Genomic DNA, 53,838 nt, shown 5'->3' on the forward strand with positions numbered 1-53,838 from the left:
GATCACAGAGGGTAATTGTCCCGTGAATCGCTTCGGTTTTCCAGAGCCTCCCTAAGGGGCCTTCAAAGGCTTTGCTCCGACAACATCAAGCGGTGTTGCTGGTATCGAGGCAGATGCCTGTCGACAACCCGTTCCCAACGATTTACTCGCTGACCAGCATAAGTAAGCCTGGTTTGCCAACAGCGGCAGATTGCCTACTCCACTCTTCGCAACTTTTGTCGGTTTGGGCGTCTCTTGCAAGGGTGCTTGGCAGGCCGGTGCTTAGGGTCGTTGGCGAGTGTTTTTACTTCGCTCCTTGAGCAGCGCCACCCTCTACGACAAGGTCTGGGATCTGCATCAGGTGGCCCAGCTGCCCGGCGGTGCCACGCAGCTGTTCATCGGCCTGCACCTGATCCATGAGGTCACCAGTCCCCAGGCTTTCGCGGCCCTGCGGGATCTGGGCTTGAGCGTGCGCCACCCCGAGCGCACCGTGGCCACCGTCGACCACATCGTGCCCACCACTTCTCAGGCGCGGCCCTTTGCCGATCCACTGGCGGAGGAGATGCTCGCCACGCTTGAGGCCAACTGCGCTGAGCACGGCATCACCCTGCATGGCCTCGGCAGTGGCCGTCAGGGCATCGTGCACGTGATCGCTCCCGAGCTAGGCCTCACCCAGCCGGGCATGACCGTCGCCTGCGGCGACTCCCACACCTCCACCCACGGTGCCTTTGGTGCGATCGCCTTCGGCATCGGCACCAGCCAGGTGCGCGACGTGCTCGCCAGCCAGAGCCTGGCCATGGGCAAGCTCAAGGTGCGCCGCATCTGGGTGGATGGCCAGCTGCAGAGCGGCGTCTACGCCAAGGATTTGGTGCTGCATGTGATCCGCACCCTCGGCGTGAAGGGCGGTGTGGGTTACGCCTATGAATTCGCCGGCCCGGCGATCGAGGCGCTCTCGATGGAAGAGCGCATGACCCTCTGCAACATGGCGATCGAGGGCGGCGCCCGCTGCGGCTACGTGAATCCCGATCAGGTCACCTTCGATTACCTGAAGGGCCGGCCCTTTGCCCCCGCCGGTGCGGCCTGGGATCAGGCGGTGGCCTGGTGGAGCAGCCTGGCCAGCGGCGTAGATGCGTCGTTCGACGACGAGGTGCGCTTCGATGCCGCCGCCATCGCTCCCACCATCACCTGGGGCATTACCCCGGGCCAGGGCATCGGCGTGGATGAAACCGTGCCCACCCTGGAGCAAACCGAGCCCGACGAGCGGCCCCTGGCTGAAGAGGCCTATCGCTACATGGATCTGCAGCCCGGCACCCCGATCGCCGGTACCCCGGTGGATGTGTGCTTCATCGGCAGCTGCACCAACGGGCGCCTCAGCGATTTGCAGGCCGCGGCGGCCGTGGCCAAAGGTCGCAAGGTGGCACCCGGGATCAAGGCCTTTGTGGTGCCGGGCAGCGAGCAGGTGGCCGCAGCGGCCGAAGCTGAAGGCCTCGACAAGGTGTTTGTGGAAGCAGGTTTTGAGTGGCGCGAGCCCGGCTGCTCGATGTGCCTGGCGATGAACCCCGATCGCCTGGAGGGCCGCCAGATCAGCGCCAGCTCCAGCAACCGCAACTTCAAGGGCCGCCAGGGTTCGGCCAGTGGCCGAACCCTCTTGATGAGCCCCGCGATGGTGGCTGCCGCCGCCATCAACGGCCGCGTGAGCGACGTTCGCACCCTCCTCAACGCCTGATCCGATGACCACCTCCACACCGTTCCCCTCCGGTCCGATCCGCAGCGTCAGCGGCACCACCGTGGTGGTGCGCGGCGATGACATCGACACCGATCGGATCATCCCGGCCCGTTTCCTCAAATGCGTCACCTTCGATGCGCTGGGTCCTGCAGCCTTCGCCGATGACCGCGCTGAGCTGGCGGGCAGTGATGCCGGCCCCCACCCATTTGATCGCCCGGAGCATCAGGGCGCTTCGATCCTGCTGGTGAACCGCAACTTCGGTTGTGGCTCGAGCCGTGAGCACGCGCCTCAGGCACTGATGCGCTGGGGCATCCGCGCGGTGGTGGGCGAGAGTTTTGCGGAGATCTTCTACGGCAACTGCCTGGCGCTCGGAATCCCCTGCCTGGTGGCTGACCACGACACCATGCTGGCGATTCAGGCCGCGGCGGAGGCCGATCCGGCCGCCAGCGTTGCGGTGGATGTGGCGGAGGCGCGGCTCAGCTGCGGCGATCAGAGCTGGCAGCTCGATCTGGCCGCTGGTCCGCGCCAGATGCTGGCCACCGGTCAGTGGGATGCCACTGGTCAGCTGCTGGCCAACGCCGAAGCGCTGGCTGCGACGACTGCGCGCCTCCCCTATCTGAACGCGTTCAGCGTCGCTTGAGCCTGCTGGCACCGCCAGTCGTGGCGGCCACTCGCGCAAGTGTCTATCAAGGAGAGAGGACGGTCCGTGGCCGATGCGCTTCCTCTCTTCTGTTCAGCCGGCCCTAGCGGCCCTTCTCCTGATCGCCCCGGCGGCCGTGGCGGCGGCTCAGCCCCTGGTTGTTGAGCCCTACCGCTCTCCTGCGACGCAGGGCTCTCCACCCTGGCCCCAGTGCCGTGGTTGTGACCTGCGCGGTGCCGATCTCAGCGGCTTGCTGCTCAATGGCCTTGATCTGCGGGAGGCGGATCTGCGCGGTGCTGATTTGCGCGGCAGCAACCTGGAGGGTGCGGATCTCAGTGGTGCTGATCTGCGCGGCGCACTGCTGCAGCAGAGCTGGCTGAGCAACGCCGATCTCAGTGATGTGGATCTGCGCCAGGCCAATTTGCGCGATGCCGTGTTGATTCAGGCCCTGACCCCTGGTGTGCAACTCGAGGGCGCTGTGTTGATCGGTGCCGACTTCACCGGCAGTGATCTGATGATTGGCGGCGAGGAGGCTGGCCCTGATCCGCTTCCCCCGCTGCGCCCCTAGAAGCCGCGGCGTTGAATGGCCTGATCCTGCGCCAGGCCAGGCGGGGTGTAGGGCACGAAGGGCACACCGGTGCCGCGGAAGTTGAAGTCGTTGAGCTTTACCCGCACGCCGCCGATGCCCTGATAGGGGCTGTAGTAAACGGCCAGCTCATAGGCACGCCGCTGCCAGCGCAGCTCCACGTAGGAATCCACCACATCACCGAAGAACTCGGAGTTGGGATCGGTGTTGACGCCGATGCCGCCGCTCAGCATCAGCGGTCCCACCAGCTGCTGGGTGAGCCCCAGGCCGATGGTGCTGAGATCCACGATGCGATCAAAGCTGAAGGGGCTGACGCCCTGGCGCAGCGTGCCACCGCCGGTCACGGTGAACTGGGTGTAGTCGAAGAAGTTGTTCTGCAGGTGTCCCAGCGTGAGGGTGGGGCCGCCGCTGATGCTGAAGGCCTGCTGACTGGTCCCATCGCCGTAATAGGCTAGGTTCATGTTCAGGTTGGTGTTGATGGCCAGGCCTGGCACGATCGGCGTGGAGCTGAAGCGCGTGGCCAGTTCCGTTTCGGGATTGAGTGGTTTGCCGGTCCAGAGCGGCAGCCGGCTGTTGATCGAGCCGTAGACGTTGGCTCGCCACAGATCCGCCAAGTTCACGGAGTTGAACTCAGTTCCCTGGAAGTTGCCGAAGCCAGCGCGCCAGAACATCGTGTTGGTGAGTTTGCCCAGGTTGGGGAGATCGCGGGTTTGCTCTAGCGAAGCCCCCAGAGCGGAATACACGTCCTGCTCACCGAGGGAGCCGTTCCACACCCGATAGCGATAGGCCCCGAAGCCACGGGCCGTGGTGCGGCCGATCACCGGCAACCGGAAAGAGCGGCTGATATCCCCCCAGCTGCGGGTGCCATTGGCGAAGTTGCTTGGATCAAATGTGGAGAAATCACCCACCACATCGATCTTGAGCCCGAGCACGCGCGTGTCGAAGCGCGCCAGCAGGCCGAACAGATCGCCGATGCGGGTGGGTTGGCTCTGGGGAGAGCTGCCGATTGGCAGGCCCGGCAACACATAGCTGCTGGTGGTGCCATCGAGGGCCCGGCGCACCATGAACTGGGGCTGCAGATTGAGGGTGCCGCGCTTGCCCACTTCCAGTGGCTTGAGGTTGTAGCCGAGGTAGAAGCCATCTCGATCTTCTGAATCCACCGCCATCACCCAGCGGTTTTCCACTTCGCGGTCTTTCTCGAAGCGCTGGTTGCGTTGCAGCGCAATCGGCAGGCGATCTTCCAGGATCAGTTGATTGCTCTTGGCCTGAATCACCAGATCGCCATTGGGCTCCTGGCGTGCCACCACACCACTGGCATCCACCCACGACTGCGCCGGTGTGTAGGGGTCATTGGTGAAGGCAGCTCGATCGGCCCGCCAGCCGTCGGGGGTCACGCTCAGCCGGTTGGCCTGGATCCGCCAGCGGCTGATGGTGCCGCTCACGAACTTATTGCCAATCTCAGTGTTGAGTGGTTGAAGCTGTTGTGGGCGAACTTGTCCGTAGGTCACTTCTGCTTCCGTGATGAGATCAGCATCAGGATCCACACCTGCTCTTCGTTCAACGGAGAGGCTCTGCTGGAACTGCAGGTCACTCACCCGCTGATCGACCGCTGCGGCAATCGCCTTGTGCCGCAGTGCTTCCTGCCGCCCCGGGCTGAGCGCGCTGGAGCGGCTCCCAGCGTTGGGCACGTCCAGCGGCGTTCCTGTGGCTTGCTGGGCTGAACCGAGGGCCACCTGATTGAGCTGATCGCTCAATGGTTTGGATTGCGGCTGCCCCCCGCCCGGGCAGCCAGCCGGTGGCTGCATCGCCACGCTGAACCGTGGCGACGGGCTGCTGCCGAAGCGATAGCGCATGCCCACCAGGTAGGCGTTGCTGCCTTCGCTCACCCCGCTGTAGGTGCCGTAGGCGCCCGATCGGTGGTGGATGCGGCCCACCAACGACCATTCCGGCCGGATCAGGGCCTCTACCTCAAAGCCGAGGTAGTTCAGAAACGTGGTGTAGTTCTCGCGGAACGTTTTCTCGTAATTGCTGACGTTGGTGTTGAGGCTCACGCCCTCAAAGAACGCCAGGCTCAGCCAGGGCTGCAGCCAGGCCCGCACCCCGAAGCTCCAGGTGAACTCGCCGAAGGTTTGGGCTGGTGTGTTGGCGTAGGGAACCTTTTGGTTGAATTCACCGCCCTGTTGTTCGTAGGCGTGGTGCAGCAGGGCGTTGGAATCGAATTCCAGAGCCAGGGGGCCGGCGCGCAGCAGGCGCTTGTTCAGGCCTGCACCCCAGAGGTATTCCGGCCGCATGCGGCCGTTGAACAAAAAGGTGTCGCCGAAGTTGGCGCTGATCATCTGGCCGCCCCAGACGGTGGCGGCCCATGGGTAGGGGCGCCAGTTCGGCACCGGGGGAAGCGGCGGCGGGCAAGCCATCGTCTGGGCCTGCGGTGATAGGGCCACCGGAGGCATTTGCCAGGCATCAGCCGGAATGGCTTCCGGAAGGCCGGAGGGGAGGTTGAGCGCTGCGCTCTCCCCGTTGAGCGGTGTTGCACTCAGCTCATCCGCCACCCGCGCATCGGGATCCGGCAGCGGTTCAGCGTCGAAGCTCACATCGGCATCGAACGGTGGCGCCGACGCTGACCAGTAGCTCAGCGGGAGGAGCGGGGCTGCGGGTGTCTCGCTTGGGTTGAGATCGAGGGCGGCGCTGTCGAGATCGACAACGCCGTAGACCTCGTCGATCTCACCGCTGTTTTCGATCAGGCTGTAGCGGAGCTTGCTCGCCTGCAGGTATTGATTGCCGCGTTGGAAGCGAACCCGGCCACTGGCGTAGATCGTGCGGGTGGCGCTTTCGTATTCGATCCGATCCGCCAACAGGCGGCCGCCGGCCAGGATTACCTTCACGTTGCCAACCGCCACAAACCGATTGGCCAGTAGGTCGAAACCCTGGCTGTCGGCGCTGAGGTCGATGTCGATGGGTGGCTTCTGCGCCGGAGTGGCCTCAATCAGGCCAGCAGCAGACGATGGGCGAGCTGGCTGGTCGGAGGCCGCAGGCGCCGCGGGTGATGGCTGCTGCTCGGCTGCAACAGCGTGACCACCGATCAGAACCGATGCCGATCCCAGCACCGCAATCAAACGGCGGACGCGTTGCGGGACAGGCACCGAAGGGAATTAAGAGGGCGTGATCCTGACACGCCTGCGGCCGGAGCGCCGATCAGGCTCCTGAGGGCGGATCACTCCTCCAGGTCTTTACGGCTGGGGGTGCGGCTGGGATCGCTGGCCAAGAAGCCGAACACGAAGATCCCGATGAAGAAAAAGACGACGGAGTAAACCGAGATCTTGAGGGCGAGCATTGGTTCTGTCCGGCGGTGACAGGGAGTAACGGGCGCCAAGTGGGCCCTGAGTGACCCTGCGGCAGCTGCATCATCCTATGGGTCGTGATCGCGTTGACCGATGCCGGAGGGCCCAGACAGCGCTGTTCGCTCCTGGATTGAAACGTTTCAGGCCCAATCCAGGCTGGATCTCAGGCCGCTCTGGCGGCGCGCAACCCCATCGGGCGGGAGCGATGTGGCGTTGTTGGATCCCTGGGGAGCCCGTTGTCGCCCCGATTGGCATGCCCGCGGTCTGGTGATCTGGCCCCGCGGTGGGCAGTGGCTGCAGTTGGAATTGGAACTGCTCTGCCCGCCGGCCTGGCAGCAGCGCCAGCAGGGCGATCGCCTGGCGCGTCTGGTGCTGCGCTGGTGGGCCGATGCCGTGGAGCTGCGGGTGGATGGCGAGCGGGTGCATCAGGGCGATCTGTTCGATACCGCCTGCCGTTGGCCCCTGCCGGCGGCTTGGTGGAGCGGGCAGCCGCTGCAGCTGGAGTTGCGTCTGCGCTCCCCCCTCCATGACGACGGTGCACTGATCGCCAGTGCGGTGGAGCAGGAGCCCCTCGATCCGGCAGACCCCACCGGTGTGCTGGTGGCGCCGCGGCTGGCCCTTGCGGCCCAGCGCCTGCCGGCGGATGCCCAACCGGGACTGCTTCAACAGCTCCAAGCTTTGGATCCTGTCGATCCCGCTGCTGCTGCTGCGGCTGCTGCGCTGGAGCCCTGGCTGCGGCAGCAGGTTCAGATCCATCCGCCCAATGCGGTGCAGGTGCTCGGCCATGCCCACCTGGATCTGGCCTGGCTCTGGCCGGTGGCGGATACCTGGCAGGCGGCAGTGCGCACCTTTGAATCGGCGTTGGCGCTGATGGAGCGCTTCCCGCAGCTGCATTTCGCCCACTCCACCCCGGCGCTGTACGCCTGGATCGAGCAGCACCGACCAGCCTTGTTCGCTCGGCTGCGAGCGGCGATGCAGGCCGGGCGTTTTGAGCCGATCAACGGCCCCTGGGTGGAGAGCGATTGCGTGCTGATCGGCACCGCCTCGTTGCTGCAGCAATTCGCCCTGGGCCAGGCCTACAGCCGCACCCGTTTCCCTGAGTGGGAGCACAACCTCTGCTGGCTGCCCGACAGCTTTGGCTTCAGCGCCGGGCTGCCGGCGGTGGCCCGCAGCACCGGGGTGGAATGGTTCTGCACCCACAAGCTCGCTTGGAACAGCGGCCAGCCTTTCCCCCACCGCCTCTTCCGCTGGCGCAGCCGCTGCGGCAGTGAGCTGTTGGCACTGGCCACCGCGCCGATCGGCACCGACGGTGATCCGCTGGCGATCGACGCCTACAGCCGCGCCTGGCAGGCCGCCACAGGGGTGGAGCAGGCCCTGTGGCTGCCCGGCGTGGGCGATCACGGCGGCGGGCCCACCGCCGAGATGCTCGAGCAGCTCCAGCTCTGGCAGCAGCAACCCTTGGCCTGCCCCCAGACCCACGGCAGCCTGCGCCAGTACCTGGCGGGGTTGAAGCCGCTGGCACCGCAGCTGCCGGTGTGGCGCGATGAGCTCTATCTGGAGTTGCATCGCGGCTGTGCCACCAGCCGGCCGGATCAGAAGCGCCATAACCGCAGCCTGGAGCGACTGCTGCGGCAGGCGGATCTGGCTCTGGCGCTGCAGCACCTGTTCGCTGCGCAGGGGGCACCCGTGGCACCCGCCGACTGGCGGCCTCTGCTGTTTCAGCAGTTTCACGACATCCTTCCCGGCACCTCCATCCCGGAGGTGTTCGAGCAGGCCGAACCCCAGTGGCGTGCCGCCCGGCGGCAGGCGCGTCGTTGCCGCGATCAGGCGTTGCAGGCTCTGCTTCCCGAGCACAACGGCTGGTGGTTGGCCCAATTGCAGCTGCAGGCTGCCGGGCCCTGCACCCTGCGCCTGCCAGCGGGGGTCTGGCGATTGAGCGATGCCGAGGCCGCCCTGCCCCAGCAGCCGGCCCCAGGAGGCGGCACCTGGGTGCAGCTCGCCCTGCCGGCCGGTGTGGCAGCAGTGCCCTTGGAGCGGGGGCCGAGCGAGGCAGTGCTGGCGCTGGAGCCGGCTGAGCTGCAGCATCCGGTGGCTCTTCACACCAGCGAGCAGGGCTGGCAGCTCAGCAATGGGCTTGTGCGGGCACAGTTCGGCCCTGCTGGCCTGGAGCAGCTCTGGGGGGCGGATGGTGTGCCGCAGTTGGCGGGGCCGTTGGCCTGGTGCCGCTGGAACGACCACGGTGAGTTTTGGGATGCCTGGGATCTCGCCGCGGATTACCGCCAGCACCCGCTGCCGCTGCAATGGCAGAGCGGCCCCGATCTGGCGGAGCAGGGGCCGCTGTGTACGCGGTTGGTCTGGCGCGGCCGTTGCGGCAGCAGTCGGCTGCGCCTCGATGTGCAGCTGCGCGCGGCATCGCCCTGGCTGGAGCTTGTGCTGCAAGTGGATTGGCGTCAGCGCCATGAGCTGCTTCGCTTGGAGCTGCCCCTCGCGCAACCGGCTTGCCGCTACGCGGCTGACACGCCCGGCGGCGTGATCGAGCGCCCCGCTGCTGCCGTGAATGGCCGCGAGCAGGCCCGCTGGGAAGTGCCTGCCATCAGTTGGCTTGCCTCGCAGGCGGAGGCCGGTGGCGGTCTGGCCGTGCTGCTGGATGGTCCCCAAGGGGTGTCGGCGGAGCGTGAGCGCCTGGGGGTCTCGCTGCTGCGGGCACCCACCTGGCCAGATCCTTCAGCGGATCAAGGTCTGCATCGACTGCGGCTGGCCCTCTCGCCCTGCGCCCAGGGCTGGCGCCAGCAGGCGGTGCCCCAGCAGGCCCAGCGCTTCCGGGAGCCTGTCTGGTTGCGCCCTGCTTCGGGTGGTGACGCGCCCGGGGGATGGCCGGATTTGGATCTGGGCTCTGAGGCACTGCAGATCGTGCAGCTGCAACCGCTGGAGCAACCCGGAACGGCGCGGCTGACGTTGCAAAACCTCAGCCCGCAGCGCCAACAGCTGCGCTGGCCTGAGGGTTGGAGCGCCCGCCGCGAGCTGGCTCCTGAGCCAGTGGCCTCCACAGCGTCTGCAGGAGCGGCCGATCGGCTGCTGCCCTGGCAGCTCGGCAGTTGGCTGGTGAGCTGTGGGAGTGGCCCTCTTGATCAGTCGTCGTGATCGTCGAACGGATCGGTGAGGCCCTTCGACGGCGGGCCGAAGGCGGTATAGATGCCAAAGCCGGTGAGGCCCAGCAGCACAGCCAGCACGGCCAGTGCCACCGACATGGCTGGGGACGACGTTTCCATCACAACTCTCGACAGGCACAGCCGCGGCGGCTGCCGCGGCCCTTACAGTAACGAGACTGACCCTTGCCAGAGAGCACAGCCCGTCATGGCTCAACGCACCCGCCTGGGAGATCTGCTGCGTCCCCTCAACTCCGAGTACGGCAAGGTTGTTCCCGGTTGGGGCACCACCCCGGTGATGGGTGTGTTCATGGCCCTGTTCCTCGTGTTCCTGCTGGTGATCCTGCAGCTGTACAACAAGTCGCTGCTGCTCGACGGCATCACCGTCAACTGGAACGGCGTCGGCTGATCGGATGAACGTCTTCGGAGTCGGACTGCCGGAGCTGGCGGTCATCGCGGCCATCGGACTTCTGGTTTTCGGCCCGAAGCGTTTGCCCGAGTTGGGCAAAACCCTTGGACGCACCCTGAAGGGCTTTCAGAGTGCCTCCAGCGAATTTGAGAAGGAATTTCGCAAGGCCGTCGACACGGTTGAAGCCGAAGTCACCGCAACGAGCGTGCTTCCTGCTGAGCAGGCTCAAGCGAGTGCTGCTGAATCCGCTGCCAAGCCGCAAGCGTCCAGCGCCTCGTCTGAGCCCGCCTCAGAGGCCTGAGCTGCGCAGCTGAACCTTGATGGCTGGCCCTGAAGGCATCGCCCCCCTGCAGCTGCTGGTGGGCCTCGGTAACCCTGGTGACAAATACGCCGGTACACGCCACAACGTGGGCTTTATGGCGCTCGAGCGCTTAGCAGCCCAAGCCGGTGGCAGCTTCAAGCAGCAGAGCAAGCTGCATGGCTTGTTGGCTGAGGTGGGTGTGGGAGCCAGGCGGCTGCGCCTGCTGATGCCGCAGACCTTCATGAACGACAGCGGCCGCTCGATTCGCGCCGCTCTCGATTGGTTTGATCTTGAACCCGCCCAGATGCTGGTGCTGGTGGACGACATGGATCTGCCACTGGGTCGTTTGCGCTTGCGCACCAGTGGTGGTGCCGGCGGCCACAACGGCCTGCGCAGCACCATTGCCCATCTGGGCGGGCAGGAGTTTCCGCGCCTGCGCATTGGCATCGGTGCGCCGGCTCTCAATCCCGTGGAGCGCAAGCAACGCACGGTGGGCCATGTGCTGGGCCGGTTTGCGCCCGCCGAGCAGCCGGTGCTCGATCAGGTGCTGGAAGAGGTGCTCCAGGGCGTCGACCTGATTCAGCGGCTGGGCTTTGAGCGTGCCGGTAACCGATTGAACGGGTTTGTGGCGCCGGCTGCGGCCAAGCTGGTTGAAGCCCCGCTTGGCTGAGGAGCGCCGCTGTGAGTCGTTTGCCTACCACCACGGCTCAGTTGCGGGTGCTGCACCAGAGCTTCAGCCAGCGCCTGCTTGAGGGGGAGGTGAGCGCTGGAGGCTTCCAGTGGACCTTCAGCTGGTTCTTTGATCGTGGTGAGCTGTTGGTGGAGCCCTCCCTCGGCCGGGCCCTGATTCACGATGCGCTGCTGAGGTTTCTGCTCAAGGCCGATTACCAGCTCGAACCCGGCGGCGATTACGCCTTCACGGTGCGGGCCAAGTTTTAAAGCTCAGCGGCTGAGCAGGCGCAGGCTGCCTGGGCGCTGCAGCAGCGTGCCGAGGTGGCGTTCCAACAGGAGCTGAGCCACCACATCGTCCACGTCGCGAGGAGGGATGCGCAAACCGCGCGGCAGCCATCGCCGCCAGCTGCGCGCGGGCTCCAGCTGCCAGTAGCGCTCCCGGGCGGCGAGGGTGGTTCCCGCTTCCGGGATCAGCAGCGCGGCGAATTGCTGGGCGCTGAGCCACTGGCGCCAGGGCTGGCTGCCGGTGCCATCGCCCAGCAACACCGTGCTGAAGCTGTGGGTGTTGCTCCACTCCAGCAGCAGCTCCTGGCAGCGCTGCGGCGGCAGGACCCCCGCCGCCAGCACCTCAAGGCGATTGCTATCCGCTAGCACCAGGCCGCATTTGCTGCGTCCGGGGTCGATCGCCGCCAGCTGGCTCAACGCGGTACAGCCCGTAGTTCCACGGCCACTGGATCCACCAGATCGCCGTTGCGCAACGACACCGCTTGCAGTTGCACCACCTGCCCAGCGGGCCGGTTGGTGAGGGCGTTGCTGAGCTGATTCACGCTGGCGGCATCGAACTGCAGGCCGCTGGCCAGGCTCCCCGCCCGCTGCACGGTGTTGTAAGCCGAGGCCAGCAGCACATTCAGGCGGCTGCGCACCTGCTCCGCACTGCGTTCATCGCCCTCCAGCACGGTGGTGGCCAGTTGCTCGCCCGCTTTCACCACCTGCCTGTTGCGGCGGACATCGGGAAACGCAACCACCTGCCGTTCGCCCTTAAGCACGTTGGCGGCTGAGATCAGGCTCACCACCCAATCACCGCGTTTGCTGAGGATGCCCTCCAGCTTGGTGATGTCGCTGCGCGGAACGAGCAGGATCTGGCGGTTGGGTGTCTGGCCGGGCAACACCCGCTGGTACACGTTGGTGTTGGTCTGGCGCAGCAGCGCTTCGATCACCACCTTGGCCTGCTCGGGTTTCTCGATCCGCACCTTGGCGATCTCCAGTGGCTGGCCGCTGCTGATCACCACATCGCCCCGGCGCAGGGCGATCAGGTTGGTTTCGAGCTGCTGCAGCTCCTTGGCGGAGGCGCTGATGCGGTTGTTCAGCCGTGCCAGTTCCTGGCGGTTGCGCTGGATGTCGGCATCCTTGGCGCCGATCTCGCGGCTGAGCTGATCGCGTTCCTGCTCCAGCAGCCGGCGCTGTTGCAACAGCGGTGCCAGCTCCCTGCGCAGCGAGGCGGCCTGCGCTTCCACCATGGTCAGCTGGCTGCGGGCCTGCTGGCGCCCCTGTTCGGCCGCTGTCAGTTCGCTCTGGCTGCGATGCAGGGCTTCGCGCCCCTCCCGCAGGCGCCGCTCGAGCTGGTCGAGTTCAAACAGGCCGGTGCGCAGCCGATCGCTCACCAGCAGCATCAGGCCGAGCGAGATGGCACTGATCAGGCTGCCGGTGAGCACCGTGATCACCACCGCCGTGCGGCGCGGCCGCATCCCCAGCAGGCTCAGGCGGGCCTTGCCCACCTTGGAACCGAGCCGATCGCCGAGGGTGGAGAGCACTCCACCCAGCAGCAGCAGCGCCAGGATCAGCAGCCAGCCCGACACAACCTTGCGCGACGACGCTCAGTATCGGTGGACAGCGTTCAGCTGAACCGCTTAGCCAGGGCCAGCGGATCAAACACTGTGATCTTCTTGCGATCGATCTGCACCAGGCCGGCATTGCGCAGGTCGCCCAGTAGTCGGGTGATCGTCACCCGCGTCGAACCAATCGCCTCGGCGATCGCTTGATGCGAAAGGCGTAGATCGATGGTGATCCCTTCGCTGGTGGGCACGCCGAAATCGCGGCAGAGCACCAGCAGGAAGCTCACCAAGCGCGACGACATATCGCGGTGGGTGAGGGTTTCGATCATCGTTTCGGTCTGCAGGATGCGCGAGGAGAGGCCTTGCAGCATCAGCAGGCCCACGCTGGCGTCGAGCTCGATCGCCTTGCGCACCGAAGCGGCCGGGGCCGTGACCATCTCCACGCGGGTGAAGGCCACAGCGTGATAGAAGCGGTCGGAGCGCTGACCGGTGAGCAGCGACAGCACCCCGAACAGGCTGTTTTCCCGTAGCAATGCCACGGTGATTTCCTCGCCGGATTCATACACGCGCGAGAGCCGTACAGCGCCTCGCCGCAGCAAATACACCTTCTCGGCTGGATCGCCGGGGAAGAAGATCGTTTTGCCGCGCTCCACCGTCTCGGTGGTGCTGCCACTCAGGCCTCGGATCACGTCCAACAGGGTGGCGTTGGATGCCGTGGGAGATCCGGCCACCGGTGAGAGCCCTGCGGCGCCGGTGGTGGGGCTTGGTGAGTAGCGGCTGAAGCCTGGTTGGGCGCCGACCATAACGGCGGGGCAAGGTGAGGCGGACCCTACGGATCACCCCTGCGGGCTCTTGTAGTGATTGACACTATTTCGGGGCTTGCTCCAGCGCCTCCCTCTGACTGTGCCGAAGCTGCTGCAATCCCTCATCCGCCAGATCGAGCAGCGCATTCAGCTGTTGGCGCGAGAACGGAGCGCCTTCGGCGGTGCCCTGCACCTCCAGCAATTGCCCCTGGCTGTTCATCACCACATTGAGATCCACCTCGGCCCTGCTGTCTTCGCTGTAGTCGAGGTCGAGCAGGGCTGCGCCATCCACCAGCCCCACCGACACCGCCGCTACCTGCTCCAGCAGGGGTGAGCGGCTCAGAACGCCGCGAGCTTCCAGGCGCTGCAGCCCAAGGGCCAGGGCCGCCCAGGCGCCCGTGATCGAGGCGGTGCGGGTGCCGGCGTCGGCCTGCAGCACATCGCAGTCGATGTGGAGGCTGCGTTCGCCCAGGGCTTCGAGATCAAGGCAGGCCCGCAGGCTGCGGGCGATCAGTCGCTGGATCTCCTGGGTGCGGCCCGAGAGTTTCATCAGCTCCCGCGGCTGCCGGCTGGGTGTGCTGGCGGGCAGCAGGCGGTAATCGGCGCTGAGCCAGCCTTTGCCAGAGCCCTGGCGCCATTTCGGCACGCCTTCCTCCAGGCAGACACTGCAGATCACGGCGGTGCGGCCGGTGTACACGGTGACGGAGCTGAGGGCGAAGCCCATCGGATCCCAGCTGAAGCGCGTGGGGCGTAGATCGTTCGTGCGCCGGCCGTCGCTGCGGGAGGGGGCTGCGGGCATGGGCTGGGCCTGGTTCTGCGTGATCTCGATGGTACGGGTGTTTGCACTACCGGTAGTGGCAGTTGCTTGCTCACCGGTCTGACACCGCTACATTCAGGTACCAGCGCGGCGGCCAAGCGGAGATGACGGCGAGCATTGCAGCCCTTCCCGGCAGTGGCTCCAGCGGCCCCTTTCGCCCTGGCCATCGTGCGCCGGGTGGCCGCGCCCTCGGCTCGGCGCCGTCCACCGCCGGCCGCAGTCTGCGGCTGGTGGCCCAGCAGGAAGGTCTGCTCCAGGTGCACACGGCTCCGTTTCGCGGCAGCTTCAGCGGGGTGTTGAGTCAGGCCTTGCGCAGTGCCGGTCTGGGCAGCCGTGTGTTGATCAGTCAGTTCCTCAAGGGTGGTGTTGACCAGGGCCTGGAGCGCAGTGTGTGGTTGTGCGGACGCCTTCAGTGGCTGCGCCCTGCCGTAGCCAGTTGCCTTGCGGAGCCTGCGTCCGCTGATCAGGCCGGATTTGCTGCCTGTGAGGCCGTTCGCGACGTGTGGACCTTCACCCGCGAGCAGATGCTGGCTGGCCAGCTGGATCAACTGGTGCTCGATGAGCTGGGCCTGGCTGTCGAGCTGGGATACCTCGAGGAAGCGGAAGTGCTGTCTGCCCTCGAGCAGCGGCCCTCCCACCTGGATGTGATCCTGACGGGGCCCTCCATGCCCAGCTCCCTGCTGGCGATGGCGGATCAGGTCACCCAGCTGCGCCGAGGTTTCTGATGCTCAAAAACGACCGCTGGATCAATGAGCAAGCCGCAGCGGGCATGCTCGAGCCCTTCCAGCCCAAGCTGGTGCGTCACCTCGATCCGGATAACGGCGTACAGCCGGTGCTGAGCTTCGGCTGCTCCTCCTACGGCTACGACCTGCGCCTTTCCCCCCAGGAATTTCTGATCTTCAAGCATGTGCCGGGCACGGTGATGAACCCCAAGCGGTTCAATCCGGCCAACCTTGAGCCTGCGCCCCTGCACCGCGACGACGACGGCGACTACTTCATCCTCCCTGCCCATTCCTATGGGCTTGGCGTGGCGCTGGAGAAGATGAAGGTGCCAGCCAACATCACGGTGATCTGCCTCGGCAAGAGCACCTATGCCCGGCTGGGAATCATCGTGAACACCACGCCGGCGGAAGCCAGCTGGGAAGGGCACCTCACGCTGGAGTTCAGCAACTCCTCGGGAGCTGATTGCCGCATCTATGCCAACGAAGGCATCTGCCAGCTGCTCTTCTTCGAAGGCGATCCCTGCGAAACCACCTACCAAGACCGCGCCGGTAAATACCAGCACCAGCCCGAGCGGGTCACCCTCGCCAAGGTCTAAGGCGCGAGCCGTGCCTTATGCAGGCGGCTCTTCTCGTACCAAGCAGCGATCTCCGGGGCCCAAGCCTGCATGTGCGGCCACATCAGATCGCAGAGCACCCGGATCTCCTCCTGGGCATCGAGCTTCGCCCGCAGGTCCATGAAGTGCAGGAAGGCCCGCAGCGAGAAGCTCACCACGAAGTGCTGGCGGTAGTCGAAGGGGAGGATGCCGCGGGCGTGCTCCTCAGCGAAGCCGGCCGCAAGCATGTCGCGGTAGCGCTCGGCAGCCAGCCGGCAGAGCTCGAGATCCTTGCTGCGCTCCTCAGCGGTGTAGGCGTATTTCTTGCCCTGGCGATCGCTGTAGTGGCCTTCCGGGCGCAGATAGAACACCTCCTCGAGCTCAAGCTCGCCGTTGGCGGCCCTGCAGATGCGATCGCCCGTGTAGCGCATCGATTGCACATCGAAGCTCACGCCCACCCGATGGGTGCGGGCCTGTTGCATCACCGAATGGGGGAACCAGCCCACGTTGAGCACGATCTGAGCGTGCTCGAGCGGTCCGTAGTGGCCGCGCTCCCCAGCCAGCAGCCGCTTCACGCAGATCTCGCCGGCTTTGGTTTCATCGGGCCATTCGGCGCGATCGGCGGCCACGAACCCCTCGCTGTAGTCCTGGTGCATCGCGGCGTAGATGCACTGCTGCGGGTTGGGGGTGGCGGCGATCAGCTCAACCCGGAAGCGGTTCATGGGGAAGGTGCCGGCGCCCGCCGGACTGCGGTGGCTGCAGGGTAGGCGGGGTTGGTTGGATCAGCCGTGGCTGCGTGGACCCGCCATCGGCGATGCCGCCAGGGTGGGTTGCAGGCTGCTTTGGCTGGCGAGGCCCGCCAGCTGCGGCAGCGGGGTTTCGGCGATCAGGGCTGTGGTGAGGGCTTCAAGCTCAGGTTTGCTGCGGGCGCCGAGGGCACGGCCGATGGCGTCGCCGGAGGCGTTGAACAGTTCCAGCTGTGGAATCCCGTTCACCTCATAGCGGTCGATCTCCGGTTGCCAACGCGGGTTGTCGACATTGAGGAGCACCACGTCGAGTTGGCCGTGGTGTTGCTGTTCGATTGTTTCCATCGCTGGTGCCATGGCCTGACAGGCCTCACACCAGTCGGCGTAGAACTCCACCAAGGTGGGGCGTCCGTCTCCAAGGGCTACGGAGAGGTCGAGGGATTGGCGCGCCAATTTCTCCAGGGGGGCGGCCGGTTGCAGTCCCCCCCGCAGGGCAAACAAGGCCAGCGCCAGCACGGCGCCAAGAGCAGCCAGCAGCATGCGGGCGCGGCGTCCAAGCAAGGGTTGGTCCGGGGAGTCGGGCGTGGGTGCGCTCAAGGGGGGAGCCTGATGGCGGATCAACAATCTGCCAGTCTTCTCGCTCTGATTAGCCTGTAGGCCGGCGGGCCAGCCAGTGTGAAGCGCCGCATCACCCTCCATTTCCCCCGCGAGGCGGTGCATCAGCCGATTGCCTATCGGTTGGCCGTGGAATTCGATATCGCCGCGAAGATTCTGCGGGCCCAGATCGCGCCGAATCAGAGCGGCACGATGGTGGTGGAGCTCTCCGGCGACATTGATGATCTCGCCGCCGCGGAGCATTGGTTGGAAAGTCAGGGGCTCGGCATCAACCGTGCCTCTGGCCAGATTCGGGTGGATGCGGAGCGCTGCGTCGATTGCGGCATCTGCACCAGCGTCTGCCCCAGTGGCGCCCTGAGCAGCAGCGCTCCCTCTTGGCAGTTGCAGTTCGACGCGCAACGCTGCCTGGTGTGCGAACAATGCATTCCCACCTGTCCGTTCGAGGCCATCGCCCTGGTGCTGGAGCCATCCCCGTGAGAGCTGTGTTTGGTCTGTTGCTGCTGCCGCTGCGGGCACCGATGTTGTTGGTGCTGCTGCTGGTGAGCGGCTACATGGGGCTGCATTGGGCGGAGGTAGCTCCCCTGCTGCTCACCCGGGCTGAAACCCCTCTGCAGTTGGAATTGGCGGGGCCGCTCTTCTGGCCCCTGCAATGCCTGCAGGCTCTGGTGGTGGTGGTGTTCTGCGCCATGCCCGATCTGCTGCTGCGGGAGTTGTCGCAGCTGATGGCCGCCAGCAAGGCGCTCACTCTGGTGGTGACGCTGCTGATCGTGATCACCGGGGGGCTTTACCTGCTGCACCTGGCGGTCTTGGCCGAGGTGCTGGTGTTGGCGTCGTCTGTGCTGCTGGCCCGCCTGGATCTGAGCCGTCTGCGCCTGGCGCCAGCTCCGCTGATGGGAGCTCTCGGACTAAGCGTGTGGGTGCTGGTGGGGATCAGCCTGGGGGCTGTGGTGCACGACCGCCTCGCCCCTCTATTCGCCTAGTTCCCTTGGCAGATCTGGGCTGGATCTCCCTGCAGCAGTTGGTAGCTCCAGCGGTTCCCCAGCACCTTTTTTACATAGAGGCGCGTTTCTGGGTAGGGGATGGCCTCGCTCCAGAGTTCTGGCTCCTGCTTGGGGTCAGGCAGGGCTGGCTTCAGCCAGCTCGCCACTGCGCCTGGCCCGGCGTTGTAGCTGGCCACCGTGAGGAAGGGTTGGTTGGGCCAGAGCTGCTGCAGGCGTTGCAGGTAGCGAGCACCCAAACGCGCGTTGAGGGCTGGGCTCTGCAACTCCTCGGTGCTCACCCTTCGGCCAGCCAGTTCGGCGGCTGTATCGGGCATCAGTTGCAGCAGCCCCACGGCACCCACCGGCGAACTCACGCCCGGGCTGAAGCGTGATTCCTGCCGCGCCACGGCCCAGAGCAGCTCCTGATCCACGCCCTCGTCCTGGGCAGCCATGCCCAGTTCCGCCTGGAAGCGCCTTGGGTGTTGCTGCGCGGCCCGTTGCCACTGCTGGCGGCAGTCGCTTTGCGGCAGTCGCAGGTTGGCGAACTCCAGTTGGCCGAGGCCGGTCCAGTCATCGCCGATGCCGGTGCGAAGGCGCCCTTCCAGCAGCAACTGCTCAGGGCCCTGGGGCGAGCGGCCACCACGCTGATGCCGCCAGCTCTCCCAGGCCTCCAGGGCCTGCCCGGTGCGCCACAACGCATCCAGCCGCGGGTTGCCGCTGCCCAGGGGTTGCCAGGTGAGTTCGGGCTGGTTGCTGCCGGTTGCTGCCCGTGCGGCGGTCGGCAGCGGCTGTTCGAGCCGCACCATGGCGCGCCAGCTGTAGTAGCCCACGGGCTGGGTGTGCAGCAGCGTGTGCCAGAGCTCCTTCGCCCGAGCGCTCTGGCCTTGCTTCTGGGCGATGTAGCCCTGCCAGAACAGCTGCCGCGCCGCCAGGACTGCCGGCAGCTTGGCGCTGGAGATGGCCCCCAGGATCTGATTGGCCTCCGTCCAGCGCCGCTCAAGCAGGGCCTTGCGAGCCAGTTGCCACTGCAGTTCCCAGCTGCTCGGTTCTTCAGGCCACCGTTGCAGTACTGCTTGCCAGGGGATGCGTTGCTCCAGCGCCAGCCGGGCCTGCACGGCTGACCCGTTGCGCAGGTTGGCGGGCAGTTGCTCCAGCAGCGCGAGCGCTGCGGCGCCGGGCTCCTCGGCCAACAGGGCGGTTGCTTCTGTGCCAACCGGGCTGGTGGGGTGCTGGAGGGCGAGCTTCAGCAGCAGCTGTTGGCCTCGCTGCTGTTCGGCGCTGTTGCCCCGCAGCAGGCTGCGCCCCAGGCTGAGGCCCAGCTCCGGCGATGGCGGTTGACCCGCCAGGCAGCGCTCGGCTGGCTCCCATTGCCCCAGCTGCAGCAGTCCGCTGGCCAGCTGCTGGCGTTGCACGGGGGTGAGCGGTTGTTTGGGGTTCTGGCAGGCGCTCAGCAGCAGCGCTTCAGCGCCGGGCCAGCGGGCACCCCAGCGGGCCAGATGCAGGCTGTCGCCGGCTTCCACTGCTGCGGCCAGGGCGGCGGGATGGGCGGGGAAGCGGCGCAACAGCTGCGGGTGCTCGCCCAAGGCGTAGAGCGCATCTGCGCTGGCGGGTTCCTGCGGGAAGCGGCGCTGCAAGGCTTGCCACAGGGCCTGAGCACGCGGCCCCTGGCCCAGGGTTGCTGCGCTCTGGGCGGATTGCTTCAACACCACGGCGGCCAGGGGCCCCTGACCCCAGCCCTGACCCTGGAGCAGCTGTTGGCGTTCCTTGGCCGTGCGCTCGGGCTGGGCGCTGAGCAGCAGCGCCGCGTCGCGCCGGCGCTCCGGATCGAGGCTGCCCCAGCGAGCCGCTTGCAGTGTGGCGGTGCTGTTGCTGGGGTTGAGAGGTGGTGCCAGCTGGATCAGCGCCTGGCGCGCTGCGGCCAGCGCGATCCCGCTACCCAGGCAGGTGGCACCGATCAGCAGGACGGCGGAGGGGCGCAGCTGGGGCAACGCGGTGCAACAGGTGTTGGCATTCTTGGGGAGATCTCATCCCCAGGCCATGGGCCGGCTGCGTCTGCCTTCGCTTCCGCCGAGCCTCACCGTGTTGCCGGGGTGGCGGCAACGGCGGCGGGTGTTGCAGGTTTGGGCCCTGGCGGGTGTGCTGATGCTGCTGCGCCCGCTCTGGCCGCTGCAGCTGCTGCCCGGCTGGCTGGTGGGCAGCGTGCTGCTCTGGGCGGTGGTGGAGCTGGTGCTCTGGGCCTGGCGGCCCCGGCGCTGGCGCTGAGGCCTCGGCCTAGCCTGCAGGCCGCCTCAGGTGCGTTGGTGTGATGGCCGATTCGGCAGCGTTCTCCCTGGCTGCGTTCCCGCTGGGAACTCCCTTGCCCCAGGGCACAGCTGCGTTCGGCACCGATGGCATCCGCGGCCGGGTTGGGCATCAGATCACTCCGGCGCTGGCGTTGCAGTTGGGCTATTGGTGCGGCCAGGTGCTGCCGGAGGGTGGTCCGATCCTGCTGGGCAGCGATTCGCGCAGCAGCGGGCCGATGCTGGTGGCGGCTCTGGCCGCTGGCCTCACTGCGGCGGGGCGCGAGGTGCTCGATCTGGGCCTGTGCCCCACCCCGGCTGTCCCGGGGGCGATCCGCCAGCTGGGCGGCAGCGGCGGCCTGATGGTGAGTGCCAGTCACAATCCCCCCCACGACAACGGCATCAAGGTGTTTGGCGCCTGCGGCGCCAAGCTCGGTAAGGAGCAGCAGGCGGCGATCGAGGCTGGATTGCATGGCGTAGCGGACCGCTCGTGCGGCAGCGGCTTTTGCGGCACCGGCCGGCTGCAACAGCGCCCCGACCTGCTGGAGGCCTATCAGCAGCGTCTGCTGGAGAGCGTCGCGGGTGCGCGCCTTGATGGTTGCCGCATCGTGCTCGACCTCTGCTGGGGTTCAGCCAGCAGCTGCGGCGAAGCGCTGTTCCGCGCCCTGGGGGCCGATCTCACCGTGCTGCACGGCGAGCCGGATGGCAGCCGCATCAACCAGAACTGCGGCAGCACCCACCTCGATCCGTTGCGGGCCGCGGTGCTGGAGCGGGGTGCAGCCATGGGTTTTGCCTTTGACGGCGATGCCGACCGGATGCTTGCGGTGGATGGCCGCGGCCGGGTGGTGGATGGCGATCAGATCTTGTATCTGTGGGGCCAGGCCCTGATGGCTGAGGGCGCTTTGCCCGAGAACCGGATCGTGGCCACGGTGATGAGCAATCTTGGCTTCGAGCGCGCCTGGCAGGCCTCAGGCGGGCTGCTGGAGCGCACCGCTGTGGGCGATCAATATGTGCACGCCGCCATGGAAGAGCTGGGAGCGGCGCTGGGCGGCGAACAGTCAGGTCATATCCTCTCGGCCCGCCATGGCATGAGCGGCGACGGCCTGCTCACCGCTCTGCAGGTGGCCACCTTGATTCAGGCCCGCGGTGGTTCCCTTGCCGATTGGATGGACAGCAGCTTCCACCCCTACCCCCAGAAGCTGGTGAATGTGACCGTGCCCGATCGGGGGCGCCGCACCGGCTGGCAGAGCTGCTCTCCGCTCAGCGAGGCGGTGCAGCAGGCTGAGGAGGCCATGCACGGTTCCGGTCGCGTGTTGGTGCGCGCCAGTGGCACTGAGCCCCTGCTGCGCGTGATGGTGGAAGCGGCGGAGCAGGGGGATGTGGACCATTGGAGTGAGCATTTGGCCGCCCTGGCGGATCAGTACCTCAACGCGGCTTGATCGCGGCCTGAGCGGCGAGGCTGAGCGCTCCGCTGCAGGCATCACCGGCAGGATCCTGCAGCCTGGCCGCCGGGAGATGCTGCTGCAGCTTTGCCCGGAAACCCTGCCGGAGCTGCTGCAGGTGGCGCAGGGCACCCCCAACGCCGCAAACCGCTGGCTGCGCCAGGTGTAGTTGAGCCGCCACGCTCTGCACCATCAGCGCCAGGGCCTCAGCGGACTGGGCGATGACGCACTGGGCGTGGCTGTCGCCGGCCTGGGCCAGCGCATCGACCACCGGGGCGAGACGGGCAAAGCCCGCGGCGCCGAAACCCGGTGCCACCACCGCCGCCTTCACCGCCTGGGCTGAATCAGCGCCCAGCGCCTGCCAAAGCGCCGGCCGCAGCGGGCTGTCTGCCAGGCGCCCATCCGCCATTTGCACGCTCACGGCCAGGCCATCGCGGCCGATGTCCATGGCGGAGCCGGCCCCATCCAGCAGCCATCCCCAGCCGCCGCAGCGGTGCATCTGCCCTTGGCCATTGCTGCCCACGGCGATGCAGCCAGTGCCGCTGATCACCAGGATGCCGGCGCCACCTTCAAAGGCACCGGCCAGGGCGGTGCGCTCATCGCCCACTACCACGGCGTGCTCGCTGGAGAGCCCGAGGGATTGAGCGGCCAGGGCTGTGGCCTGGCTTTGCACAGGGCTGCCCGCTTCGATGCCGCTGGCGCCGATGCCTGCCGCCGTCAGGCTGGTGCCTGGTTTCAGCTGCGCCGCAGCTAGGGCGGCCGTCAGGCTGCTGCGCAGCGCCTGTTGAAACCGCTCGGCGCCGCTGGCTGCCGCTAAGTGGGTCACACCGCTGCCCTGGCCCTCGGCGAGGGCTTGCCACGAGCCATCGCTGTGGAGGGCCGCCAGCCGGCAGGTGGTGTGGGTCTGGCCGGCATCGAAGCCGGCGATCAGGGGTGGCTGGGCCTCAGGCATCGCCGCTGGCCTGAGCGCTGCGGCTGACGCTGAGGGTGGCCAGGCAGAACCAGCCGGTGAGCTGCACTTCGGGGCGGAAAAAGATCGTGTCGGTGATGCCTTGCACGCACAACCCGGCGATCGCCGCCAGCGCGGCCAGGGCCGGCAGCGCCCAGCTCGACTCGCCCTTGAGCTGCGCCCAGCCGGCGCGGATGCTGGCCGCCAGCAGGCCAAGCCCAGCCAGCAGGTTGGGGATGCCGCCTTCCACCAGCAGCTCGAGCGGAACCGAATAGGCGCTCAGCGCGTTGAACTTGGGTTGCTGATACAGCGGATAGATCAGGTTGAAAGCGCTGTTGCCGGGGCCGATGCCCAGCCACGGCCGGTCCTGGACCATCTCGATGGCGGCGAGCCACACGTTGATCCGGAAGTTGTTGGAGCTGTCCTGCCGGCCGGCAACCAGGCTCATCACGCGGATGCGCAGCGGCTCGATCTGGGTCACGGCCACCACCAGCACCGCTACGGCGGCGCTCACCAGCAGCAGCGGAAACAGCCGGCGCCAGAGCGTGGGCCATTGGCGGGTCTGCCGCAGCACCAGCAGCAAGACAACCGCGCCCAGGGCTGCGAGCATCCCCAGCCAGCCGCCACGGCTGTAGCTCAGAAACAGCGCCGCAGTGCCGGTGAGCAGCGAGGCCGCGGCAAACAGCCGCTGCGGCCAGGTGCGCCAGCGCAGTAGCGCCACCAGCGCGATCGGCAGGATCGGGATCAGATAGCCCGCCAGCAGGTTGGGGTTCTCGAGTGGGCCGTACACGCGGATCGTGCCGTCGGCCACGGAGTTCGGGTCAGCCCAGCGGGCTAGCTCGGTGGTGTCGCCATACAGCTGCCGAATCGCCATCACGGCGCTGACCAGTTCACCGGCCAGCAGGGCCGCCACGATCCGGTTCCACCACTGCGGCGCTCGGGCCAGCAATTCGCGCATCAGGGCGTAGACCCCGAGGTAGCTGATCAGTTTCAGCAGCCCTTTAAATGCCGCCATCGGCACCGGCGAGAAGCCGGTCGCCAGCACGGCAACGCCGAGCATCACGAGCAACCAGCCGCTGATGCCGCCGATCCGTCCTGCTGGGGTGCAGAGGGCCCACAGCAGCCAGAGCAGCCCCGCGGCGAGGATCAGCAGGCTCAGGCCGCCGCGGGTCACCAGCGGCAGACCTGCCATCAGCGCGCACAGCACGATCCCGGCCAGCAGGCTGAAGCGTGAGCTGATCGGACCTGAGGCGGAACCGGCCAGCAGGCCTTGCCAGCGCAGCAGCCAGGGGGTGGACGGCACCGGGGCCAGGCTCATGCCGTGGGGACTGCGGAATCGAGCGGATTATCGGTGGCTTCTAGCCATTGCTCCAGCACCGCCAGCTCCGGCAGCGGCGCTTCGTTGCGTTCATAGAGCACGCGGTACACCGGCAGCCCTTGGTTGAGCACGTAGGTTTCACGCTCTGTGGGCACCTGCAGGGGGTTGCTCGCGCGCCAGGGGCGGGCGTCGATCGCGGGGCGGCTGAAGCACCCGCATGCCTCGGTGAGCGCCACCATCGGATCGATCACGGCGGGCACATCGCTCTGGATAAAAAAGTGTTTGCCCGGGGCGAGGGCCGCGGCGATCGCCAGCAGCAGCTCCGGTTGCAGCACCCGCCGCTTGTGGTGCTTTTTTTTGAACCAGGGATCCGGGAACTGGATCGACACCAGATCAAGCTGGCCGGCTGGCAGCGCCGCCATCCAGGCCTGCAGGCTCACATTGGCGTTGCAGAACAGGTAGTGCAGGTTGCCCAGCGCCAGGGCCTGGCGGTCGGCTTCAGCGGCTTGCACCAGCGCCCGGCGGATCTCCACACCGAGGTGATTCACCGCGGGTTGCTGCTGGGCCAGGGCGAGTAGGAAGCGGCCGCGGGCACAGCCGATGTCGAGATGGATCGGCTGGCTGGGATCGCTAAACAGCGCTGCCGGCGCGGGCAGTTCCAGCGGCAGTTGGAAGAAGCGGCTGAGGGGATTGACGTGCTGGCGCACCATGCGGCTCAGGAGGCAGGGCTGTCGGCGGGGGGATGGTTGGGCACGAGGAAGCCCCAGCTCGCGGTGTAGCCGTGCAGGTGGGTGGCGCCAGCCACCGGGCCGATCTCACCGTTGCAGAACGCCCCGGCTACCGGCACATGATCAAACTGCTCGCGGCAGGCGCTCACATCGCCATCGGGTTGGCCGTACAGCCCCTCACCGCGCCCCAGGCAGGCAAACAGCAGAGCGGCGAGCGGCTCCGGCTGCCGGCGGCGTTGGCTGCTGAGCAGCTGCCGCTGCTCCTGGCGGGAGGCGTTGGCATCGCGCAGCTGGAATTGCACCCGCTGGCCCACGCGCAGCCGCTCACCGACGGCCACCGAGCCGGTGCGGGGATCGACGCCGATCAGATTGCGCACCAGAAAGGCGGCGTCATCGGGGGTGTCGCTGCTGCTCAGCTGAAAGCTGCTCTTGGCCACGCCAAGAAATAAAGAATGGCGCACCAGCTCCCGCTCCTCGGGATTGAGCTGCTCGAGGATTGCCTGCAGGCAGGCCACAGGGGTGCCCTGGTGATCGCCATCGCTGAGCCGTTGCACCACATTGCGCTCGGCCTTCTCCACCTCAAACACCGGGCCAATCGGGCGGCAGCCCTGGGCCACCACAGGATCGATCCGCCAGGCACCGCTGATCAGGCAGCCCACAGCGCCTTCCACAACCTGGTCGTCGAGCAGCAGGGAGCCGTGGCTGGCGTTGTGCTGGCCCGCAATGCCGCCCACCTTGGCCGCCTGGGGATAGGCGTAATCGAGGCCGCTGATCAGGTCGTTGATTGCCGGGCAGCCCGGATCGATGAACAGCAGCATCGAATGGGCTTCGTCGGGCTGAGCCCCCACCCAGTCGATCCATTGTTGGCTGGGGCCATCGAGATCCGGCAGGCCGCCGGCCTCGAGATGAAACAGCTGCAGCTCGGATCCCGGTAGCTGCAACAGGCTGACGCTGATGCCGGGCTGATGCTCCAGTTCATGGGGTTGACCCTGGGCATCGGTGCCCACCACTCCACCACCGGCACAGCCGATCCAATGGCGGCTGGGAATGGCCTCGCGCAGGAGCGGCAGCAGGCGTTGCAGATCGGTGGCGTAGGCGGTGGAGCAGAACACCAGCGCCAGATCCGCGCTGCCGCTCTGTCCACCTGCGCGCAGCTGCCGGCTCAGGTCAGCTACCGCCGCTTCCAGGGCGGGTTGATTGCTCAGAGCTGTGCAGCAGCGGGCCTGCCGGCGGCTTCGGCGTCGCAACAGCGGGCCGATCCTGGACTGCAGCGAATGGGGGAGGCGAAACGTCCGAGCCATGGCTGGACCCTACTGCTGCTGGCTGCAGCGTCAGGCTCGGGATAATGAGGGCTTGCCGCCCCCCTCTGCGTGCCAGACCTGCTGCTCTACCGCACTCTTGTCTGGCTGGACTATCGCCTGGCTGCGGTGTTTGCGGTGGGGCTGCCGCTGGTGCTGTTGGTGTGGGCGGCCTGGAAGCGTGAGCAGGCTCTGGTGCGCTTGATGGGCATCTATTGGAAGGTGGCCAGCTTGCTGTTGATCACGGTGCTGCTGCTCACCGATAACAAGCCCCTCGGCTATCTGCTGGCGTTTCTGGCCCAGTTGCTGGTGGTGCTCAGCGTGTGGTTCTGGGTGGATCTCAACGAGGAGCTGGATGATCTGCCCCCTTGGCGGCCGTTGCCGTTTGCGGTGCGCTCCTGGCGCTGGGGCTTGAGTGTGTTTGGGGTGCTGGGGGCTCTGCTCAGTGCACGCGCCCTGGATTGCGTGCGCGGCGGTGTCACCCGCCCGGTGTGCCGGGTGTGGCTGGAGGCCCCGGATGATCTGCATGGTGGTGTGGCCAGCTTTTTCAACTTCGTGTTTGGCGGCAGCTGGACCGGAACGATCGCGGCCTTTGTGGGCTACGTGGCCCTGGTGGCCTACGGGGTGGGTGCGTTGCAGTGGTTGCTGGTGAGGCTGCCGAAGCAGGGGCGAGTGGCCGGTGGTTTCTGAATTGCTGGCGCAGTTGGAGGAGCTCAGCCGCAGCCGCCCCGACCGTGTGTTGCGGCTCACCGGTGAGCTGCCGGGCGATGGCGGCGGGATTGAACCCTTTGAACTGCTGATCTTCCGAGGTTTCTCCAGCAGCGTCAGCCATCCAACCGCCTTTGATCCCGATCAACCCGCTCTGCCTGAATCGGCTCGCCTGATGAGGGCTGAGCTGTTGCAGGGGCCTCTCAACCCGGCAGCTGAACAGCGTGTGGCTGGCCCGATGGATCCTGAGCTGTTGCTGGAGCCCGATCGCTGGGGTTGAGCCTTCAGTGCTGGCTGCAGAACTGGCGCCAGTCGCCGCAGAGCTGGGTGAGTGCGGCATCGTGCGCAGCCAGCTGATTGGCGTCTGCCAGCTCGAAATCGGCAAAGTCGAAGCCGGGAGCCACGGTGCAGCTCACCAGGCTCCAGGCACTGCCTCTGGCGGGTTCAGCGGCAAACCAGTGGCCGGCTGGCACCACGTGTTGGGGGTGTTCTCCGCGGCTGATCTCAATCCCCAGCGGCGTGGTCTGGGTAAGGCCGCTCGGGCTGATCTCATGCACGAGAAGCCCGCCACCGGCATGGAAATGCCAGGCCTCGTCGGAATGGAGCCGATGCCAGTGGGAGCGCTCGCCTGCGCGCAGCAGAAACAGGATGGCCGTGCTGGCCGGCCGGGGGCCGCGTGGTGTCTGCACCGTTTGGCTGGCCCGGTAGGTTTCGCGGAAGTGGCCACCCTCCGGATGCGGGGAGAGCTGCAACCGCTCGATCAGGTGCATGCGCTGATCAACTCAGAACGGCTACGCATCGGCCGCAGAGGCTGGGGTGTTCGCTGTGCTGGCCGATGTCGGTTTCGTAGTGCCAGCAGCGCTCGCATTTCTCACCGGCGGCCTTGGCGATGCGCACCTGCAGGCCGCCTTCGCTGGCTTCGGCCAGCACGTTCGCCGGAGCTGAGCCCCCTTGCTGCAGCGCCGATACCAGCAGCCAGTCGGCCAGGTTGTCGACGCTGGGGTGGGCGGAGCTCTCCAGCCACTCGAGCGCTGCGGCGGTGGCCTCGGACCCTTCGCCGAGTTCGAGCTGCACCTGGGCTTCCAGGGAAGCGCCGAGTTGGCCGCCGCTGCGGCAGCTCTCGAGTTGGCGATTCACCAGGGCGCGGAGCTCCAGGATCCGAGCCATCGGTGCTTCCAGCTCAGCGCTGCGCCACTCAGCTGGTGCGGTTGGCCAACCCCGCTCAAACACCGAGCGCTCTGCCACGGCGTAGGGCAGGTTCTGCCAGATGTCTTCCGCCATGTGGCAGAGCACCGGGGCGATCAGGCCCGCTAGCCGCTCCACCACCAGGGCCAGCACGGTTTGGCAGCTGCGGCGGCGGAAGTCAGCCGCACCGCTCACGTAGAGACGATCCTTGGCGATGTCGAGGTAGACGTTGGAGAGATCCACCACGCAGAAGTTCTGCAGCGCCTGGAAGAAGCGGTAGAACTCGAAGCGCTCGAAGTCTCCCGTCACGCTGTCGATCAGGGCGGCGGTGCGCTGCAGCATCCATTGATCCAGCAGCGGCAACTCCGCGTAGGGAACAGCATCGCTGGATGGATTGAAATCGTGCAGGTTGCCCAGCAGGTAGCGCGCCGTGTTGCGCACCTTGCGGTAGACGTCCGCCAGCTGCTTCACGATGCCCGGGCCCAGGGGCACATCGGCGGAGTAGTCGACGGAGCTCACCCACAGGCGCAGCACATCGGCGCCGTAGGCCGGCTCCTGTTTTTCGTTCTTGCCGCCTTCCACCAGCACTGCGGGATCCACCACGTTGCCAAGGGATTTGCTCATCTTGCGGCCCTTCTCATCGAGGGTGAAGCCGTGGGTGAGCACCCGTTTGTAGGGGGCATGGCCATTGACGGCCACGGAGGTGAGCAGGCTGCTCTGGAACCAGCCGCGGTGCTGATCGCTGCCCTCGAGATACAGATCGGCGGGGTAGTGAAGTTCGGGGGCACGGCTCTCGCCGCCCGTGATGCCGCCCAGCACGCCGGCCCAGGAGGAGCCGGAGTCAAACCACACGTCCATGGTGTCGGTGCCCTTGCGCCATTGCGCTGCATCGGCGGCATAGGGAGCCGGCAGCAGGCCGGCTTCATCACGCTCCCACCACACGTCGGCACCGTGCTCGGCGATCAGGGCCTGGATGTGATCGAGGGTGGCCTGGTTGAGCAGCACCTCACCGGTTTCACGGTGATAAAACACAGGGATCGGCACGCCCCAGGTGCGCTGGCGGCTGATGCACCAGTCGCCCCGCTCGCTCACCATCGCCTCGATGCGGTTGCGGCCGCTGGCGGGCAGCCAGTCCACCTGGGCGATGGCCTCCAGGGCTGCGGCGCGGAAGCCTTCCACGGAGGCGAACCACTGTTCGGTGGCGCGGAAGATCGTGGGTTTCTTGGTGCGCCAGTCGTAGGGGTAGCGGTGCTCGTAGCGCTCCTGCTTGAGCAGGAGGCCCGTGCCCTCTAGGGCTTCGAGGATAGTGGGGTTGGCGTCCTTGAGCACGTTGGTGCCGGCGAAGGGGCCGGCTTCGGCGGTGAGGTTGCCGGCCTCATCCACCGGGCAGAGCACGGGCAGGCCGTATTTCTTGCCGGTGTTGAAGTCGTCTACGCCGTGGCCGGGGGCGGTGTGCACCAGGCCGGTGCCGGCTTCGGTGGTGATGTAATCGCCGCCGATCACCACCTGGCTTGTGCGCTCCAGCAGCGGATGGCGGTAGACGATCCCCTCGAGCGCGGCGCCTTTCACGCTCAGCAGTGGCGTGAGCGCAAGGCCCAGGCTGGTTTCCAGGCTTTCGCGCAGCTCAGCGGCCACCACCAGATGGCTCACGGCAGGAGCGGCGTTGTCGCCGTGAGGTGTCACGGCGCAGATGGCGTAGTCGAGCCGTTCATTCACCGACACCGCCAGGTTGGCCGGCAGGGTCCAGGGGGTGGTGGTCCAGATGGCCACGGCCAGGCCGCCGGTGGCGGTGGCTGCATCGGCGCTGAGGCCAGCGGCGCTCAGTTGCTCGGCCAGGGCCGCCGGCAGCTGCACAGCCGGGAAGGCGGCATACACGCTCGGGGAGGTGTGGCCGTCGGGGTATTCGAGTTCGGCTTCGGCCAGGGCGGTGCGGGAGCTGGGGCTCCAGTGCACGGGCTTGAGGCCCCGGTAGATGTGCCCCGCCAGCACCATCGCCCCGAACACGCCGATCTGGGCCGCTTCGTAGCCCTTCTGCAGGGTGAGGTAGGGCTGATCCCAATCGGCCCAGATGCCCCAACGGCGGAAGCCGGCCTTCTGGCCTTCCACCTGCTCCAGGGCATAGGCATGGGCCTTCTGGCGCAGGCTCACCGGGGTGAGCTCGGCCCGCTCGCTGCTCTTGAGGCCTTGGAGCACCTTCAGCTCGATCGGCAGGCCGTGGCAGTCCCAGCCAGGGATGAACCGCGCCCGCTTGCCCTGCAGCAGGGCCGTTTTATTGATGATGTCTTTGAGGATCTTGTTGAGGGCGTGCCCCACATGCAGGGCCCCGTTGGCATAGGGCGGGCCGTCGTGGAGGGTGAAGCTTTCGCCTGGGTTCTGCTGGCTCAGGCGCTCATAAAGCTGCAGTTCCGCCCAGAACGCCTGGATCTCCGGTTCCCGCACCTTCGCGTTCGCCCGCATCGAGAAGGGCGTCTGCAGCAGGTTGAGGGTGTCTTTGTAGGAGGTCGCGGGCGCAGAGCTGGCGGTCACGGCGCCTGGGGCAGCAAGGGCCGATTATCCCGCTTGGCTGACGGCGGCTTGGAGCAGCTGATCGATTTCGGCGAAGGAGCGCACCACTGGCGTTGCTTGAGCTATGGGCGTGACTTCAGCTGTGCGCTCAGGTGTGGAGGCTGCGGCCTCATCGGGCTGACTGGGCTTTCGAGCAGGCTCCCCGCTGGACGCGCCATCGTCTGAGCGCACCCAGCGTTTGCCACTGCTGCCCTTCCTGCCGCCACCGCGCTGGAGCGCGGCCAGTACCGTGCCTGAAGCGGCGCTCACCGCGGCGATGCCCCGGGCCACGCTCTCCAGGAGTTCGCTCAGGCTCGTTTGCCAGCGCTCCAGCGAGAGCAGGCGTTGCTGCTCCTCGCTGGTGAGTGCCCTCCAGCGCAGCTGCAGCACCTCAAGGCCAAGGCGGCCGATCAGCAGGCCACCACACAGCACGGCGAGCATGGGTGAGCCGGTGAGCCGGTCGGCGCTGGTGACCAGGGTGAGCCCCAGCAGCAGCACCACCGCACCCCACATGGCATCGCGGGGGCGCGAGAGCTCGCTTGCCAGCAAGGGCAGCAACAGCACGGCCAGGCCGACCACCAGGGCAAGCGTTCCGCTGAGGCTGGCAACCATGGCTGGGTTGAGATTGACCGCATTCTCGGTGCATCCGTACAGTCGCGCCATGCCCACCTGGCGGAATTGGTAGACGCGCTGGGTTTAGGTTCCAGTGGCTTCGGCTGTGGGGGTTCAAGTCCCCCGGTGGGCATCGGGGTGAAGGCCTCAACTTCCTAAGGTGGCCTGAACGTTGGCCGGTGCAGCCCAGGGAATGACGCAAGCTCTGGTTCAGTCACCGGAGATGGAGGGGGGGCCTCGGGAGCTGCGCGCATCGGTGAGCGCAGTGCCGCGGGAGTTTCTTGACCCCCCATCGGCCTGGAATCCCACGGTGGCTCTGTTCCTGGGCGGGTATGTGTTGGCTGGGATCACGATTGCCGGATGGTTTGCCTGGCAGTGGCCGTTGTTGCCGCTGCTGACCACCGGTTTTCTGGCCCTCCACCTTGAGGGCACGGTGATTCATGACGCTTGCCATAACGCGGCCCATCCCAATCGCTTCTGGAATGCCTTCATGGGGCACGGCGCCGCGCTGCTCCTCGGCTTCAGCTTCCCAGTGTTCACGCGGGTGCACCTGCAGCACCACGCGCATGTGAACGATCCGAAGAACGATCCGGATCACATCGTGAGCACCTTCGGGCCGCTGTGGCTGATTGCTCCGCGTTTCTTCTATCACGAGTATTTCTTCTTCCAGCGCCGCCTCTGGCGCCGCTACGAGCTGCTCGAGTGGGGGCTGGGCCGCGGCATCTTCTTCGCGATCGTGTTTGCCGGTATCAAATATGGCTTCATTGATTTCATCTTCAACTGCTGGTTTGCGCCTGCTCTGATGGTGGGGGTCACTCTGGGCCTGTTCTTTGATTACCTGCCCCACCGTCCCTTCCTCTCACGCAACCGTTGGCACAACGCCCGGATTTACCCCGGCAGGTTGATGAATTGGTTGATCATGGGCCAGAACTATCACCTCGTTCATCACCTCTGGCCTTCGATTCCCTGGTTTGAATACAAGCCTGCCTATGAGGCAACCAAGCCGATCCTGGATGCCAAAGGTTCGCCTCAGCGGCTGGGCTTGTTCGAAAGCAAGGCCGATTTCACCAATTTCATCTACGACATCCTCCTGGGCGTGCGAAGCCACAAGCGCCGCCGCAGCAAACTCAGGCCGATCGCTGGTCTGCTTCCGAGCTTCAAGGCGCGGCGCCATGTGGTGGCGCTCCTGCACCGCACCGCTGTTTCACCGAAGCGCTGAGGCGAGGCGGCGTCAGGCTTCGGCTTGGCTGGCGGATCAGTCGGCCAGGATCTTCGGCACGCGGAAGAAATCACCCTCACGCTGGGGTGCTTCATCGAGGAGCTGTTCGCGCACCTCAGTCGGCACCACCATGTCGTCGCGGGTCACGTTCACCACTTCCACGGCGCGGGTGGTGGGGGGAACCCCTTCGGTATCCACGGCCTGGAGGTGATCCACGTAGTCGAGGATCCGCTCCAGTTGGGTGGTGTAGGTGGCGATCTTCTCCTCGGGCAGCTCGAGGCGGGCCAGCTTGGCCACCTTGCGGACGTCGTCGGCGCTGATGTTGCTCATGGGCAGAACCTAGCTGGAGGGCTCTTCAAGGAAGCGTTGTAGATCGGCGGCGAGGGCCGTAGCGGCCACATCCAGGAAGCGATGGCCTTGCTCGGCGGTGGCAAGCGATGGGTCGGAGCCCATCCGCCCATCGGGATGGCGGCGGCGGAAGTCGTCGGGGCCGTGGATGGGGCCTGCGGGTGCCGCCTCCGGCAGGGGTTTCTGCTTGGCTTGCAAGCTGGGCTCCAGCGCCAGGGTGATCGCGATCTCGCTGGGGGTGGCGTGGTGGCCTTCGCGGTCGCCGTAGAGATCCTTGGCCAGGCCCATCGCTTCAGGGGCCATGAACCAGTTGGCCAGCTTGCAGCGCAAGTTGGCGGCGCTGGTCAGGCCGCGGCTGGCGGCGGTGCCGTAGGCCTGGGCGAAGGCGGCCTTGGTGGTGGCGATGTTGCCGCCATGCCCGTTGATCACATAGATGCGCTCGAAGCCATGGCGGGCCAAGGAGAGCACCAGATCGTGCATCACCGCCAGCAGCGTGGAGGGCTGGAGGCTCATCGTGCCGGCAAACCCCAGGTGGTGTTCGGCCATGCCGAAGGCCTGGGCGGGGGTGACGAGCACACCACTGCGGCGCCCCACTTCCAGGGCCACAGCTTCGGCGGTGAGGGCATCGGTGCCGATGGCTCCCGTGGGCCCGTGCTGCTCGGTGGAGCCCAGTGGCACGATCACGCCTTTGCAGCGCTGCAGATAGGCCTCCACCTCCGGCCAGCTGCGCAGCTGCAGCCGGATCTCCTCAGCACTGGTGGCAACCACGACGGCAGATCAGCTCAGATTGGCTCAGTATCCCTAGGATCGAGCTCAGGTGGTTCCTGAGGGCACCCCATGCTGCAGCGCAAGCTCTACCGCTTCCAGTGCGAGCAACGGCCAATCTGGGTGTTTCTGCGCGATCAGCAGCGCTGGATTGAAGAAGCGCTCGTTGTGGAACTCGAGGGCGACCTCGTTACCCTCCGCTATGACGCGGAAGATGACGACGAACTCCACAGCTGGGAGGAGTGTGTGCGCCTCGATTCCATTGGTGCGGTCAGCACGCGGCTGGCCTACTTCAGCCGCTCCGCCCTGCCAGAAGATCTTGAGGTCACCGGCGACTGCCCTGAGTCTGAACAGCTGCCCAGCCAGGGCTGAGACTGGGCTCAGTGGGCGGTGCCGTTCCCGTCGTACTGATCGGTGTCGTAGTAGCCGCCCTTGGTGCCAAAGAACAGCGTGGCAAGCACGAACAGCCCACTGCCGCCGATCAGCACGGTGGCGAGGGTGAAGCCGGAGCTGTGATCCATCGATCCGTTGCCGTGATCTGGTCAGTCTGCTGGAGTTCAACCTCCCTGGGGAGTGGTTGTGTCGGGCTGTGATCCAAAGCGCACAGCGTGGTTGCCGGCGCCCCTGCCCCAAGCCTTCTTCGCCCGCCCCGCCGAGCAGGTTGCCCCCGACCTGATCGGCTGCCTGCTGGTGAAACGCCAACCCGATGGCGACCTCCTTTGGGGCGCGATTGTGGAAACGGAGGCGTATTCCCAAGACGACCCCGCCTGCCACGGCTATCGCCGCCGCACCCCCAGCAACGAAACGCTATTTGGTGAGCCAGGGCGTTTCTATGTGTATGTGAGCTATGGCATTCACCACTGCGTGAATGTGGTGACGCATCGGGCGGATTGGGCCAACGGTGTGTTGCTGCGGGGTGTAGCTCTGCCCCACGAACCGGAGCGGGTGGCGGCCGGGCCCGCGTTGCTGGCGCGGCGGTTCGGGATTGATCGCCAGCACGATGCTCAGCCTGCGGACCCGGAGGCAGGTTTGTGGCTGGCCGCCAGGCCTCCGGGATGGACGGCCCTTGAGCCCAGCGATCTGGTGCAGACCACGCGCATCGGCATCAGCCAGGGGCAGGATCTGCCATGGCGCTGGTATCTGCGCGCCAGCCGCAGCGTGAGCAAGCGGGCGCGGGGGGATCGCACGCCAGCCAGGGCCGACGCTCTTGGCGTGGCCGCGTTGCCAATGGGCTTCTAGCCTGAAGCTGTCTCTCGCAGCCCACCTTGAGCGACTGGACCCACCGCCATGTGTTGGATCTGGCGGCCTTCTCGCTCGAGGATTACGCCACGGTTCTGGAGCTGGCGCAGCGCTTCCGCGTGATGCCGACCTCCGGCGCCCGCAAGCTGCCGGCGCTGCAGGGCCGCCTGGTCACCACCCTGTTTTTTGAGCCCAGCACCCGCACTCGAAGCAGCTTTGAGCTGGCGGCCAAGCGGTTGTCGGCTGATGTGCAGAGCTTCTCGCCGTCGTCGAGCTCACTGAGCAAAGGCGAAAGCCTGCTCGACACAGTGCGCACGTACGTGGCCATGGGCGCCGATCTGCTGGTGGTGCGTCACCGCTGCACCGGCGTGCCCGCTGCATTGGCCCGCGATCTCGATGCCAGCGGTGATCGGGTGGCTGTGCTCAATGGCGGAGATGGTCTTCACAGCCATCCCAGCCAGGGCCTGCTGGATCTGTTCACCCTGGCGCGCCACTTCTCTCCAGAGGCCCCCACGCCCGAGGCTTTGCGTGGCCGGCGCATTGCGATCGTGGGTGACATCCTTCATTCCCGCGTGGCCCGCTCCAACCTCTGGGCGCTCACGGCCTGCGGGGCGGAGGTGGTGCTCTGCGGGCCGCCCACCCTGTTGCCCGATGCCTTTGCGCACTTCGTGGCGGCACCACCCCCTGGGCAGGCGGTGGACCCTGTGGTGAAGCGATCGGCGATCCGCGTGGAGCGCGACCTGGCTCGCGCACTCGATGGTGCCGATGCGGTGATGACGCTGCGGTTGCAGCAGGAGCGCATGAATCAGAACCTGCTCACCAGCCTGGAGAGCTACCACCGGGCCTATGGGCTCACCCATGAGCGCTTACAGGTGTGCGCGCCTGGGGTGCCTGTGCTGCATCCAGGCCCGGTGAACCGCGGCGTGGAGATGAGCGGAGCATTGCTCGACGATCTGCAGTGTTCGCTGGTGGAACAGCAGGTCACCAACGGCATCGCCGTGCGCATGGCCCTGCTCTATCTGATGGCGGCAAGTTGAGGGGCTCCCTGGCCTTCAGAGCAACTTGAAGCCCTCAAGCAAGAGCCCATAGCAGAAACCGATGCGGGTCATGTCGAGCAGTTGCAGGCCCAACCTGTCGCCAGGGAGGCGTAGCAGCGGTTTGCGGGCCCGAACAGCAACTTCGATCAGCACCACGCAGATCAGTGCCGCCGGTGGATCAAGGAACGCCCGCGCGCCAATGAGAGTGCTCACCGCGTTGCCGATGAAAAACGTGCTCAGCAGCACGATCAGCAGCAGTGAAAGCCGCCGCCAGGGATTCCGGGCCCATTGCTCAAGCCTGGGCCAGGCCCCACCAAGGCTCTGCTGGAGCCGGGTGCGCTGCAGTGGGCGGGAGCTGCTCAATCAGCGCTCAGCCGTCGGAATCCTTCTTGCGGGAGCCCTTGCCTTCCAGCAGCTCGAGCAGGGCTTCCATCTGGGCCATCACACCGCGTACCTCACCGGCTTCCGGCAGCAGGCCGTCGTCCATCACACCCTGGTGCATCTCGCGCAGTTCCTGGCGGATGTAGCGCAGATGGCTCACGACCTGCTCGCGCTTCGACTGCGACATGCGTTCGACCGGGGACGGACTGATCTGTCCCTTTTACCGCATCGCCCCTCTAGCAGAGACTGGGCCATGGTCAGCCCCTCGAATCTCACAGTGATCCGGCGGCTGCCCGCCAAGCCTTATTTCTGGCCGAATTGCGCTTTGGCCTCTTCATAAAAGGCTAGATCGATCGATTCGCGGCCGGCCTCCCCAGCCAGAGCCTCGATGCGCTTGCGCACAGCCGGGCGCACAAAAAACGGAATCTCCTTGAGCTTGGCTTCAGCGTCAGGGCTCCAGTTCATCGCTGCCGCTGCCTGGCCTCTTGGGGTGGATGGAGAATAGGGGACTCGAACCCCTGACCTCTGCGGTGCGATCGCAGCGCTCTACCAGCTGAGCTAATTCCCCTGCAGACCCCTGCTGAGGGCTGTGGCGAGAACTTATCAGTCTTTGCTGGTGGCGTTGCCGCCCTGTTCCCCTCCCCCCATGACCCAGCCCGCTGCCATCACGCCCGAGCTGCTTGCCTCCCTTGATGAGGAGGCGGTGGCGGCGCTGGCTCGGCGTCTTGAGGAGGACGACTACCCCAGCCCCTTCGCTGGGCTGCAGGACTGGCACCTGCTGCGCGCCGTGGCGATTCATCGCCCTGAGCTGGCGCGGCCCTACGTGCATCTGGTGGATCAGGAACCCTTCGATGAAGACTGAGCAGCCGGCGCTGGCCGCTGCCTTGGATCCACTGGCGGGAAGGCGCATCCTGGTGGGCATCAGCGGCAGCATTGCGGCGGTGAAGCTGCCGCTGCTGGTGAGCGCTCTGGCCAAGCGCGGCGCGCAGGTGCGTTGTGTGCTCACACCCAGTGCTGCCCAACTGGTGAGCCCAGTGGCGCTGGCCAGTCTCAGCCGCGAGCGCTGCTATCTCGACGCCGACCAATGGAGCCATGCAGCTCCGCGCCCGCTGCATGTGGAGTTGGCTGAATGGGCGGAACTGCTGCTTGTGGCGCCGCTGAGTGCCACCACCTTGGGGCGATGGGTGCATGGTCTGGGCGACACGCTGCTGGCTTCCACGCTGCTGGCCACCGAGGCGCCGGTGCTGGCTGCCGCCGCGATGAACACGGCGATGTGGAGCGCGCCGGGTGTGCGCGCCAACTGGGATCAGTTGCAGGGCTTTGAGCGGGTGTTGCCTTTGGGTCCGGCTGAGGGATTACTGGCCTGTGATCGCCAGGGGTCGGGGCGGATGCCGGATCCTGAGCTGTTGCTGTTGGCGCTGGAAAGCCTCGCCAGCTGGGGTTGGCGGCGCGATTGGCATGGTCGCCGTTTGCTGGTGAGCGCCGGGCCCACCCGGGAATGGCTCGATCCAGCCCGCTGCATCAGCAATCCCAGCACAGGTCGGATGGGGGTGTTGCTGGCTCAGGCGGCACGCTTGCGTGGCGCGCAGGTGGATCTGGTACACGGGCCGCTGCAGCTCGATCCCTCCTGGCTGGAGGGCCTCAACCGGCATCCGATTGATACGGGAGCTGAGCTGCAGCAGCTGTTGCAGCATCTGCAGCCGCAGATGGATGCCATCGCCATGGCTGCGGCTGTGGCGGATCATCGCCCTGCCGTCACCCTCAGTCACAAACCGGAGAAGGCCGCGGTTGCGGCGGCCATGGCCGCGGCTTGGGAGCCTGTTCCCGATCTGTTGGTGGAGTTGGTGGGCCGCAGGCCAGCGGGCCAGCGCATCCTCGGTTTTGCTGCCCAAAGCGGCGATGTGGTGCCCCAAGCGCAGGCCAAATTGGCCCGCAAGGGTTGCGATCTTTTGTTTGCTAATCCGATCGATCAGGCTGATGCCGGCTTTGGCAGTGCCACCAATCAGGGCTGGCTGCTCGGGCCGGGTGCGGCGGTGGAACGTCTGGAGCCGATGGGCAAATTGCCTCTGGCCCACCGACTGCTCACGGCGCTGGGAGGACTGATCTAGGCGGCGAGGGCCGAGCCGGAGTCGCCGTTCTGCAGCAGATCCATAAAGGTGCGCAGCTGAAGCCTGGGGATGTAGGGCCAGCCGCCGCTCTTCTCCATGCCCTGCAGCAGATTGAACAGGGCGCCGCGGTCGGCTGGCAGGCTGGCGCGGAAGGGGCCGTCCTGAATGGAGCGGTGCAGCTCCTCGAGCCGGCGCAAGAGCAACAGCAGCGCTTCGGGCTCGCCATCCACCTCATCCGCCAAGGCCTGGAGGCTCATCAGTTCGGCGCTGAGCCGCGCTTCCCAGTCGCCTGCCGCAAGGCTGCGGGTGGAATCAATGGAGCTGCCGTCGTTCATTCGGTCTGGATCCGCGGCTCTCGCATACAGGTTGTTGAGAGCCGCGACATGGTACGCGGAATGGGCTTTTTGCACCGGTAGTATCCGCAGCGGGCGCACCCCATCCAGAGGTTTTCCCCTGTCAGACCGGCTTCTCCCCATGCGTTTCCGTCCTCTGCTGGCCCTTGTGCTGGCGCTCTGTCTCACCCTCGTGACCGCCTGCAGCGGCGGCGCCAAGGCTGTTGATCGGGCCAACCTCACCTACGACGACATCCACAACACCGGTCTGGCCAACGACTGTCCGACCCTGCCGGATTCGGCCCGTGGTTCGATCAGCCTGGATGCGGGTACGAAGTACCAGCTGCGTGAGATCTGCATGCACCCCTCTGAGGTGTACGTGAAGGGCGAGCCCGCCAACAAGCGCCAGGAAGCGCAGTTTGTGGAGTCGAAAATCCTCACCCGTTTCACCACCAGCCTCGATCAGGTGTATGGCGATCTGGCGGTGACCGGCAATGGCATCAACTTCCAGGAGCAGGGCGGTATCGACTTCCAGATCGTGACCGTGCTTCTGCCCGGCGGCGAAGAAGTGCCCTTCACCTTCTCCAGCAAGGAGCTGAATGCCACCGCTGATGGCGCCGCCATCACCACCAGCACCGATCTGAATGGCACCTACCGCGTGCCCAGCTACCGCACCTCCAACTTCCTGGATCCCAAGGGTCGCGCTCTCACCACCGGTGTGCAGTACGCCCAGGGTCTGGTGGCTCTCAACGGCCAGGACGACGAACTGGCCCGTGAGAACGCCAAGCGCTACATCGATGGCACTGGTGAGATGAACCTCTCCATCACCAAGGTGGATGCCTCCACCGGTGAATTCGCTGGCGTGTTCACCGCGATTCAGCCTTCCGATACCGACATGGGCAGCCATGACCCCGTCGACGTGAAGATCACTGGCCAGCTCTATGGCCGCCTGGAGAAGGCCTGATCAACGCCTCAGCGTGATCTTGCATCGCTTTCTGACATCACGAGGGGCCTTGAGGGGCCCCTTTTTTCATGCCTGGACGGGCGGGAGCGTGGGGGATGCCGGCGGCGAGGCCTTGCTCTGGGAGAATCGCCCGCAACGATTGACCTCCCGCCGCCATGACGAGCACCGTCGCCTTCTCCAAAGGCCTGATTGCACCCCATGGCGGCAGCCTGGTGGATCTGCGGGTTCCGGCCGAGCAGCGCGACGCGGCCAAGGCCGGTGTGGATCACGTGGTGGAGTGCTCCGATCGCAACGCCTGCGACGTGGAGCTGCTGATGGTGGGCGGCTTCTCGCCCCTGCGCGGCTTCATGCACCAGGAGGATTACCAGTCGGTGGTGGAGAGCAACCGCACCACCAGTGGCCTGCTGTTTGGTCTGCCGATCGTGATGGACACCCAGCGCGACGACATCGCGGTGGGCCAGAAGCTGCTGCTCACCTACCGCGGCCAGGAGCTGGCGGTGATGACGGTGGAAAGCAAGTGGGAACCCGACAAGGCCCGCGAGGCCGTGGGTTGCTACGGCACCTCCTCACTCGAGCACCCTGCCGTGAAGATGATCGCCACCGAGCGCGGTCGCTATTACCTCGGTGGTGCCATTCAGGGCCTGGAGCTCCCCAACCGTGTGTTTCCCTGCAAAACCCCGGCTGAGGTGCGCGCCACCCTCCCCGAGGGGCAGGACGTGGTGGCATTCCAGTGCCGTAATCCCATCCACCGCGCTCACTACGAGCTGTTTACCCGCGCCCTCGACGCCAGCAACGTGAGCGATCAGGGCGTGGTGTTGGTGCACCCCACTTGTGGTCCCACCCAGGACGACGACATCTCCGGCGAAGTGCGCTTCCAGACCTATGAGCGCCTGGCTGCTGAGGTGAACAATCCCCGCATCCGCTGGGCCTACCTGCCCTACTCGATGCACATGGCTGGCCCCCGTGAGGCGCTGCAGCACATGATCATCCGCAAGAACTACGGCTGCACCCACTTCATCATTGGCCGCGACATGGCGGGCTGTAAGTCGTCGATCAGTGGCGACGACTTCTACGGTCCCTACCAAGCCCAGGATTTCGCCCGCGACAACGCTCCAGAGCTAGGCATGGAAACCGTGCCCTCGCTCAACCTTGTGTACACCGAGGAGGAGGGCTACGTAACGGCTGAACACGCCGATGCCCGCGGCCTGCACGTGAAGAAGCTCAGCGGCACCCAGTTCCGCAAGATGCTGCGCAGCGGTGAGGAGATCCCGGAGTGGTTCGCTTTCCGTAGCGTGGTGGACGTTCTGCGGGCCGCCGCCTGAGAGCGGTTAACATTCCTTAATCACAGCGGAGATCCAAGTGAAGAAGCGCTGGCGTAATGCAGGCCTCTACGTGCTCCTGGCCGTGGTGGTGATCGCCGTGGGTACGGCCTTCCTCGACCGTCCTGATCCGGCCAATGCGCCGCGCACCCTCCGCTACAGCGACTTCGTGGAGGCGGTTGAGGGCAACGAGGTGTCGCGGGTGCTGATCGCCCCCGATCGCGGCACCGCCCAGGTGGTGGAGAACAACGGCCAGCGCGCCGTGGTGAATCTCGCCCCCGACAAAGACCTGCTCAAGCTGCTGGAAGACCACAAGGTCGACATCGCCGTTGAGCCCTCCCGTCAGGCGCAGCCCTGGCAGCAAGCGATCGGCTCACTGATTTTCCCCTTGCTGCTGCTGGGTGGCCTGTTCTTCCTGTTGCGCCGCGCCCAGGGCGGCGGCGGCAACCCCGCGATGAACTTCGGCAAGAGCAAGGCGCGGGTGCAGATGGAGCCCCAAACCCAGGTCACCTTTGGTGATGTGGCTGGCATCGAGGGCGCCAAGCTTGAGCTCACCGAAGTCGTCGACTTCCTCAAGAACCCCGATCGCTTCACCGCTGTCGGCGCCAAGATTCCCAAGGGTGTGCTGCTGGTGGGCCCTCCGGGTACCGGTAAAACCCTTCTGGCCAAGGCTGTCGCCGGCGAAGCCGGTGTGCCCTTCTTCTCAATCTCCGGCTCGGAGTTTGTGGAGATGTTCGTGGGCGTCGGCGCCAGCCGCGTGCGCGACCTGTTCGAGCAGGCCAAAAAGAACGCTCCCTGCATCGTCTTCATCGACGAGATCGATGCGGTGGGTCGTCAACGCGGAGCCGGTCTCGGCGGCGGCAACGACGAGCGTGAGCAGACCCTCAACCAGCTCCTCACCGAGATGGACGGCTTTGAGGGCAACACCGGCATCATCATCGTGGCCGCCACCAACCGCCCCGACGTGCTCGATGCGGCGCTGATGCGTCCTGGTCGTTTTGATCGCCAGGTGGTGGTGGATCGCCCCGACTACGCCGGTCGCCTCCAGATCCTCGGCGTGCATGCCCGCGGCAAAACTCTCGCCAAGGACGTCGACCTCGACAAGATCGCTCGCCGTACCCCCGGCTACACCGGTGCCGACCTCGCCAACCTGCTCAACGAGGCGGCCATCCTTGCTGCGCGCCGCGAGCTCACCGAAATCTCCATGGATGAGGTGAACGACGCGATTGAGCGCGTGATGGCCGGTCCTGAGAAGAAGGACCGCGTGATGAGCGAGAAGCGCAAGCGCTTGGTGGCCTATCACGAGGCTGGCCACGCCCTGGTGGGTGCGCTGATGCCCGACTACGACCCGGTGCAGAAGATCTCGATCATTCCCCGCGGCAACGCCGGCGGCCTCACCTTCTTCACCCCCAGTGAAGAGCGGATGGAATCGGGCCTCTACTCCCGCGCCTATCTCCAGAACCAGATGGCTGTTGCCCTCGGCGGCCGCGTTGCTGAGGAGATCGTCTACGGCGAAGACGAGGTGACGACCGGCGCCTCCAACGACCTGCAGCAGGTGGCCCGTGTGGCTCGCCAGATGGTGACCCGCTTCGGCATGAGCGATCGCCTCGGCCCCGTGGCCCTCGGCCGCAGCCAGGGCGGCATGTTCCTTGGCCGCGACATTGCCGCTGAGCGCGACTTCTCCGAAGACACCGCCGCTGCGATCGACGAAGAGGTGAGCCAACTGGTGGCTGAGGCCTACAAGCGCGCTACTGCGGTGCTCAACAGCAATCGCTCCGTGCTCGACGAGCTGGCCGAGATGCTGGTGGAGCGCGAGACCGTTGATGCGGAGGACCTGCAGGAGCTGCTGATCCGCAGCGACGTGCGGGTGGCTGAGTACGTTTGATCCCTCCGGCTTGATCAGTGGCCTGCACCGTCAGCCTTTGCTGGCGGTGCTCAGGCCTCATTCCCCTGAACAGGCTCGCCTGCAGCTCCAGCAGCTGCACCAGGCGGGCCTTTGTCATGCCGAGTTGGCTGTGGATCCCACGCCGGCGTGGGTGGCGATGTCGCGCGAGTTGGTGAGCGACTTCCCCGAGCTGCGGCTCGGGGCTGCTTCGGTGCGTTCTGCAGCGGGTCTTGAAGCCGCCTTGGCCGCGGGGCTTGGCTACGTGGTGTCGCCGATCCTCGATCGCGCTCTGCTCGAGCAAGCTTCGGCTGCGGCGATCACCCTGGTGCCGGGCGTGTTCAGTCCTACGGAGATTGCGACGGCCGTGCAGTGGGGAGCGCCGGCGGTGAAGCTGTATCCAGCGGCGAGCCTGGGGCCTGGTTATTGGCGTTCCTTGGCGGGGCCGCTGGGGCCGTTGCCGTTCTGCATCGCGGCCGGTGGGCTTGCTGTTGCCGATGCCGCCGCCTGGTATGCGGCGGGTGTGGATGCCATCGCTTTGGGCGGCACCTTATTCAGCGGCGATCGGCTCGATCCGGCGCTGCACCAACTTGTTGTCAGCCTGAGATCAAAGTGCTACCCCTGAGATAGACGATGTTGTCTCTATGTCTCAGCTCACGATCAAGCTCAGCGACAAGGCCGATGCCCTGATCGCTCAGCTCCAAAAGGAGATCTTCAACCGCCGCCGCAAGAAGGTGTCAGCCGCTGGCGTGGTGGAGACCCTGGTGGAGAGCGGCGCCAAATCGCAATCCGACAAGCGCTTTGCCACCTCCTGGAAGAATCTGATCAGCGACATTGAGAAAGCTGCCAAGCTGGCCAATGCCCACGGCAGCAAGCCCGCGAACCTCAGCGATGCCGAATGGGCGTTGGTGCTCAGTCACCGCGCTCGCTCTGGGGGAGCAACACCCAGAGTGCAGTCCGCTGCCAAGGCCCCGGTCAAACCGGCCGCGAAAACCACGCGCCGCAGTGCTGCCGCTAAGCCAACCGCTCAAGCAGCCGCCGCGAAGTCAGCGGCCAAGTCGGCAGCCAAGCCTGCTGCGAAGGCCAAACCCAAACCGGCGAAGGCAGCTCGCAATCCGGTGAAGAAGACCGCGGTGAAGGCTTCGCCGAAAGCGAAGGCCACAGCGAGCAGCACGGCAGGGTCCTCTGCGGCACGTCGCATGGCGAAGGCGGTGAGTCGTCTGAGTGCAGCAGCGCCGGTGCTGGCCAGCAGCAACGGCGTCGCGCAGCTCACTGGCGTGAGCTGACGGCTGCTTGCCGCGAACGGCTGATCACCACAGGCTGCACTGGCCTTGTTGGCGCAGCAGGTGATCAGCCAACACCAACGCCACCATGGCTTCCACCATCGGCACGGCCCGGGGCAGCACACAAGGGTCGTGCCGGCCTTTGGCTTCCAGCGTGGTGGCCTCGCCCTTGGCGTTGATCGTTTGCTGGGCTTTGCGAATCGTGGCCGTGGGCTTGAACGCCACCCGGATCACAATCGGTTCGCCGTTGCTGATGCCGCCTTGAATGCCACCGGAGTTATTGGTGGCGGTGTGGAGCGATCCATCGCCGGTGGGCAGAAAGGCATCGTTGTGCTCGCTGCCTTTCTGCAGCGTGCCCTCAAATCCTGAGCCGATCTCAAAGCCCTTCGTGGCCGGGAGCGACATCACCGCCTTGGCCAGATCGGCTTCGAGCTTGTCGAACACCGGCATGCCCAGACCCACCGGCGCATGACGCACCACACACTCGATCACGCCGCCGCAGGAATCGCCATCGCGGCCGATTGCCTCAATCCGCTCGATCATCTGCTCCGCCATGGCGGCATCCGGGCAGCGCACAATGTTGCGCTCCACATCCTCCAGGCGCACCGTGACTGGATCAACGGCGGCCTCGAGGGTGTGAATTCGCTTCACCCAGGCGATCACCTCGGTGCCATGGGCCTTGGCCAGCAGTTGTTTGGCGATGGCACCGGCTGCCACCCGCCCGATCGTTTCGCGGGCTGAGGCGCGCCCGCCGCCACTGCGGGCCTGGATGCCGTATTTCGCCTGATAGGTGGCATCGGCATGGGAGGGGCGGAAGGCCACCTCCATTTCCTTGTAGTCCTGCGGGCGCTGATCCTTGTTGCGCACCACCATCGCGATCGGCGTGCCAAGGGTGACGCCATCGAGGAGACCGCTGAGGATCTCAACGCGGTCGTCTTCCTTGCGGGGTGTGGTGATCTTGCTCTGACCAGGTTTGCGCCGATCCAGCTCTGTCTGAATTGCTTCGAGATCCAGTTCCAGCCGCGGCGGGCAGCCATCCACGATCACACCCACCCCACCGCCATGGGATTCACCGAAGGTGCTGATGCGGAAGAGATCGCCGAAGCTGCTGCCCATGGGCTGAATGCGCTGCAGCGAGCCTACAAACTGGGCCTTGAGAACAGTCTGACGCGACGGTGAGGAAAGAGGAGCGGGCCGCCTTGATCCTGCAGCGGCTGGAGCAGCACTACCCCACCACACCGGTGCCGCTCGATCACAGCGATCCTTTCACTTTGTTGATTGCCGTGTTGCTCAGTGCCCAGTGCACGGATAAGAAGGTGAATGAGGTCACGCCAGCTTTGTTTGCAGCCGGGCCGACTCCGCAGGCGATGGCTGCACTGCCCGAGGCCACGATCCTGGGCCACATTCGGCAGCTGGGGCTGGCGACAACCAAAGCCCGCAATGTGAAACGCCTTGCGGAGTTGTTGCTCGAACGCAACAACGGTGAGGTGCCAGCCAGTTTTCAGGCCCTGGAGGCTCTGCCTGGTGTGGGCCACAAGACGGCGTCGGTGGTGATGGCTCAGGCGTTTGGCGTGCCCGCTTTCCCGGTGGATACACATATCCATCGTTTGGCTCAGCGCTGGGGCCTGAGCAGCGGTGTGAGCGTGATGCGTACCGAAACAGATCTCAAGCGCCTGTTCCCCAAACACGCCTGGAACAAGCTCCACCTGCAGATCATTTTTTACGGCCGCGAATTCTGCACCGCCCGCGGCTGCGATGGCACGATCTGCCCGCTCTGCCGTGAGCTGTATCCCAAGCGCCGTAAGCCGGTGGCCTGGATCAAGGCCTGAATCGCCAATCGCCGAGCGGCGTCTCGAGCCGCGCCAGGTATCCGCCCAACAAAAAGCCCCCGCTAATGCGGGGGCCTTCCGATCCAACCAAGGTTGAACCGTGTTGAGGATCAACCTCAGCCGATGGCAGGTGCAGTCAGAGCCACGGGGGTGGCTTCTGCAGCAGCCAGGTCGAGGGGGAAGTTGTGAGCGTTGCGCTCGTGCATCACTTCCATGCCCAGACCAGCGCGGTTCAGCACGTCAGCCCAGGTGTTCAGAACACGACCCTGGGAATCCAGGATGGACTGGTTGAAGTTGAAACCGTTCAGGTTGAAGGCCATGGTGCTCACGCCCAGGGCGGTGAACCAGATGCCAACCACGGGCCAGGCAGCCAGGAAGAAGTGCAGGCTGCGGCTGTTGTTGAACGAGGCGTATTGGAAGATCAGGCGACCGAAGTAACCGTGGGCAGCCACGATGTTGTAGGTCTCTTCCTCTTGGCCGAACTTGTAGCCGTAGTTCTGGCTCTCGCTCTCGGTGGTTTCACGCACCAGGGAGGAGGTCACCAGCGAGCCGTGCATGGCGGAGAACAGGGAGCCACCGAACACACCAGCCACACCAAGCATGTGGAAGGGGTGCATCAGGATGTTGTGCTCAGCCTGGAACACCAACATGTAGTTGAAGGTGCCGGAGATACCCAGGGGCATGGCGTCCGAGAAGGAGCCCTGACCGAAGGGATACACCAGGAACACAGCAGAGGCAGCAGCCACGGGTGCGCTGTAAGCAACGCAGATCCAGGGACGCATGCCCAGGCGGTAGGAGAGTTCCCACTCACGACCCATGTAGGCGTAGATGCCGATGAGGAAGTGGAAAACAACCAGCTGGAAAGGACCGCCGTTGTACAGCCACTCGTCGAGGCTGGCGGCTTCCCAAATGGGATAGAAGTGCAGACCGATGGCGTTGCTGCTGGGGATCACAGCGCCGGAGATGATGTTGTTGCCATACATCAGGCTGCCGGCCACAGGCTCACGGATGCCGTCGATGTCGACGGGGGGAGCTGCGATGAAAGCAACGATGAAGCAGATGGTGGCTGCCAGCAGGCAGGGGATCATCAGAACGCCGAACCAACCCACATAGAGGCGGTTGTCGGTGCTGGTGACCCACTCGCAGAACTGGTTCCACGCAGAAGCGCCTTGGCGCTGCTGGAGAGTGGTGGTCATGAGTACGGGATACGTAGTGCTCAGCGGCAAAACCTGAAATCAGGTCCAGCGCCGGAGCGGGAAGGAAGGACAGGCCGGTAACCCGCCCTGCCAAGACCCAATGTAACGGATGTTTGCGCCGTGTGACGCGCTCTTAAGGGAGTGGATGGGTTGCCCCGGCACCAGCGGTGCTTATCTCAATGATCAGCTGCGCTTGTAGCCCCTGTGATGGCAGGCGGTCTCGTCACCTGGAGCCCCAGCGTCACCCTTGTGCCCACCCAGGGGTGTTTCAACGCCTGCAGCTACTGCAGCTTTCGTGTGCCCCTGGAGCAGGCGGTGCCGTTGTCGCAGCGCGAGGCCCTCGAGCAGCTGCAGGCGCGCCCTGCGGCCGCTGAGGTGTTGCTGCTCAGCGGTGAGGTGGCGCCTAACGCGCCCTCCCGCGGGGAATGGTTTTCCCGGTTGCGACAGTTGAGCGCTCTGGCTTTGGCCCAGGGGCGCCTGCCCCACACCAATGCCGGCCCGCTTTCGCTGCGTGAAATGGCGGCGCTGGGCCGCCTGAATCCCTCCATGGGATTGATGCTGGAGGGCGTCGGGCCTGCCTACGACGCGCTCCATCGCCACGCGCCCAGCAAAACTCTGGCCAGTCGCCTGGCTCAGCTGGAGCAGGCCGGCCGGCTCGGGATTCCTTTCACCACGGGGCTGCTGCTTGGTGTGGGCGAAAGCATGGAAGAGCGCGTTCAGGCGCTGGAGCTGCTGGTTGGGGTGCAGCGCCGCTGGGGTCACCTTCAGGAGGTGATCCTGCAGCCCTGGCGCCCTGACGGGGAGGCGGCCCGGCCGCTCAGCCCTTCCGAACAAGCCGACCTGCTGGAGCTGATCGCTATGGCCCGCCAGCTGCTGCCGCCAGAGGTGCATCTGCAGACGCCTCCCAACCTCTGGCCTCTGGAGCAGCTGCCCGCGGTCTTGGAGGCTGGCATCAACGACCTCGGCGGGATCGACACGGTGGATGTGATCAATCCGGCCTATCCCCAGCCAGCACCCGAAGCCCTGCGCCAGCTGCTGGTCTCACGGGGTTGGCGTCTTGAGCCGCGCACCTGCGTGCATCGCCACTGGTGGTCTTGGCTGCCTGCCGTTCTGCGGCGGCGCGTGGAGCAGCGGGCGCGCTTGTTAGCGTCCGGACCGGCCCTGGCCAACGCGCCCCACCTCTGACTCACTGTGCGACACGCCTCCCAGGAGGATCAGCGGGTGCTGCTGGTGCGCCTGCCCTGCAACCCCATCTTCCCGATCGGCCCGGTGTATCTGGCCGATCACATCCACAAGCAGTTTCCCGCGCTTGAGCAGCGAATCCTGGATCTGGCGGCGGTGCCGCTGCTGGATGTGGAGCGTGTGCTGCAGCAGGAGATCGAGCAGTTCCAGCCCTCGCTATTGGTGTTCTCCTGGCGCGACATCCAGATCTATGCCCCGGTGGATGGGCGCGGCGGCAACCCGCTGCAGAACTCCTTTGAGGTGTTTTACGCCCGCAATCCGCTGAAGCGTCTGCGGGGTGCCTTCGGCGGCCTGCGATTGATGGCCTCGTTTTATGGCGAGCTCTGGCGCAATCTGCGACTGGTGCGGCGTGGCCTGCGCGCTGCCCGCCGCTTCCAGCCCGGCGCTCGGGCCGTGCTCGGTGGCGGTGCCGTGAGCGTGTTTTACGAACAGCTCGGGCGCAAACTGCCGCGCGGCACTGTCGTGTCGGTGGGGGAGGGCGAACCGCTGCTGGAGAAGCTGATCCGCGGTGAATCGCTCGAGGGTGAGCGCTGCTTCATCGCCGGGGAGGCCCCCCGGCCCGGTCTGATCCATGAGCAGCCCGCTGGCATGGAGAAAACCGCCTGCGATTACGGCTACATCGCTTCGATTTGGCCGCAGCTCGATTGGTATCTCGATGGCGGCGACTTCTACGTGGGCGTGCAGACCAAACGCGGCTGCCCCCATAACTGCTGTTACTGCGTTTACACGGTGGTGGAAGGCAAGGCGGTGCGCGTGAATCCCGTGGAGGAGGTGATCGCCGAGATGCGTCAGCTCTACGCGAAAGGGGTGCGTGGTTTCTGGTTCACCGATGCCCAGTTCATCCCGGCTCGCCGCTACATCGAGGACGCCAAGGAGCTGCTGCGGGCCGTGCAGGCCCAGGGCTGGCACGACATCCGCTGGGCCGCCTACATCCGCGCCGACAACCTCGATGCCGAGCTGGCGGAGCTGATGGTGGCCACCGGCATGGACTACTTCGAGATCGGCATCACCTCCGGCTCCCAGGAGCTCGTGCGCAAGATGCGCATGGGCTACAACCTGCGCACCGTGCTGGAGAACTGCCGCCTGCTGGCGCGGGCCGGATTCCGCGAGCACGTGTCGGTGAACTACTCGTTCAACGTGATCGACGAGCGCCCCGAGACAATCCGCCAGACCGTGGCCTATCACCGGGAGCTGGAGCGCATCTTCGGCGCCGACAAGGTGGAGCCGGCGATCTTCTTCATTGGCCTGCAGCCCCACACCCACCTGGAGCAGTACGGCTTCGATCAGGGCCTGATCAAGCCCGGCTACAACCCGATGAGCATGCTCCCCTGGACTGCGCGTCAGCTGCTCTGGAACCCGGAGCCGATGGGAAGCACCTTTGGTCGCATCTGCCTGGAGGCGTTCGAGCGCAACCCCGCTGATTTCGGCCGCACGGTGATGGACCTGCTCGAGCGCGACTACGGCTTGGCGCCTCTTGAGGAGGCATTGCATGCTCCGGTAGAGGGTCGCGGCGCTTTGGCTACAGCGATCCGCTGATCAGCTCTGAGGCAGGTGCAGTTCCGCCTGCAATCCCCCCAAGCCGGAGCGGTTGAGAGCCAGACGCCCACCGTGCAGCTGGCAGCAGCGTTCCACGATCGAGAGTCCCACCCCAGATCGGTTGCGTTGCTGGCGATCGTTGGCAGGGGGGATTCTCGGCATTCCGAGCAGGTTGGCGCTGCTGAGCCCGGGGCCGCTGTCTTCCACCATCAACACCACGCTGGCCCGTTGCTGTTGGGCCGCCAGGCGGAGCGGCGCCCGGCCGTAGCGAATCGCGTTATCGATCAGGTTTTGTAGAGCCCGCTCGATCAGCGCTTGATCCAGCCGCACGAGCAGCCGCGGCACCGCCAGCTCGATCGGCTGCTGGGGGTAGCTGGCCACCACCCGTTCACACAGTTCATCGAGGGCGCTCAACCTCGGTCGGAACGGTTCGGTCTGTTCCCCAGCGGCTTCCTGCAGCAGATGGGTGAGGCTGATCAGCCGGTCGATCTCCACCCGAAGCTGTGGCAGCGCCTCATCCCAGGCGGTGGGGTCGGCGGGGTGGTCTTCCAGCCGCTCCACCCGCATCGAGAGCCGGGTGAGCGGACTGCCCAGATCGTGGGCCAGGCCCTGCAGAAAGCGGCGGCGCGATTCGTGCTGCTGGTTCAGCTGCTCGAGCACGCGGTTGATGCGGATGCTCAGTTCACGCATCGCCCCCATCCCTGCTTCAGGCACCAGTTCCAGCTCGCCGGAGGGGATGGCGGGAAGTTGTTTGAGCAGTTGCTGGATCGGCCGTTGCAGCTGCCATTGCAGAAACAGCGCCACACCACTGCTGCCTCCCAGCAGCAGGCTGCCAAGGCGGATGGCAGGCCACAGCCAGGGCAGGGCGGTGCCGGGGCTGGCGTACACCCACAGCTGCCGGCTGGCTGTAGAAGAGCGCTGCACCGCCAGCCAGTAGCCCCCCAACCAGCTGCCTTGGCTGGGAGGATCCCGGCGCAGGTCGCCGTTGAGGCCTGCATCTTGAAGGGTGCGCCGCAGGGCATCCGCCTGTTGGCCCGTGGCGGGCTGGCTCTGGGGCGGTGGGTTCACGGCGGCCCAGAGCCGGATTGGGCGGTCTTCGTGCTTGCCAGTTTGTTTCCCTTCCAGCTGCAGGGCCTGCCGGGCCAGGCTCAGGCTGATTGCCTGGGTGGTGGTGGTTTGCAGCAGTTGGGGCATGCCCAGGCTGAGCAGGGTGAAGCTGCCGGCCCAGGCACAGCCCACACACACCAACAAGCGCAGGCTGTCGCCGAGGGTGAAGCCTCGAAATCGTTTTGCACCGGCCACCATCTGCTCAGGCCTGGGGCTCGATCTGCACCTCGGTATTGAGGCGATAGCCCCGGCCGCGCACGGCTTCGATCATGCGGCCGCTGCCGCGTTTGCAGCTGTTGAGCAGTTTGCGCAACTTGGAGATGCGCACATCGATGCTGCGGCTGTTGGTGGCATCCACCAGGCTGCCTGTGGCCTGGCACAACTGCTCGCGCTCGAAGGCGATGCCTGGCGAGAGGCAGAGGAAGCTGAGTAGCGAGGCATCGCCGCGGCTGAGGCTGTTGATCACCCCCGTGGGGCCCTCGAGCTCCAGCCGCGCCGGATCAAACACAATGGTGTTGATCCGGAAGCGCTGCTCCGGCGGGCGTTGGGGAGTGAGTTCGCGGCGGTAGTCGAGCAGGCGCTCAAGCCGCAGCTGCAGCTCGCGCCAGAGGAAGGGTTTGGCCATGTAGTCGTCGGCCCCGGTTTCCAGCCCCTCGATCCGTTCATCGGCGGCCCCCAAGGCGGAGAGCATCAGCACCGGAAAGCGGTGCCCCTGCTTGCGCAGCCGCTCCAGCAGGTGGGTGCCGCTCTGACCAGGCAGCAGCCGATCCAGCACGAGCACGTGTGGCATGTCGTCGCGCAGGGCTTGATCGAGCCCCTCGCCATCGCCAAAGCTGCGGGTTTTCCAGCCGCACTGCCCGAAGCGCTCCTCCAGCAGGGTGAGCAGTTCCTGATCGTCGTCGACCACCCACACCCGAGCGTCGGGATGGCTCGACATGGCAGGCCTTTGGGCGGTGCTGGCCGTCATGGCGTCGTGGTGTGGGTGCCCTCATTCCACCAAGGGCGGCGGGCCAGGAGCAACAGGGCAAGACCCAGCCAGCCGATCACCCCGCCGATGGGGTTGTCGGGGCCCATCAGCCAGGCCGGTGCACTGGGTTGGATCGATACCAGCCCCTGATGCAGCACAAACCAGCCCGCCACCAGGCCGCCATGCAGTCCGATCGCGCCCCAGAGCAGGCCGCCATCGGCCCGGCGCTGTAGGCCCAGGGCCAAGCCGAGTAGCAGCAGGCCCACGAGCAGGCCGATCAAGGGGATTGGGGGCAGGTTGAAGCGGGTGTGCACCAGGCTGAACAGGGCTGCCTGCAGCCACAGCCCCCGTTGCGGCCCCACGAGCAGGCTGATCTCCCCCATGAGCCAGCCCCGGAACAGCAGTTCTTCGGCGAAGGCCACCCCGAGCCCCAGGGCGACGGCGTTGAGCAGCAGGCCGGCGTTGAGGCGGGGCATCCAGCTGAGTTGGCCGCTCAGCGCCAGGGCGGCGATCACCAGGGCCAGCAGGGCGATCGCCTTGAGCGCGCCCCGCAGCAACGCCTTGGCCACGGCTGCCTTGGCACCGAGCACCCCCAGCCGCCGCCAGGGCTGCGATTCATTCCAGCAGCGCCGCAGGCGAACGGGAAGGCTGAACAGCAGGGCAGCCACGGCTGGCAGGGCCGCCAGGCTGGCCTGCAGAGCGCCGGGCACCCCCAGGGCCTTCAGTAGTAGTTGCCCACCCAGAAACACCGCCACCAGCGCGGCCGGATAGAGCACGGTGCCCCACCAGTGCAGCCGCAGCCCGGCGCTGGTGGCCATCAGCTCTCCGGCTCGATCGTGCTGGTGAGGCCCTTGGCTTTGAGCGTTTCGCTGTAAAACTCCGCCGGTTCGATGTCGCACACGATCACCAGGCCCACGCCGGTGTTGTGGGCCTCGAGCATCACGGCGATGGCGTCCTGCTCACTCAGCGACGGCACCACCTGGCGCAGGGTGCCCACCACGTATTCCATGGTGTTCACCGGATCGTTGTGGAGCAGCACCTTGTAGCGGGGCGAGGGCTTGCGCACCCGCTCCGGGGCCTTCTCCATCACGGCAGCGCCGCCGCTCTCACGGCCAGGCGACTGGGTGGCGGTGAGAGCAGCTCTGCAGGGGGTGGATCGGTTCATCCTGTCCAGCTCCGGCATCACGACAGCGGACTTTAGGCAGCGGATCAGGCCGCAGCGGCTGCTGGGGCCAGGGCTGCCTGAATGCGGCGCATGGCCTCCAGCACGTTTTCGCGGCTGTTGAAGGCCGAAAGGCGGAAATAACCCTCGCCGGCGGCGCCGAAGCCACTGCCGGGGGTGCCCACCACGTTGGCCTGGCTGAGCAGCAGATCAAAGAAGCCCCAGGAATCCACGCCCGCGGGAGTTTTGATCCACACGTAGGGAGCCTGCTCACCGCCATACACCTGAAGCCCTGCAGCGCTCAATTCGCGGCGGATGATCGCGGCGTTCTCCATATAGAAGGCGATCAGCGCCTTCACCTGGGCTTGGCCCTCGGGCGAATACACCGCTTCGGCGCCGCGCTGAACGATGTAGCTCACGCCGTTGAACTTCGTGCACTGGCGACGGTTCCACAGGCCCCACAGCTCCACCGGTTCGCCGTTGGCCGCGGTGCCCATCAGACCGCGGGGCACCACGGTGAGGGCGCAGCGGGTGCCGGTGAAGCCGGCGTTTTTGGAGAAGGAGCGGAATTCGATCGCACACTCGCGGGCCCCTTCGATCTCATAGATCGAGTGGGGCAGCGCTGGATCCTGGATGAAGGCCTCGTAGGCGGCGTCAAACAGGATCAGGGAGCCGTTGGCGCGGGCGTAATCCACCCAGGCCTTGAGCTGCTCCTTGCTGGCCACCGCACCGGTGGGGTTATTGGGGAAGCAGAGGTAGATCAGATCCACCTTTTCAGTGGGGATCTGGGCGGTGAAGCCGTTTTCGGCGCTGATCGGGAGGTAGGTGAGGCCGCCGTACTGACCGGCGTCATCGGCATCGCCGGTGCGGCCCGCCATCACGTTGCTGTCCACATACACCGGGTACACCGGGTCGGTGACGGCGATGCGGTTGCCGGCGCCGAGGATGTCGAGG

At 66.1% G+C, this 53,838-nt stretch carries 61 protein-coding genes and 2 tRNA genes (1 of these 63 only partly in view); 31 read left to right on the forward strand and 32 right to left on the reverse strand.

The genetic code is table 11. The features are described 5' to 3' along the window. Positions 1 to 295: 295 nt before the first annotated feature. From leuC to H9532_RS00755, 3 genes are all read left to right on the forward strand, one after another. Entirely contained in the window at positions 296 to 1,705 is a 1,410-nt protein-coding gene (gene leuC, locus H9532_RS00745; protein WP_296364795.1) for a 3-isopropylmalate dehydratase large subunit, read from the forward strand. 4 nt (positions 1,706 to 1,709) lie between these two features. Next, complete coding sequence (locus H9532_RS00750; protein WP_296364797.1) at positions 1,710 to 2,345, forward strand: 3-isopropylmalate dehydratase small subunit; 636 nt, start codon at positions 1,710 to 1,712, stop codon at positions 2,343 to 2,345. Positions 2,346 to 2,418: 73 nt separating this feature from the next. Next, entirely contained in the window at positions 2,419 to 2,913 is a 495-nt protein-coding gene (locus H9532_RS00755; protein ID WP_296364799.1) for a pentapeptide repeat-containing protein, read from the forward strand. Here H9532_RS00755 and H9532_RS00760 read toward each other — a convergent pair. Next, on the reverse strand, positions 2,910 to 6,071 hold the full coding sequence (locus H9532_RS00760) for a DUF3769 domain-containing protein (protein WP_296364801.1): 3,162 nt from the start codon (positions 6,069 to 6,071) through the stop codon (positions 2,910 to 2,912). The two genes, H9532_RS00755 and H9532_RS00760, sit on opposite strands and share 4 nt — an antisense overlap. 71 nt (positions 6,072 to 6,142) lie before the next feature. Further along, the gene (locus tag H9532_RS00765) at positions 6,143 to 6,262 is read right to left on the reverse strand and encodes a photosystem II reaction center protein I (protein WP_010312075.1); all 120 of its coding nucleotides are present in this window, start codon (positions 6,260 to 6,262) and stop codon (positions 6,143 to 6,145) included. A 100-nt stretch (positions 6,263 to 6,362) separates the two neighbouring features. Here H9532_RS00765 and H9532_RS00770 point away from each other — a divergent pair, with 100 nt between their 5' ends. After that, positions 6,363 to 9,410, forward strand: a complete 3,048-nt coding sequence (locus H9532_RS00770) for a glycoside hydrolase family 38 C-terminal domain-containing protein (RefSeq protein ID WP_296364803.1) — start codon at positions 6,363 to 6,365, stop codon at positions 9,408 to 9,410. On the opposite strand, the gene psbN is transcribed toward H9532_RS00770, so the two are convergent. Next, the gene (gene psbN, locus H9532_RS00775; RefSeq protein ID WP_296364804.1) at positions 9,398 to 9,538 is read right to left on the reverse strand and encodes a photosystem II reaction center protein PsbN; all 141 of its coding nucleotides are present in this window, start codon (positions 9,536 to 9,538) and stop codon (positions 9,398 to 9,400) included. The two genes, H9532_RS00770 and psbN, sit on opposite strands and share 13 nt — an antisense overlap. A gap of 85 nt (positions 9,539 to 9,623) precedes the next feature. Between psbN and psbH the strand changes: the two genes are divergently transcribed. From psbH to H9532_RS00795, 4 genes are read left to right on the forward strand one after another with little or no spacing between them, the layout of a single operon-like run. After that, positions 9,624 to 9,824: a photosystem II reaction center protein PsbH gene (gene psbH, locus H9532_RS00780; protein WP_010312068.1), complete on the forward strand. Its 201-nt coding sequence runs from the start codon at positions 9,624 to 9,626 to the stop codon at positions 9,822 to 9,824. A gap of 4 nt (positions 9,825 to 9,828) precedes the next feature. After that, complete coding sequence (locus tag H9532_RS00785) at positions 9,829 to 10,125, forward strand: TatA/E family twin arginine-targeting protein translocase (protein ID WP_296364807.1); 297 nt, start codon at positions 9,829 to 9,831, stop codon at positions 10,123 to 10,125. Positions 10,126 to 10,144: 19 nt separating this feature from the next. Then, positions 10,145 to 10,795: an aminoacyl-tRNA hydrolase gene (pth, locus tag H9532_RS00790; protein WP_296364809.1), complete on the forward strand. Its 651-nt coding sequence runs from the start codon at positions 10,145 to 10,147 to the stop codon at positions 10,793 to 10,795. 11 nt (positions 10,796 to 10,806) lie between these two features. Beyond that, positions 10,807 to 11,064 (forward strand): DUF3146 family protein, encoded by a 258-nt coding sequence (locus H9532_RS00795; RefSeq protein ID WP_296364811.1) that lies wholly within the window; start codon positions 10,807 to 10,809, stop codon positions 11,062 to 11,064. Between the two features lie 3 nt (positions 11,065 to 11,067). Here the strand turns inward: H9532_RS00795 and H9532_RS00800 are convergent, their stop codons facing one another. From H9532_RS00800 to rph, 4 genes are all read right to left on the reverse strand, one after another. Next, positions 11,068 to 11,499 carry a resolvase gene (locus H9532_RS00800; RefSeq protein WP_296364813.1) on the reverse strand — a complete coding sequence of 144 codons (432 nt, stop codon included), beginning with the start codon at positions 11,497 to 11,499 and terminating at the stop codon, positions 11,068 to 11,070. Continuing rightward, the gene (locus H9532_RS00805) at positions 11,496 to 12,653 is read right to left on the reverse strand and encodes a DUF3084 domain-containing protein (protein ID WP_296364815.1); all 1,158 of its coding nucleotides are present in this window, start codon (positions 12,651 to 12,653) and stop codon (positions 11,496 to 11,498) included. The genes H9532_RS00800 and H9532_RS00805 overlap by 4 nt, the downstream gene beginning before the upstream one ends. A gap of 38 nt (positions 12,654 to 12,691) precedes the next feature. Continuing rightward, on the reverse strand, positions 12,692 to 13,432 hold the full coding sequence (ntcA, locus tag H9532_RS00810; RefSeq protein WP_296364817.1) for a global nitrogen regulator NtcA: 741 nt from the start codon (positions 13,430 to 13,432) through the stop codon (positions 12,692 to 12,694). 64 nt (positions 13,433 to 13,496) lie between these two features. Further along, on the reverse strand, positions 13,497 to 14,231 hold the full coding sequence (rph, locus tag H9532_RS00815) for a ribonuclease PH (protein ID WP_296364819.1): 735 nt from the start codon (positions 14,229 to 14,231) through the stop codon (positions 13,497 to 13,499). Positions 14,232 to 14,353: 122 nt separating this feature from the next. Here rph and H9532_RS00820 point away from each other — a divergent pair, with 122 nt between their 5' ends. Both H9532_RS00820 and dcd read left to right on the forward strand, forming a co-directional pair. Beyond that, positions 14,354 to 14,974 (forward strand): cob(I)yrinic acid a,c-diamide adenosyltransferase, encoded by a 621-nt coding sequence (locus H9532_RS00820; RefSeq protein WP_296364821.1) that lies wholly within the window; start codon positions 14,354 to 14,356, stop codon positions 14,972 to 14,974. Further along, positions 14,974 to 15,567, forward strand: a complete 594-nt coding sequence (gene dcd, locus H9532_RS00825) for a dCTP deaminase (protein WP_296364823.1) — start codon at positions 14,974 to 14,976, stop codon at positions 15,565 to 15,567. The genes H9532_RS00820 and dcd overlap by 1 nt, the downstream gene beginning before the upstream one ends. Here the strand turns inward: dcd and thyX are convergent. After that, positions 15,564 to 16,286: an FAD-dependent thymidylate synthase gene (gene thyX / locus H9532_RS00830; RefSeq protein WP_296364825.1), complete on the reverse strand. Its 723-nt coding sequence runs from the start codon at positions 16,284 to 16,286 to the stop codon at positions 15,564 to 15,566. The two genes, dcd and thyX, sit on opposite strands and share 4 nt — an antisense overlap. Positions 16,287 to 16,346: 60 nt before the next feature. Beyond that, the gene (locus H9532_RS00835) at positions 16,347 to 16,850 is read right to left on the reverse strand and encodes a thioredoxin domain-containing protein (RefSeq protein WP_296365004.1); all 504 of its coding nucleotides are present in this window, start codon (positions 16,848 to 16,850) and stop codon (positions 16,347 to 16,349) included. Positions 16,851 to 16,985: 135 nt separating this feature from the next. On the opposite strand from H9532_RS00835, the gene H9532_RS00840 reads away from it, so the two are divergent. Together H9532_RS00840 and H9532_RS00845 are read left to right on the forward strand one after the other, a co-directional pair. Then, positions 16,986 to 17,402 (forward strand): NIL domain-containing protein, encoded by a 417-nt coding sequence (locus H9532_RS00840; RefSeq protein ID WP_296364827.1) that lies wholly within the window; start codon positions 16,986 to 16,988, stop codon positions 17,400 to 17,402. Further along, positions 17,399 to 17,905 (forward strand): hypothetical protein, encoded by a 507-nt coding sequence (locus H9532_RS00845; protein ID WP_296364829.1) that lies wholly within the window; start codon positions 17,399 to 17,401, stop codon positions 17,903 to 17,905. The genes H9532_RS00840 and H9532_RS00845 overlap by 4 nt, the downstream gene beginning before the upstream one ends. Here the strand turns inward: H9532_RS00845 and H9532_RS00850 are convergent. Further along, complete coding sequence (locus tag H9532_RS00850) at positions 17,902 to 19,893, reverse strand: lytic transglycosylase domain-containing protein (RefSeq protein ID WP_296364832.1); 1,992 nt, start codon at positions 19,891 to 19,893, stop codon at positions 17,902 to 17,904. The two genes, H9532_RS00845 and H9532_RS00850, sit on opposite strands and share 4 nt — an antisense overlap. 49 nt (positions 19,894 to 19,942) lie before the next feature. Here H9532_RS00850 and H9532_RS00855 point away from each other — a divergent pair, with 49 nt between their 5' ends. Next, the gene (locus H9532_RS00855; protein WP_296364834.1) at positions 19,943 to 20,167 is read left to right on the forward strand and encodes a hypothetical protein; all 225 of its coding nucleotides are present in this window, start codon (positions 19,943 to 19,945) and stop codon (positions 20,165 to 20,167) included. 43 nt (positions 20,168 to 20,210) lie between these two features. Beyond that, a complete protein-coding gene (gene glmM / locus H9532_RS00860) occupies positions 20,211 to 21,623 on the forward strand; it encodes a phosphoglucosamine mutase (protein ID WP_296364836.1) in 1,413 nt (470 codons plus the stop codon). Here the strand turns inward: glmM and H9532_RS00865 are convergent. The 4 genes from H9532_RS00865 to H9532_RS00880 are packed head-to-tail and all read right to left on the reverse strand — an operon-like array spanning position 21,610 to position 25,922. Continuing rightward, positions 21,610 to 22,578, reverse strand: coding sequence for a BadF/BadG/BcrA/BcrD ATPase family protein (locus H9532_RS00865; RefSeq protein ID WP_296364838.1), 969 nt, complete (start codon positions 22,576 to 22,578; stop codon positions 21,610 to 21,612). The genes glmM and H9532_RS00865 overlap by 14 nt on opposite strands. Further along, the gene (locus H9532_RS00870) at positions 22,571 to 23,893 is read right to left on the reverse strand and encodes an IctB family putative bicarbonate transporter (protein ID WP_296364840.1); all 1,323 of its coding nucleotides are present in this window, start codon (positions 23,891 to 23,893) and stop codon (positions 22,571 to 22,573) included. The genes H9532_RS00865 and H9532_RS00870 overlap by 8 nt, the downstream gene beginning before the upstream one ends. After that, positions 23,890 to 24,600, reverse strand: a complete 711-nt coding sequence (gene trmB / locus H9532_RS00875) for a tRNA (guanosine(46)-N7)-methyltransferase TrmB (RefSeq protein WP_296365006.1) — start codon at positions 24,598 to 24,600, stop codon at positions 23,890 to 23,892. Before trmB ends, H9532_RS00870 begins: the two co-directional genes overlap by 4 nt. A gap of 8 nt (positions 24,601 to 24,608) precedes the next feature. After that, complete coding sequence (locus H9532_RS00880) at positions 24,609 to 25,922, reverse strand: FIST N-terminal domain-containing protein (RefSeq protein ID WP_296364842.1); 1,314 nt, start codon at positions 25,920 to 25,922, stop codon at positions 24,609 to 24,611. A 69-nt stretch (positions 25,923 to 25,991) separates the two neighbouring features. Here H9532_RS00880 and H9532_RS00885 point away from each other — a divergent pair, with 69 nt between their 5' ends. Both H9532_RS00885 and H9532_RS00890 read left to right on the forward strand, forming a co-directional pair. After that, positions 25,992 to 26,609 (forward strand): DUF3177 family protein, encoded by a 618-nt coding sequence (locus H9532_RS00885; RefSeq protein ID WP_296364844.1) that lies wholly within the window; start codon positions 25,992 to 25,994, stop codon positions 26,607 to 26,609. Then, the gene (locus H9532_RS00890; RefSeq protein ID WP_296364846.1) at positions 26,599 to 26,907 is read left to right on the forward strand and encodes a hypothetical protein; all 309 of its coding nucleotides are present in this window, start codon (positions 26,599 to 26,601) and stop codon (positions 26,905 to 26,907) included. The genes H9532_RS00885 and H9532_RS00890 overlap by 11 nt, the downstream gene beginning before the upstream one ends. Before the next feature lie 4 nt (positions 26,908 to 26,911). Here the strand turns inward: H9532_RS00890 and H9532_RS00895 are convergent, their stop codons facing one another. The 3 genes from H9532_RS00895 to H9532_RS00905 are packed head-to-tail and all read right to left on the reverse strand — an operon-like array spanning position 26,912 to position 30,968. Further along, entirely contained in the window at positions 26,912 to 27,397 is a 486-nt protein-coding gene (locus H9532_RS00895) for a cupin domain-containing protein (protein WP_296364849.1), read from the reverse strand. 7 nt (positions 27,398 to 27,404) lie between these two features. Further along, positions 27,405 to 30,338 (reverse strand): isoleucine--tRNA ligase, encoded by a 2,934-nt coding sequence (gene ileS / locus H9532_RS00900; RefSeq protein ID WP_296364852.1) that lies wholly within the window; start codon positions 30,336 to 30,338, stop codon positions 27,405 to 27,407. Between the two features lie 24 nt (positions 30,339 to 30,362). Further along, positions 30,363 to 30,968 (reverse strand): Ycf66 family protein, encoded by a 606-nt coding sequence (locus tag H9532_RS00905; protein ID WP_296364854.1) that lies wholly within the window; start codon positions 30,966 to 30,968, stop codon positions 30,363 to 30,365. A gap of 51 nt (positions 30,969 to 31,019) precedes the next feature. Here H9532_RS00905 and H9532_RS00910 point away from each other — a divergent pair. Both H9532_RS00910 and crtR read left to right on the forward strand, forming a co-directional pair. After that, a tRNA-Leu gene (locus H9532_RS00910) sits at positions 31,020 to 31,101 on the forward strand. Between the two features lie 60 nt (positions 31,102 to 31,161). Continuing rightward, a complete protein-coding gene (crtR, locus tag H9532_RS00915) occupies positions 31,162 to 32,187 on the forward strand; it encodes a beta-carotene hydroxylase (RefSeq protein ID WP_296364856.1) in 1,026 nt (341 codons plus the stop codon). A 36-nt stretch (positions 32,188 to 32,223) separates the two neighbouring features. Here the strand turns inward: crtR and gatC are convergent, their stop codons facing one another. Both gatC and H9532_RS00925 read right to left on the reverse strand, forming a co-directional pair. Next, positions 32,224 to 32,517 (reverse strand): Asp-tRNA(Asn)/Glu-tRNA(Gln) amidotransferase subunit GatC, encoded by a 294-nt coding sequence (gene gatC, locus H9532_RS00920; RefSeq protein ID WP_296364857.1) that lies wholly within the window; start codon positions 32,515 to 32,517, stop codon positions 32,224 to 32,226. Between the two features lie 9 nt (positions 32,518 to 32,526). Beyond that, complete coding sequence (locus H9532_RS00925) at positions 32,527 to 33,303, reverse strand: creatininase family protein (protein ID WP_296364859.1); 777 nt, start codon at positions 33,301 to 33,303, stop codon at positions 32,527 to 32,529. A gap of 69 nt (positions 33,304 to 33,372) precedes the next feature. On the opposite strand from H9532_RS00925, the gene H9532_RS00930 reads away from it, so the two are divergent. Next, positions 33,373 to 33,672: a DUF6679 family protein gene (locus tag H9532_RS00930; RefSeq protein WP_296364862.1), complete on the forward strand. Its 300-nt coding sequence runs from the start codon at positions 33,373 to 33,375 to the stop codon at positions 33,670 to 33,672. An 8-nt stretch (positions 33,673 to 33,680) separates the two neighbouring features. On the opposite strand, the gene H9532_RS00935 is transcribed toward H9532_RS00930, so the two are convergent. After that, positions 33,681 to 33,821: a hypothetical protein gene (locus tag H9532_RS00935; protein WP_296364864.1), complete on the reverse strand. Its 141-nt coding sequence runs from the start codon at positions 33,819 to 33,821 to the stop codon at positions 33,681 to 33,683. 91 nt (positions 33,822 to 33,912) lie between these two features. Between H9532_RS00935 and H9532_RS00940 the strand changes: the two genes are divergently transcribed. Both H9532_RS00940 and H9532_RS00945 read left to right on the forward strand, forming a co-directional pair. Beyond that, positions 33,913 to 34,539 (forward strand): DNA-3-methyladenine glycosylase, encoded by a 627-nt coding sequence (locus H9532_RS00940; RefSeq protein WP_296364866.1) that lies wholly within the window; start codon positions 33,913 to 33,915, stop codon positions 34,537 to 34,539. Between the two features lie 26 nt (positions 34,540 to 34,565). After that, positions 34,566 to 35,576 (forward strand): aspartate carbamoyltransferase catalytic subunit, encoded by a 1,011-nt coding sequence (locus H9532_RS00945; protein WP_296364868.1) that lies wholly within the window; start codon positions 34,566 to 34,568, stop codon positions 35,574 to 35,576. Between the two features lie 15 nt (positions 35,577 to 35,591). Here H9532_RS00945 and H9532_RS00950 read toward each other — a convergent pair whose 3' ends face one another. From H9532_RS00950 to H9532_RS00965, 4 genes are all read right to left on the reverse strand, one after another. Then, entirely contained in the window at positions 35,592 to 35,939 is a 348-nt protein-coding gene (locus H9532_RS00950) for a DUF565 domain-containing protein (protein ID WP_296364870.1), read from the reverse strand. Positions 35,940 to 35,946: 7 nt separating this feature from the next. After that, positions 35,947 to 36,144: a hypothetical protein gene (locus tag H9532_RS00955; RefSeq protein ID WP_296364872.1), complete on the reverse strand. Its 198-nt coding sequence runs from the start codon at positions 36,142 to 36,144 to the stop codon at positions 35,947 to 35,949. Positions 36,145 to 36,260: 116 nt separating this feature from the next. Next, positions 36,261 to 36,422, reverse strand: coding sequence for a PCP reductase family protein (locus H9532_RS00960; protein ID WP_296364874.1), 162 nt, complete (start codon positions 36,420 to 36,422; stop codon positions 36,261 to 36,263). 30 nt (positions 36,423 to 36,452) lie between these two features. Continuing rightward, a tRNA-Ala gene (locus tag H9532_RS00965) sits at positions 36,453 to 36,525 on the reverse strand. Positions 36,526 to 36,603: 78 nt separating this feature from the next. Between H9532_RS00965 and H9532_RS00970 the strand changes: the two genes are divergently transcribed. Continuing rightward, entirely contained in the window at positions 36,604 to 36,819 is a 216-nt protein-coding gene (locus H9532_RS00970) for a DUF2555 domain-containing protein (protein WP_296364876.1), read from the forward strand. Beyond that, positions 36,809 to 38,065, forward strand: a complete 1,257-nt coding sequence (gene coaBC, locus H9532_RS00975) for a bifunctional phosphopantothenoylcysteine decarboxylase/phosphopantothenate--cysteine ligase CoaBC (protein ID WP_296364877.1) — start codon at positions 36,809 to 36,811, stop codon at positions 38,063 to 38,065. The genes H9532_RS00970 and coaBC overlap by 11 nt, the downstream gene beginning before the upstream one ends. On the opposite strand, the gene H9532_RS00980 is transcribed toward coaBC, so the two are convergent. Continuing rightward, the gene (locus tag H9532_RS00980; RefSeq protein WP_296364879.1) at positions 38,062 to 38,400 is read right to left on the reverse strand and encodes a hypothetical protein; all 339 of its coding nucleotides are present in this window, start codon (positions 38,398 to 38,400) and stop codon (positions 38,062 to 38,064) included. The genes coaBC and H9532_RS00980 overlap by 4 nt on opposite strands. A 139-nt stretch (positions 38,401 to 38,539) precedes the next feature. On the opposite strand from H9532_RS00980, the gene H9532_RS00985 reads away from it, so the two are divergent. From H9532_RS00985 to H9532_RS01005, 5 genes are all read left to right on the forward strand, one after another. After that, positions 38,540 to 39,361: a photosystem II manganese-stabilizing polypeptide gene (locus H9532_RS00985; protein WP_296364881.1), complete on the forward strand. Its 822-nt coding sequence runs from the start codon at positions 38,540 to 38,542 to the stop codon at positions 39,359 to 39,361. Positions 39,362 to 39,516: 155 nt separating this feature from the next. Beyond that, positions 39,517 to 40,683 carry a sulfate adenylyltransferase gene (sat, locus tag H9532_RS00990; protein WP_296364883.1) on the forward strand — a complete coding sequence of 389 codons (1,167 nt, stop codon included), beginning with the start codon at positions 39,517 to 39,519 and terminating at the stop codon, positions 40,681 to 40,683. A 37-nt stretch (positions 40,684 to 40,720) separates the two neighbouring features. Continuing rightward, positions 40,721 to 42,565: an ATP-dependent zinc metalloprotease FtsH3 gene (ftsH3, locus tag H9532_RS00995; RefSeq protein ID WP_296364885.1), complete on the forward strand. Its 1,845-nt coding sequence runs from the start codon at positions 40,721 to 40,723 to the stop codon at positions 42,563 to 42,565. Between the two features lie 10 nt (positions 42,566 to 42,575). Then, positions 42,576 to 43,187, forward strand: coding sequence for a bifunctional 4-hydroxy-2-oxoglutarate aldolase/2-dehydro-3-deoxy-phosphogluconate aldolase (locus H9532_RS01000; protein WP_296364887.1), 612 nt, complete (start codon positions 42,576 to 42,578; stop codon positions 43,185 to 43,187). Between the two features lie 19 nt (positions 43,188 to 43,206). Then, positions 43,207 to 43,848, forward strand: coding sequence for a hypothetical protein (locus H9532_RS01005; RefSeq protein WP_296364889.1), 642 nt, complete (start codon positions 43,207 to 43,209; stop codon positions 43,846 to 43,848). Between the two features lie 24 nt (positions 43,849 to 43,872). Here the strand turns inward: H9532_RS01005 and aroC are convergent, their stop codons facing one another. Beyond that, the gene (aroC, locus tag H9532_RS01010; RefSeq protein WP_296364891.1) at positions 43,873 to 44,961 is read right to left on the reverse strand and encodes a chorismate synthase; all 1,089 of its coding nucleotides are present in this window, start codon (positions 44,959 to 44,961) and stop codon (positions 43,873 to 43,875) included. Positions 44,962 to 45,020: 59 nt separating this feature from the next. On the opposite strand from aroC, the gene nth reads away from it, so the two are divergent. Further along, entirely contained in the window at positions 45,021 to 45,674 is a 654-nt protein-coding gene (gene nth, locus H9532_RS01015) for an endonuclease III (protein ID WP_296364893.1), read from the forward strand. Between the two features lie 116 nt (positions 45,675 to 45,790). Here the strand turns inward: nth and psbA are convergent, their stop codons facing one another. Further along, complete coding sequence (psbA, locus tag H9532_RS01020) at positions 45,791 to 46,870, reverse strand: photosystem II q(b) protein (RefSeq protein WP_214338452.1); 1,080 nt, start codon at positions 46,868 to 46,870, stop codon at positions 45,791 to 45,793. 207 nt (positions 46,871 to 47,077) lie between these two features. On the opposite strand from psbA, the gene cofG reads away from it, so the two are divergent. Beyond that, positions 47,078 to 48,055: a 7,8-didemethyl-8-hydroxy-5-deazariboflavin synthase subunit CofG gene (cofG, locus tag H9532_RS01025; RefSeq protein WP_296364894.1), complete on the forward strand. Its 978-nt coding sequence runs from the start codon at positions 47,078 to 47,080 to the stop codon at positions 48,053 to 48,055. 6 nt (positions 48,056 to 48,061) lie between these two features. Then, positions 48,062 to 49,648, forward strand: a complete 1,587-nt coding sequence (locus H9532_RS01030) for a photosystem II high light acclimation radical SAM protein (RefSeq protein ID WP_296364896.1) — start codon at positions 48,062 to 48,064, stop codon at positions 49,646 to 49,648. Here H9532_RS01030 and H9532_RS01035 read toward each other — a convergent pair whose 3' ends face one another. The 5 genes in view from H9532_RS01035 to H9532_RS01055 are tightly spaced (at most 44 nt apart) and all read right to left on the reverse strand, a layout consistent with a single transcriptional unit that may run on beyond the window. Then, complete coding sequence (locus H9532_RS01035) at positions 49,649 to 50,953, reverse strand: HAMP domain-containing sensor histidine kinase (protein WP_296364899.1); 1,305 nt, start codon at positions 50,951 to 50,953, stop codon at positions 49,649 to 49,651. It abuts the gene before it with no gap. A 4-nt stretch (positions 50,954 to 50,957) separates the two neighbouring features. Next, entirely contained in the window at positions 50,958 to 51,722 is a 765-nt protein-coding gene (locus tag H9532_RS01040) for a response regulator transcription factor (RefSeq protein ID WP_296364901.1), read from the reverse strand. Beyond that, positions 51,719 to 52,540, reverse strand: coding sequence for a CPBP family intramembrane glutamic endopeptidase (locus tag H9532_RS01045; protein WP_296364904.1), 822 nt, complete (start codon positions 52,538 to 52,540; stop codon positions 51,719 to 51,721). The genes H9532_RS01040 and H9532_RS01045 overlap by 4 nt, the downstream gene beginning before the upstream one ends. After that, entirely contained in the window at positions 52,540 to 52,887 is a 348-nt protein-coding gene (gene clpS / locus H9532_RS01050) for an ATP-dependent Clp protease adapter ClpS (RefSeq protein ID WP_296364906.1), read from the reverse strand. Before clpS ends, H9532_RS01045 begins: the two co-directional genes overlap by 1 nt. Before the next feature lie 44 nt (positions 52,888 to 52,931). Beyond that, positions 52,932 to 53,838 carry the 3' portion of an LL-diaminopimelate aminotransferase gene (locus H9532_RS01055; protein WP_296364908.1) on the reverse strand. It continues 344 nt past the right edge of the window, so only the last 907 of its 1,251 coding nucleotides appear in the window; the start codon falls outside the window, past its right edge — the gene reads right to left on this strand; its stop codon occupies positions 52,932 to 52,934.

The organism is Vulcanococcus sp. Clear-D1 (assembly GCF_014654725.1).
Classification (GTDB): domain Bacteria; phylum Cyanobacteriota; class Cyanobacteriia; order PCC-6307; family Cyanobiaceae; genus Vulcanococcus.

Coding starts and splice junctions, on each gene's coding strand:
- H9532_RS00865 (WP_296364838.1), bottom strand. CDS start 22,578: ATGCCTGAGGCCCAGCCACCCCTGATCGCCGGCTTCGATGCCGGCCAG.
- gatC (WP_296364857.1), bottom strand. CDS start 32,517: ATGAGCAACATCAGCGCCGACGACGTCCGCAAGGTGGCCAAGCTGGCC.
- H9532_RS00955 (WP_296364872.1), bottom strand. CDS start 36,144: ATGTCGCAGTCGAAGCGCGAGCAGGTCGTGAGCCATCTGCGCTACATC.
- coaBC (WP_296364877.1), top strand. CDS start 36,809: ATGAAGACTGAGCAGCCGGCGCTGGCCGCTGCCTTGGATCCACTGGCG.
- H9532_RS01040 (WP_296364901.1), bottom strand. CDS start 51,722: ATGACGGCCAGCACCGCCCAAAGGCCTGCCATGTCGAGCCATCCCGAC.
- H9532_RS00880 (WP_296364842.1), bottom strand. CDS start 25,922: ATGGCTCGGACGTTTCGCCTCCCCCATTCGCTGCAGTCCAGGATCGGC.
- H9532_RS01035 (WP_296364899.1), bottom strand. CDS start 50,953: ATGGTGGCCGGTGCAAAACGATTTCGAGGCTTCACCCTCGGCGACAGC.
- H9532_RS00765 (WP_010312075.1), bottom strand. CDS start 6,262: ATGCTCGCCCTCAAGATCTCGGTTTACTCCGTCGTCTTTTTCTTCATC.
- H9532_RS00980 (WP_296364879.1), bottom strand. CDS start 38,400: ATGAACGACGGCAGCTCCATTGATTCCACCCGCAGCCTTGCGGCAGGC.
- H9532_RS00870 (WP_296364840.1), bottom strand. CDS start 23,893: ATGAGCCTGGCCCCGGTGCCGTCCACCCCCTGGCTGCTGCGCTGGCAA.
- clpS (WP_296364906.1), bottom strand. CDS start 52,887: ATGAACCGATCCACCCCCTGCAGAGCTGCTCTCACCGCCACCCAGTCG.
- aroC (WP_296364891.1), bottom strand. CDS start 44,961: ATGGGCAGCAGCTTCGGCGATCTCTTCCGCATCAGCACCTTCGGTGAA.
- H9532_RS00855 (WP_296364834.1), top strand. CDS start 19,943: ATGGGCCGGCTGCGTCTGCCTTCGCTTCCGCCGAGCCTCACCGTGTTG.
- H9532_RS00935 (WP_296364864.1), bottom strand. CDS start 33,821: ATGGATCACAGCTCCGGCTTCACCCTCGCCACCGTGCTGATCGGCGGC.
- H9532_RS00835 (WP_296365004.1), bottom strand. CDS start 16,850: ATGCTGCTGGCTGCTCTTGGCGCCGTGCTGGCGCTGGCCTTGTTTGCC.
- H9532_RS01005 (WP_296364889.1), top strand. CDS start 43,207: ATGTCTCAGCTCACGATCAAGCTCAGCGACAAGGCCGATGCCCTGATC.
- sat (WP_296364883.1), top strand. CDS start 39,517: ATGACGAGCACCGTCGCCTTCTCCAAAGGCCTGATTGCACCCCATGGC.
- crtR (WP_296364856.1), top strand. CDS start 31,162: ATGACGCAAGCTCTGGTTCAGTCACCGGAGATGGAGGGGGGGCCTCGG.
- H9532_RS00750 (WP_296364797.1), top strand. CDS start 1,710: ATGACCACCTCCACACCGTTCCCCTCCGGTCCGATCCGCAGCGTCAGC.
- H9532_RS00930 (WP_296364862.1), top strand. CDS start 33,373: ATGCTGCAGCGCAAGCTCTACCGCTTCCAGTGCGAGCAACGGCCAATC.
- glmM (WP_296364836.1), top strand. CDS start 20,211: ATGGCCGATTCGGCAGCGTTCTCCCTGGCTGCGTTCCCGCTGGGAACT.
- cofG (WP_296364894.1), top strand. CDS start 47,078: ATGGCAGGCGGTCTCGTCACCTGGAGCCCCAGCGTCACCCTTGTGCCC.
- H9532_RS00960 (WP_296364874.1), bottom strand. CDS start 36,422: ATGAACTGGAGCCCTGACGCTGAAGCCAAGCTCAAGGAGATTCCGTTT.
- rph (WP_296364819.1), bottom strand. CDS start 14,231: ATGCCCGCAGCCCCCTCCCGCAGCGACGGCCGGCGCACGAACGATCTA.
- H9532_RS00970 (WP_296364876.1), top strand. CDS start 36,604: ATGACCCAGCCCGCTGCCATCACGCCCGAGCTGCTTGCCTCCCTTGAT.
- H9532_RS00785 (WP_296364807.1), top strand. CDS start 9,829: ATGAACGTCTTCGGAGTCGGACTGCCGGAGCTGGCGGTCATCGCGGCC.
- psbN (WP_296364804.1), bottom strand. CDS start 9,538: ATGGAAACGTCGTCCCCAGCCATGTCGGTGGCACTGGCCGTGCTGGCT.
- H9532_RS00895 (WP_296364849.1), bottom strand. CDS start 27,397: ATGCACCTGATCGAGCGGTTGCAGCTCTCCCCGCATCCGGAGGGTGGC.
- H9532_RS00820 (WP_296364821.1), top strand. CDS start 14,354: ATGACGGCGAGCATTGCAGCCCTTCCCGGCAGTGGCTCCAGCGGCCCC.
- H9532_RS00985 (WP_296364881.1), top strand. CDS start 38,540: ATGCGTTTCCGTCCTCTGCTGGCCCTTGTGCTGGCGCTCTGTCTCACC.
- H9532_RS00770 (WP_296364803.1), top strand. CDS start 6,363: ATGCCGGAGGGCCCAGACAGCGCTGTTCGCTCCTGGATTGAAACGTTT.
- H9532_RS00905 (WP_296364854.1), bottom strand. CDS start 30,968: ATGGTTGCCAGCCTCAGCGGAACGCTTGCCCTGGTGGTCGGCCTGGCC.
- psbA (WP_214338452.1), bottom strand. CDS start 46,870: ATGACCACCACTCTCCAGCAGCGCCAAGGCGCTTCTGCGTGGAACCAG.
- dcd (WP_296364823.1), top strand. CDS start 14,974: ATGCTCAAAAACGACCGCTGGATCAATGAGCAAGCCGCAGCGGGCATG.
- ntcA (WP_296364817.1), bottom strand. CDS start 13,432: ATGGTCGGCGCCCAACCAGGCTTCAGCCGCTACTCACCAAGCCCCACC.
- pth (WP_296364809.1), top strand. CDS start 10,145: ATGGCTGGCCCTGAAGGCATCGCCCCCCTGCAGCTGCTGGTGGGCCTC.
- H9532_RS00755 (WP_296364799.1), top strand. CDS start 2,419: ATGCGCTTCCTCTCTTCTGTTCAGCCGGCCCTAGCGGCCCTTCTCCTG.
- H9532_RS01045 (WP_296364904.1), bottom strand. CDS start 52,540: ATGGCCACCAGCGCCGGGCTGCGGCTGCACTGGTGGGGCACCGTGCTC.
- thyX (WP_296364825.1), bottom strand. CDS start 16,286: ATGAACCGCTTCCGGGTTGAGCTGATCGCCGCCACCCCCAACCCGCAG.
- psbH (WP_010312068.1), top strand. CDS start 9,624: ATGGCTCAACGCACCCGCCTGGGAGATCTGCTGCGTCCCCTCAACTCC.